Annotated in this window: 40 protein-coding genes; 18 read left to right on the top strand and 22 right to left on the bottom strand. The window is 71.1% G+C overall.

Annotation, left to right across the window (positions count from 1 at the left end; all coding sequences use genetic code 11):
• Window positions 1–636 precede the first annotated feature (636 nt).
• Entirely contained in the window at window positions 637–1,848 is a 1,212-nt protein-coding gene (gene serB, locus ABZS97_RS23790; protein WP_356140337.1) for a phosphoserine phosphatase SerB, read from the top strand.
• Window positions 1,849–1,949: 101 nt separating this feature from the next.
• On the opposite strand, the gene ABZS97_RS23795 is transcribed toward serB, so the two are convergent.
• From ABZS97_RS23795 to ABZS97_RS23810, 4 genes are all read right to left on the bottom strand, one after another.
• On the bottom strand, window positions 1,950–2,468 hold the full coding sequence (locus tag ABZS97_RS23795; RefSeq protein ID WP_356140338.1) for a histidine phosphatase family protein: 519 nt from the start codon (window positions 2,466–2,468) through the stop codon (window positions 1,950–1,952).
• A 118-nt stretch (window positions 2,469–2,586) separates the two neighbouring features.
• Window positions 2,587–2,802 (bottom strand): hypothetical protein, encoded by a 216-nt coding sequence (locus ABZS97_RS23800; protein ID WP_356140339.1) that lies wholly within the window; start codon window positions 2,800–2,802, stop codon window positions 2,587–2,589.
• Window positions 2,803–2,969: 167 nt separating this feature from the next.
• Complete coding sequence (locus ABZS97_RS23805) at window positions 2,970–3,086, bottom strand: SGM_5486 family transporter-associated protein (protein WP_356140340.1); 117 nt, start codon at window positions 3,084–3,086, stop codon at window positions 2,970–2,972.
• A gap of 78 nt (window positions 3,087–3,164) precedes the next feature.
• Window positions 3,165–4,454 (bottom strand): CynX/NimT family MFS transporter, encoded by a 1,290-nt coding sequence (locus tag ABZS97_RS23810; RefSeq protein WP_356140341.1) that lies wholly within the window; start codon window positions 4,452–4,454, stop codon window positions 3,165–3,167.
• A gap of 46 nt (window positions 4,455–4,500) precedes the next feature.
• On the opposite strand from ABZS97_RS23810, the gene ABZS97_RS23815 reads away from it, so the two are divergent.
• Complete coding sequence (locus ABZS97_RS23815; protein WP_356140342.1) at window positions 4,501–5,196, top strand: FadR/GntR family transcriptional regulator; 696 nt, start codon at window positions 4,501–4,503, stop codon at window positions 5,194–5,196.
• Here ABZS97_RS23815 and ABZS97_RS23820 read toward each other — a convergent pair.
• The 3 genes from ABZS97_RS23820 to fabG all read right to left on the bottom strand — a co-directional run bounded on the left by ABZS97_RS23820 (window position 5,180) and on the right by fabG (window position 7,170).
• A complete protein-coding gene (locus ABZS97_RS23820) occupies window positions 5,180–5,524 on the bottom strand; it encodes a hypothetical protein (protein ID WP_356140343.1) in 345 nt (114 codons plus the stop codon). The genes ABZS97_RS23815 and ABZS97_RS23820 overlap by 17 nt on opposite strands.
• A 153-nt stretch (window positions 5,525–5,677) precedes the next feature.
• On the bottom strand, window positions 5,678–6,445 hold the full coding sequence (gene fabI, locus ABZS97_RS23825; RefSeq protein ID WP_356140344.1) for an enoyl-ACP reductase FabI: 768 nt from the start codon (window positions 6,443–6,445) through the stop codon (window positions 5,678–5,680).
• A gap of 5 nt (window positions 6,446–6,450) precedes the next feature.
• Window positions 6,451–7,170: a 3-oxoacyl-[acyl-carrier-protein] reductase gene (gene fabG / locus ABZS97_RS23830; RefSeq protein WP_356140345.1), complete on the bottom strand. Its 720-nt coding sequence runs from the start codon at window positions 7,168–7,170 to the stop codon at window positions 6,451–6,453.
• 228 nt (window positions 7,171–7,398) lie between these two features.
• Between fabG and ABZS97_RS23835 the strand changes: the two genes are divergently transcribed.
• Genes ABZS97_RS23835 through tyrS form a run of 3 tightly spaced genes read left to right on the top strand, consistent with a single transcriptional unit; the run spans window position 7,399 to window position 11,626 of the window.
• A complete protein-coding gene (locus tag ABZS97_RS23835; protein ID WP_356140346.1) occupies window positions 7,399–8,922 on the top strand; it encodes a TldD/PmbA family protein in 1,524 nt (507 codons plus the stop codon).
• Window positions 8,919–10,313, top strand: coding sequence for a metallopeptidase TldD-related protein (locus ABZS97_RS23840; protein ID WP_356140347.1), 1,395 nt, complete (start codon window positions 8,919–8,921; stop codon window positions 10,311–10,313). Before ABZS97_RS23835 ends, ABZS97_RS23840 begins: the two co-directional genes overlap by 4 nt.
• A gap of 44 nt (window positions 10,314–10,357) precedes the next feature.
• Window positions 10,358–11,626 (top strand): tyrosine--tRNA ligase, encoded by a 1,269-nt coding sequence (gene tyrS / locus ABZS97_RS23845; RefSeq protein ID WP_356140348.1) that lies wholly within the window; start codon window positions 10,358–10,360, stop codon window positions 11,624–11,626.
• A gap of 227 nt (window positions 11,627–11,853) precedes the next feature.
• On the opposite strand, the gene ABZS97_RS23850 is transcribed toward tyrS, so the two are convergent.
• Window positions 11,854–12,129, bottom strand: coding sequence for a GlsB/YeaQ/YmgE family stress response membrane protein (locus ABZS97_RS23850; protein ID WP_356140349.1), 276 nt, complete (start codon window positions 12,127–12,129; stop codon window positions 11,854–11,856).
• A gap of 245 nt (window positions 12,130–12,374) precedes the next feature.
• Here ABZS97_RS23850 and ABZS97_RS23855 point away from each other — a divergent pair, with 245 nt between their 5' ends.
• Complete coding sequence (locus ABZS97_RS23855) at window positions 12,375–12,782, top strand: DUF3099 domain-containing protein (protein WP_356140350.1); 408 nt, start codon at window positions 12,375–12,377, stop codon at window positions 12,780–12,782.
• 211 nt (window positions 12,783–12,993) lie between these two features.
• Window positions 12,994–13,236, top strand: a complete 243-nt coding sequence (locus tag ABZS97_RS23860) for a hypothetical protein (RefSeq protein WP_356140351.1) — start codon at window positions 12,994–12,996, stop codon at window positions 13,234–13,236.
• A 199-nt stretch (window positions 13,237–13,435) separates the two neighbouring features.
• Here the strand turns inward: ABZS97_RS23860 and moaA are convergent, their stop codons facing one another.
• The 3 genes from moaA to ABZS97_RS23875 all read right to left on the bottom strand — a co-directional run bounded on the left by moaA (window position 13,436) and on the right by ABZS97_RS23875 (window position 16,576).
• On the bottom strand, window positions 13,436–14,425 hold the full coding sequence (moaA, locus tag ABZS97_RS23865; protein ID WP_356140352.1) for a GTP 3',8-cyclase MoaA: 990 nt from the start codon (window positions 14,423–14,425) through the stop codon (window positions 13,436–13,438).
• A 169-nt stretch (window positions 14,426–14,594) separates the two neighbouring features.
• A complete protein-coding gene (locus ABZS97_RS23870) occupies window positions 14,595–16,223 on the bottom strand; it encodes a cation acetate symporter (RefSeq protein ID WP_356140353.1) in 1,629 nt (542 codons plus the stop codon).
• Window positions 16,220–16,576, bottom strand: coding sequence for a DUF485 domain-containing protein (locus ABZS97_RS23875; protein ID WP_356140354.1), 357 nt, complete (start codon window positions 16,574–16,576; stop codon window positions 16,220–16,222). Before ABZS97_RS23875 ends, ABZS97_RS23870 begins: the two co-directional genes overlap by 4 nt.
• A 396-nt stretch (window positions 16,577–16,972) precedes the next feature.
• Between ABZS97_RS23875 and ABZS97_RS23880 the strand changes: the two genes are divergently transcribed.
• The 5 genes from ABZS97_RS23880 (at window position 16,973) to ABZS97_RS23900 (ending at window position 23,206) form a co-directional block, all read left to right on the top strand.
• Window positions 16,973–18,496 carry a S8 family serine peptidase gene (locus tag ABZS97_RS23880; protein ID WP_356140355.1) on the top strand — a complete coding sequence of 508 codons (1,524 nt, stop codon included), beginning with the start codon at window positions 16,973–16,975 and terminating at the stop codon, window positions 18,494–18,496.
• A 62-nt stretch (window positions 18,497–18,558) separates the two neighbouring features.
• A complete protein-coding gene (locus ABZS97_RS23885; RefSeq protein ID WP_356140356.1) occupies window positions 18,559–20,082 on the top strand; it encodes a S8 family serine peptidase in 1,524 nt (507 codons plus the stop codon).
• Window positions 20,083–20,167: 85 nt separating this feature from the next.
• Window positions 20,168–20,698 carry a hypothetical protein gene (locus tag ABZS97_RS23890; protein ID WP_356140357.1) on the top strand — a complete coding sequence of 177 codons (531 nt, stop codon included), beginning with the start codon at window positions 20,168–20,170 and terminating at the stop codon, window positions 20,696–20,698.
• 22 nt (window positions 20,699–20,720) lie between these two features.
• Complete coding sequence (locus tag ABZS97_RS23895) at window positions 20,721–22,091, top strand: CoA transferase (RefSeq protein WP_356140358.1); 1,371 nt, start codon at window positions 20,721–20,723, stop codon at window positions 22,089–22,091.
• Window positions 22,092–22,201: 110 nt separating this feature from the next.
• Entirely contained in the window at window positions 22,202–23,206 is a 1,005-nt protein-coding gene (locus ABZS97_RS23900) for a CopD family protein (protein WP_356140375.1), read from the top strand.
• On the opposite strand, the gene ABZS97_RS23905 is transcribed toward ABZS97_RS23900, so the two are convergent.
• From ABZS97_RS23905 to ABZS97_RS23955, 11 genes are all read right to left on the bottom strand, one after another.
• On the bottom strand, window positions 23,207–24,253 hold the full coding sequence (locus ABZS97_RS23905) for a zinc-dependent alcohol dehydrogenase family protein (protein ID WP_356140359.1): 1,047 nt from the start codon (window positions 24,251–24,253) through the stop codon (window positions 23,207–23,209).
• Between the two features lie 62 nt (window positions 24,254–24,315).
• Complete coding sequence (locus tag ABZS97_RS23910; protein ID WP_356140360.1) at window positions 24,316–24,999, bottom strand: lysoplasmalogenase; 684 nt, start codon at window positions 24,997–24,999, stop codon at window positions 24,316–24,318.
• Window positions 24,996–25,868 carry a sterol desaturase family protein gene (locus tag ABZS97_RS23915; protein WP_356140361.1) on the bottom strand — a complete coding sequence of 291 codons (873 nt, stop codon included), beginning with the start codon at window positions 25,866–25,868 and terminating at the stop codon, window positions 24,996–24,998. The genes ABZS97_RS23910 and ABZS97_RS23915 overlap by 4 nt, the downstream gene beginning before the upstream one ends.
• Window positions 25,869–25,996: 128 nt before the next feature.
• The gene (locus tag ABZS97_RS23920; RefSeq protein ID WP_356140376.1) at window positions 25,997–26,719 is read right to left on the bottom strand and encodes a VIT family protein; all 723 of its coding nucleotides are present in this window, start codon (window positions 26,717–26,719) and stop codon (window positions 25,997–25,999) included.
• A 94-nt stretch (window positions 26,720–26,813) separates the two neighbouring features.
• The gene (locus tag ABZS97_RS23925; protein ID WP_356140362.1) at window positions 26,814–27,428 is read right to left on the bottom strand and encodes a hypothetical protein; all 615 of its coding nucleotides are present in this window, start codon (window positions 27,426–27,428) and stop codon (window positions 26,814–26,816) included.
• Window positions 27,425–27,775 carry a hypothetical protein gene (locus ABZS97_RS23930; RefSeq protein ID WP_356140363.1) on the bottom strand — a complete coding sequence of 117 codons (351 nt, stop codon included), beginning with the start codon at window positions 27,773–27,775 and terminating at the stop codon, window positions 27,425–27,427. Before ABZS97_RS23930 ends, ABZS97_RS23925 begins: the two co-directional genes overlap by 4 nt.
• A gap of 7 nt (window positions 27,776–27,782) precedes the next feature.
• A complete protein-coding gene (locus tag ABZS97_RS23935; protein WP_356140364.1) occupies window positions 27,783–33,011 on the bottom strand; it encodes a caspase family protein in 5,229 nt (1,742 codons plus the stop codon).
• Window positions 33,012–33,149: 138 nt separating this feature from the next.
• Window positions 33,150–34,391: an amidohydrolase family protein gene (locus ABZS97_RS23940; protein WP_356140365.1), complete on the bottom strand. Its 1,242-nt coding sequence runs from the start codon at window positions 34,389–34,391 to the stop codon at window positions 33,150–33,152.
• Window positions 34,388–35,671, bottom strand: coding sequence for an amidohydrolase family protein (locus ABZS97_RS23945; protein ID WP_356140366.1), 1,284 nt, complete (start codon window positions 35,669–35,671; stop codon window positions 34,388–34,390). The genes ABZS97_RS23940 and ABZS97_RS23945 overlap by 4 nt, the downstream gene beginning before the upstream one ends.
• Window positions 35,672–35,682: 11 nt before the next feature.
• Window positions 35,683–36,567, bottom strand: a complete 885-nt coding sequence (locus ABZS97_RS23950) for an SDR family NAD(P)-dependent oxidoreductase (RefSeq protein WP_356140367.1) — start codon at window positions 36,565–36,567, stop codon at window positions 35,683–35,685.
• Window positions 36,567–37,364 (bottom strand): acetoacetate decarboxylase family protein, encoded by a 798-nt coding sequence (locus tag ABZS97_RS23955; RefSeq protein ID WP_356140368.1) that lies wholly within the window; start codon window positions 37,362–37,364, stop codon window positions 36,567–36,569. Before ABZS97_RS23955 ends, ABZS97_RS23950 begins: the two co-directional genes overlap by 1 nt.
• A gap of 107 nt (window positions 37,365–37,471) precedes the next feature.
• Here ABZS97_RS23955 and ABZS97_RS23960 point away from each other — a divergent pair, with 107 nt between their 5' ends.
• The 6 genes from ABZS97_RS23960 (at window position 37,472) to ABZS97_RS23985 (ending at window position 43,135) form a co-directional block, all read left to right on the top strand.
• A complete protein-coding gene (locus ABZS97_RS23960) occupies window positions 37,472–38,107 on the top strand; it encodes a TetR family transcriptional regulator (protein WP_356140369.1) in 636 nt (211 codons plus the stop codon).
• Window positions 38,108–38,268: 161 nt separating this feature from the next.
• Window positions 38,269–39,252: a DEDDh family exonuclease gene (locus ABZS97_RS23965; RefSeq protein WP_356140370.1), complete on the top strand. Its 984-nt coding sequence runs from the start codon at window positions 38,269–38,271 to the stop codon at window positions 39,250–39,252.
• A gap of 108 nt (window positions 39,253–39,360) precedes the next feature.
• A complete protein-coding gene (locus tag ABZS97_RS23970; protein WP_356140371.1) occupies window positions 39,361–39,594 on the top strand; it encodes a hypothetical protein in 234 nt (77 codons plus the stop codon).
• 78 nt (window positions 39,595–39,672) lie between these two features.
• Window positions 39,673–40,461 carry an SURF1 family protein gene (locus tag ABZS97_RS23975; RefSeq protein ID WP_356140372.1) on the top strand — a complete coding sequence of 263 codons (789 nt, stop codon included), beginning with the start codon at window positions 39,673–39,675 and terminating at the stop codon, window positions 40,459–40,461.
• 101 nt (window positions 40,462–40,562) lie between these two features.
• Window positions 40,563–42,374: a glycoside hydrolase family 15 protein gene (locus ABZS97_RS23980; RefSeq protein WP_356140373.1), complete on the top strand. Its 1,812-nt coding sequence runs from the start codon at window positions 40,563–40,565 to the stop codon at window positions 42,372–42,374.
• A gap of 5 nt (window positions 42,375–42,379) precedes the next feature.
• Window positions 42,380–43,135: an SDR family oxidoreductase gene (locus tag ABZS97_RS23985; protein ID WP_356140374.1), complete on the top strand. Its 756-nt coding sequence runs from the start codon at window positions 42,380–42,382 to the stop codon at window positions 43,133–43,135.
• Window positions 43,136–43,225: the final 90 nt, after the last annotated feature.

Genomic DNA, 43,225 nt, shown 5'->3' on the forward strand with positions numbered 1-43,225 from the left:
GGCGCCCCTGGCACGGGGTGACGCGGGGGCGCCGGGACCGGTGGCGGCTCAGCCCGACCTCGTGCACCCGTCGGGGCCGTACCACCCGGGCACCCCGTTCCGTCCGGCGAACCCCGACACCAACCCGTATCTGCGGCTGCCCGACGAGCTCCGGGAACCGGACCACCGACGCCCACCGGGGGCACGCGGGGCACGGCAGTCCGGGGCGCCCGGAGGTACGTGGCCGTCGGGGAGCGGGCGGCCGCCCGAACCCACCCGGTCGTCGGAGGGGCCACGCCGACCCGGCAACGTGTACGGCGCACCGACGGTGGCGGGGCCCGTGACACCGCCGTCACGGCCGCCGAAGCCGCGAGGGTCCCGGTCCGGGAGCGTTCCGCCCCCGCCACCGCCGCCTCCCTCCTCCTCGTCGTCCTCGCCCTCGTCCTCGTCCTCGTCCGAGGAGGGGCCGCCGCCTCCGCCACCGCCGCCGGGGAGGCCTCGGCGGCGGGATTGAGCGACGGGCCGGGCCGGGGTCCGGGAACCGGCCCGACACTCCCGGGCAAAGCGCACGCCACCGCGGTGACACCAAGTGTTCCCTGTCCGTCAGGCGGACCTCAGGGGCGGGAGGCACTGGGTGCCGGATACGGTGGGAACACCATGAGCGCTTCGCAGACCTCTGATGTCCCCACCCTCCTCGTCAAGATCTTCGGCAAGGACAGGCCGGGCATAACGGCCGGTCTCTTCGACACCCTGGCCGCCTACTCCGTCGACGTGGTCGACATCGAGCAGGTCGTCACCCGTGGCCGGATGGTGCTGTGCGCGCTCGTGACCGAGCCGCCCGCCGGGCTGGAGGGTGATCTGCGGGCCACCGTCCACAGCTGGGCGGAGTCGATGAAGATGCAGGCGGAGATCATCTCCGGCCTGGGCGACAACCGGCCGCGCGGCCTCGGGCGTTCGCTCGTCACCGTGCTCGGGCATCCGCTCACCGCGGAGTCGACGGCCGCGATCGCCGCGCGGATCACGAGGACCGGCGGCAACATCGACCGGATCTTCCGGCTCGCCAAGTACCCGGTGACGGCGGTCGAGTTCGCCGTGTCCGGTACGGAGACCGAGACGCTGCGCACGGCCCTGGTGACCGAGGCCTCGGCACTGGGTGTCGATGTCGCGGTGGTGGCGGCCGGACTGCACCGGCGGGCCCAGCGTCTGGTCGTCATGGACGTGGACTCGACGCTCATCCAGGACGAGGTGATCGAGCTCTTCGCCGCGCATGCCGGGTGCGAGAAGGAGGTCGCCGAGGTGACGGCGGCCGCGATGCGCGGGGAGCTGGACTTCGAGCAGTCGCTGCACGCGCGCGTGGCGCTGCTGGAGGGTCTCGACGCCTCGGTCGTGGACAAGGTGCGCAGCGAGGTCCGGCTGACGCCGGGGGCGCGCACTCTGATCCGTACGCTCAAGCGGCTCGGCTTCCAGGTCGGCGTCGTCTCGGGTGGATTCACACAGGTCACCGATGACCTCAAGGAGCGGCTCGGCCTCGACTTCGCGCAGGCCAACACCCTGGAGATCGTCGACGGGAAGCTGACGGGCCGGGTCACCGGGGAGATCGTGGACCGTGCGGGCAAGGCGCGGCTGCTGCGCCGGTTCGCCGCGGAGGTGGGTGTGCCGCTGGCCCAGACCGTGGCCATCGGCGACGGCGCGAACGACCTCGACATGCTGAACGCGGCCGGGCTCGGCGTCGCGTTCAACGCCAAGCCCGTGGTCCGTGAGGCCGCGCACACCGCCGTGAACGTGCCCTTCCTGGACACCGTTCTGTATCTGCTGGGCGTCACCCGCGAAGAGGTCGAGGCCGCGGACATGCACGTGGGCGAGCACTGAACGTCGTATGAGCATGAGCCGACGTTCATGACGGCGTCCGACGGGGCCCGGCACCATCGCGGTGCCGGGCCCCGTCCACGTAGGGATACGCGGGGGTCGGCCTACTCGGCCGGCGCCCAGTAGTCGAGGAGCGTGCTCACTCCGGGCTCCAGGGATTTCCAGGAGCCTTCGAAGGAGAGCACCGCGAAGGCGGCGGCGGGGAAGCCGCGGCCGTTCATCCGGGTGCGTGCGTCACCCTCGGCCTGGCCGGCCAGGATGTCGGCGAGGCCCTGCACGCCGGGATTGTGCCCGATGAGGATCACGTTCTGCGCGTCATCGGGGGTTTCGTTGAGCACGGCGATCAGTTCGCCGGGTGAGGCCTCGTAGAGCCGCTCCTCGTAGACCGTTTTCGGCCGGTGCGGGAGCTCCTGGACGGCGAGCTTCCAGGTTTCGCGGGTCCGGACCGCGGTGGAGCAGAGAGCCAGATCGAAGGGGATTTTGGTGTCGGCCAGCTTGAGTCCGGCGACGGCGGCGTCCTTGCGGCCCCGGTCGGCGAGCGGCCGCTCGTGATCGGACACCTGTGGCCAGTCGGCCTTCGCATGCCGGAAGAGGACAATCCTGCGGGGTTCTGCGACGCTCATGGGTCCCAGCTTCGCATGAAACACGCCATGGGGCGCAGGGAGTTGACCGGGTCTCCCGGCATGGGTGACGCGGTCCCACGACGGGCCCAAACAGGGGTGCTCAGGGTGCCTCGGTGACTCAGGGTGCCTGGTGCACGACCGCCTGCTGGATGCGCTCGAAGACGTGGGTGATCGCCGGGTCGCCGCCGGCGGCCTGCGCGTCCGCCGGGTTGAGTATCAAAAGCAGCAGCGCGACGAAGGCGAGGGCGGGGAGGACGACTGCCCACCATGGCAGCCGACTGTCGAGGCCGCCCGTGGTCGCCGGGTGGGGCCGGGTGTACGTACGGGCCGACATGCCGCCTCCGTGGGTCTTCGGGTGGTCCGTGCTCCGCGTCCTCGCGGGCACAACTCGAAGTTACGGAATCCGGAGCCCTCAACCCATCCGGAGATCCACCCACTTGACCCTGACACTCACCCCCTAGGGGATGGGGGGTTAGCCCCACCTCCGGCGGCGGCTCACGGTCACGGCGAGGCGATGGTCGCGATGATGCTGATGATCACGGTGATGGCCAGCATCGCGCCGAGCACGAGCAGCATCTTCTTCTGGCCGTTCTGGGGGTTCGGGTCGAGCAGAGGCATACGGCCAGTCTCGCACCGTTCGTCCGCCCTGCCTCCGCCGGGGGCCGGTTCGCCGTGGGTCGGCCCCGCGCCCGGGTTTCAGCGGGCCGCCTCCTCCTCCACCGTACGGTCGCGTCCCGCCAAGACGCCCACCACGATCTGCGGGACCATCAGCCCGGCCATGAGCGCGATCGGCAGGCCCCAGCCGCCGCTGTGCTGATAGAGCACGCCCACCAGGAGCGGGCCGGGGATCGAGATCAGGTACCCGGTGCTCTGCGCGAAGGCCGACAGCTTGACGACGCCGGCGCCTGTCCTGGCCCGCATGCCGACCATGGTGAGGGCCAGCGGGAAGGCGCAGTTGGCGACGCCGAGCAGCAGGGCCCAGGCCCAGGCGCCGCCCGCCGGGGCCAGGTAGAGGCCCGCGTATCCGGCGAGCCCGCAGACACCGAGCGCGACGACGATCGGTCCCTGGTGGGGCAGGCGGGTGGCGAGCCGCGGGATGACGAAGGCGAGCGGTACGCCCATGACCATGGTGACGGCGAGAAGCAGTCCGGCGGTGCCTGCGGAGACGCCCGCGTCCCGGAAGATCTGCGCCATCCAGCCCATGGTGATGTACGCGGCGGTGGCCTGCAGTCCGAAGAAGACGGCCAGCGCCCAGGCCGTACGGCTCCGGGTGATCCGCAGTGTGGCGGGCTCCTCCCTGACGGGGGCGCCCGCGGCCGGGTCCGACCCCCTTTCGCGTGCGAGGAAGGCCCAGGGCACCACGGCGGCCGCCGCGAGTCCCGCCCAGACGGCGAGGCCGGACTGCCAACTGCCGCCGAGGGAGTCGGTCATGGGCACGGTCACCGCGGCGGCGGCCGACGTGCCGAGCGCGAGAGCCATCGAGTACAGGCCGGTCATGGAGCCGACCCGGTCCGGGAACCAGCGTTTGACGATCACCGGCATCAGGACGTTGCTGACGGCGATGCCCATGAGGGCGAGCGCGCTGGCGACGAGGAAGCCCACGGTGTTCCCGGCGTAGGGACGGATCGCCAGGCCGGCCGTGATGGCGACCATCCCCGCGCAGACCACCGTGCCGGGCCCGAAGCGGCGGGCGAGCCGCGGGGCCATGACGCCGAAGACGGCGAAGCAGAGCGGCGGCACGGAGGTGAGCAGTCCGGCCACGCTGCCGCTCATGCCGAGCCCGTCGCGCACCTCTTCGAGGAGGGCGCCGAGGCTGGTGATCGCGGGGCGCAGGTTGAGGGCGCTGAGGACGATTCCCACGACCACCAGTCGCATCGCCCACGCGCGCGTGGCGGGTTCCTGGGACTCGCCCCCGGTTCCGGCAGAGCTGCGTATGGGCGGGGACTTCATCGTGCGGGTTTCCTCGGTGGCCATGCCACCCATCATAGAATCATGGGATGATCGGGTGTCCACTCGCGTACGAAGGAATGCCATGGCGCTGAACCATCCCCGCCGGTCGGCGCTGTCCGAGCAGGTCATCGCCGAGCTGCGGAACCAGATCACCTCGGGCGAGTGGCCGGTCGGCTCGCGCATCCCGACCGAGCCGGAGCTGGTCGAGCAGCTCGGCGTCGCCCGCAACACGGTGCGCGAGGCCGTCCGCGCGCTCGCACACAACGGCCTGCTGGACATCCGCCAGGGTTCGGGCACCTACGTCGTGGCGACCAGCGAGCTGGCCGGCGTGATGCACCGCCGCTTCGCCGACGCCGACCCGCGGCACATCGCCGAGCTGCGCTCCACGCTGGAGTCGAGCGCCGCGAAGCTGGCCGCCGAACGGCGCACCGAGCGCGATCTGAAGCAGCTGGACGCCCTGCTCGTACGGCGCGAGGAGGCCTGGGAGTCCGGGAACGCGGAGGCCTTCGTGACCGCCGACACGACCTTCCACATGGCCGTGGTGGCCGCCTCCCACAACGACGTGATGACGGCGCTGTACGCGGACCTGGGCGAAGTGCTGCGCGACTGGCTGCGCGAGGACGTCGGCGAGGAGCTGACGCCGGAGACCTGCATGGACCACACGGGGCTCGTCGACGCGATCCGCACGGGCGACGCTGCCGCGGCCGCCACGGAGGCCGCGGGCTACCCGTTCCTGTGCCGCCTCGGACGGCCGGGCTCCGCTAGCGCTGGTGGCTGACCCACACCGAGCGGATCTCCTTCCAGCACCGCCCGCTCAGTCGCACCGTCGCCGCGGGTCCCGCCTCCACCGGCGGACTGTCGCTGTCGATGTCCCACCAGCGGTCGCACTCGATGTGCAGGCGTACGCGATCGGAGTCCACGTAGGGGTTGTGGCAGTACGCGACCGCGTGCGAGCCGGTCACGGTGGTACGGCACTCGGAGCCGAACGGGCGTGGTCCGACGGGCTTTTCGGCGCCCACGCGCGCGTGGGGAGTGGCGTCGTACGGCAGGGCCATCAGGAGGGCGAGCGCGGCGAACACCGGGGCGAGGCTGCGGAAAAGGCGCACAAGGAGACCTCCTCGGCCGTACGGCTGCGGGGCGGTGCGTCCTCCCAGCGTGCGCTTTGCGCCGTCCCGGCCGCCCGGTCAACTGCTCCGAACGGGCGACGCCCCGCTCCCCGCGCAGGGCGGGAAACGGGGCGTCACAGCCGCGGGGGGTGCTTACGCGCCGATCGCGTGCAGACCGCCGTCGACGTGGATGATCTCGCCGGTGGTCTTCGGGAACCAGTCGCTCAGCAGCGCGACGATGCCCTTGCCGGCCGGCTCCGGGTCCTTGAGGTCCCACTCCAGCGGGGAGCGGTTGTCCCACACGGCGGCCAGCTCGCTGAAGCCCGGGATGGACTTGGCGGCCATCGAGCCGAGCGGGCCCGCGGAGATGAGGTTGCAGCGGATGTTCTGCTTGCCCAGGTCGCGGGCGAGGTAGCGGCTGGTGGCCTCCAGGGCGGCCTTGGCCGGGCCCATCCAGTCATACTGCGGCCAGGCGTACTGCGCGTCGAAGGTGAGGCCGACGACCGAGCCGCCGTTCTGCATCAGCGGCAGGCATGCCGTGGTCAGCGACTTCAGGGAGAACGCCGAGACGTGCATGGCCGTGGCGACCGACTCGAAGGGCGTGTTGAGGAAGTTGCCGCCGAGGGCGTCCTGCGGTGCGAAGCCGATGGAGTGCACGACGCCGTCGAGGCCGCCCAGCTCCTCGCCGACGATCTCCGCGAGCCGTCCGAGGTGCTCGTCGTTGGTGACGTCGAGCTCGATGACCTTGGTGGGCTTGGGGAGCTTCCTGGCGATGCGCTCGGTCAGCGTGGGCCGCGGGAACGCGGTCAGGATGATCTCGGCACCCTGCTCCTGGGCCTGCTTGGCGGCGTGGAAGGCGATGGAGGACTCCATCAGCACACCGCTGATCAGGACGCGCTTGCCCTCGAGAATTCCGCTCATGGTGATCAGTGACCCATTCCCAGTCCGCCGTCAACAGGGATGACGGCTCCAGTGATGTACGAAGCGTCGTCGGAGGCCAGGAACCGCACCGTTGCGGCGATCTCCTCAGGCTGCGCGTAGCGACCGAGCGGCACCTGCTTCACGATGCCGTCGCGCTGCTCGTCGGTGAGCGCCTTGGTCATGTCGGTGTCCACGAAGCCGGGCGCGACGACGTTGAAGGTGATGTTGCGCGACCCGAGCTCACGGGCGAGGGAGCGCGCGAAGCCCACGAGGGCTGCCTTGGAGGCGGCGTAGTTCGCCTGGCCGGGACCGCCGTACAGACCGACTACCGACGAGATGAGCACGACACGGCCCTTCTTGGCGCGCAGCATGCCGCGGTTGGACCGCTTCACGACGCGGAAGGTGCCGGTGAGGTTGGTGTCGATGACCGAGGTGAAGTCCTCCTCGGACATACGCATGAGGAGCTGGTCCTTGGTGATGCCGGCGTTGGCGATCAGCACCTCGACCGGACCGTGCTCGGCCTCGATCTCCTTGTAGGCCTGCTCCACCTGCTCGCTGTCGGTGATGTCGCACTTGACGGCGAGGCAACCCAGCTCGACCAGGGCGGCCGGGGGCTCGCCCGAACGGTACGTGATCGCGACCTTGTCGCCGGCCTCGGCGAACGCGCGGGCGATGGCGAGGCCGATGCCCCGGTTGCCTCCGGTGACGAGAACCGAGCGGCTCAACGGATCACCCTTTCGATAGCGGTCTGTTTCCTCTGCAAGACAGGTGCCTTCTTCGAAAACCTATCGGTCCCGTCCCCCGGGCGGAGAATCGGGCACCGACAGTGGCTCGGGGGACTCGCTGTCGGGTCCCTACAGAAAGATTGCGGACGGCGGCCGGAAAGCTGTGGCCGCCGGGCCCGCCCGCGCGACATGATCGGTCGGACAGGCCACGACAGCAGGGAGACCTCCGTGCCTCATTCCATCGACGAAGCCTTCTTGGCACTGCCGCTGCGGTCCCTGGCCGATGCGGCGCTCGCCCGCGCCCGGGCGCTGGGCGCCGAGCACGCGGACTTCCGGTTCGAGCGGGTGCGCAGTGCCGCCTGGCGGCTGCGGGACGCGAAACCCGCGGGGTCCTCGGACACCACGGACCTGGGGTACGCGGTGCGGGTGGTGCACGGCGGGACCTGGGGGTTCGCCTCGGGGGTGGATCTGACGATGGACGCCGCCGCCAAGGTGGCGGGTCAGGCCGTGGCAATGGCGAAGCTCTCCGCGCAGGTGATCAGGGCCGCCGGTTCCGACGAGCGCGTCGAGCTCGCGGACGAGCCGGTGCACGCCGAGAAGACCTGGATCTCCTCGTACGACATCGACCCCTTCTCCGTACCGGACGAGGACAAGTCCGGGCTGCTCGCGGACTGGAGCGCGCGTCTGCTGGCGGCGAACGGCGTGAACCACGTCGACGCCTCGCTGCTGACCGTGCACGAGAACAAGTTCTATGCCGATACGGCGGGGACCGTGACCACGCAGCAGCGCGTGCGGCTGCATCCGCAGCTGACGGCCGTCGCGGTCGACGACTCCAGCGGCGAGTTCGACTCGATGCGGACCATCGCTCCGCCGGTCGGGCGCGGCTGGGAGTACCTGATGGGCACCGGCTGGGACTGGGAGACCGAGCTGGGGCGGATCCCGGAGCTGCTCGCCGAGAAGATGCGGGCGCCGAGCGTCGAGTCCGGCGTCTACGACCTGGTCGTCGACCCCTCCAACCTGTGGCTGACCATCCACGAGTCCATCGGACACGCCACCGAGCTGGACCGCGCGCTGGGCTACGAGGCCGCGTACGCCGGAACGTCCTTCGCCACCTTCGACCAGCTGGGCAAGCTCCGCTACGGCTCCGAGCTGATGAACGTCACCGGTGACCGCACCGCAGAGCACGGCCTGTCCACGATCGGGTACGACGACGAGGGCGTCGAGAGCCAGTCCTGGGACCTGGTGAAGGACGGCACGCTGGTCGGCTATCAGCTGGACCGGCGGATCGCGAAGCTGACCGGGTTCGAGCGGTCCAACGGCTGCGCGTACGCCGACTCCCCCGGGCACGTGCCCGTGCAGCGCATGGCCAATGTGTCGCTCCAGCCCGATCCCGCGGGACTCGCGACCGAGGACCTGATCGGAAGCGTGGACCGCGGTATCTACGTGGTCGGTGACCGCTCCTGGTCGATCGACATGCAGCGCTACAACTTCCAGTTCACCGGCCAGCGGTTCTTCAAGATCGAGAACGGTCGGATCACGGGGCAGCTGCGGGATGTCGCGTACCAGGCGACGACCACCGACTTCTGGGGTTCCATGGCCGCGGTGGGCGGCCCGCAGACGTATGTCCTGGGCGGTGCCTTCAACTGCGGCAAGGCCCAGCCGGGTCAGGTCGCGGCGGTCTCGCACGGCTGCCCGTCGGCCCTCTTCAAGGGCGTCAACATTCTGAACACCACGCAGGAGGCCGGTCGATGAGCGCGCGTACGAACAAGCCGCACGAGGTCGTCGAGCGCGCCCTCGAACTGTCCCGGGCCGACGGCTGCGTGGTGATCGCCGACGAGCAGTCGACCGCCAACCTGCGCTGGGCGGGCAACGCGCTGACCACGAACGGGGTCACGCGCGGGCGCACGCTCACCGTCATCGCGACCGTCGACGGCCGCGAGGGCACGGCGTCCGGAGTCGTCTCCCGCGCGGCCGTCACCGCGGACGAGCTGGAGCCGCTGGTACGGGCCGCCGAGGCCGCCGCGCGCGGGGCGGGGCCCGCCGAGGACGCCCAGCCGCTGGTCACGGGCGTACCGGAGTCCCCCGACTTCACGGACGCGCCCGTCGAGACGTCGTCCGCGGTCTTCGCGGACTTCGCGCCGGCGCTCGGCGAATCGTTCGCACGCGCGCGTGCGGGCGGCCGCGAGCTGTACGGCTTCGCCAACCACGAACTCGTGTCGAGCTATCTGGGTACGTCGACAGGGCTGCGGCTGCGGCACGACCAGCCCAACGGCACGCTGGAGCTCAACGCCAAGTCCCCGGACCGCACGCGTTCGGCGTGGGCGGGGCGCTCCACCAGGGACTTCAAGGATGTCGACCCGGCGTCCATGGACGCGGAGCTGGCCGTCCGGCTCGGTTGGGCCCAGCGGCGCATCGAGCTGCCCGCGGGGCGCTACGAGACGCTGCTGCCGCCGACCGCCGTCGCGGACCTGCTGATCTATCAGCTGTGGTCGGCGGCGGCCCGGGACGCGGCCGAGGGGCGGACGGTGTTCAGCAAGCCCGGCGGCGGTACGCGCCTCGGCGAGAAGCTCACCGAGCTGCCGCTGACGCTGCGCAGCGACCCGAACGAGCCGGGGCTGGAGTCCGCGCCCTTCGTGCTGGCCCACTCCTCCGGGGACACCGCGTCGGTCTTCGACAACGGGCTGCCCCTCAAGGCGACCGACTGGGTCCGCGAGGGCGAGCTCGCGCATCTGTCGACGACCCGGCACAGCGCGGGCCTGACCGGTCTGCCGGTCGCCCCGTCGATCGACAACCTCATCCTCGACGGCGGCGAGGACCGTTCCCTGGAGGAGATGGTCGCGAGCACCGAGCGCGGGCTGCTCCTGACCTGCCTCTGGTACATCCGCGAGGTCGACCCGGCGACGCTGCTGCTGACCGGTCTGACCAGGGATGGCGTGTACCTCGTGGAGAACGGCCAGGTCACGGGCGAGGTGAACAACTTCCGGTTCAACGAGTCACCGGTGAACCTGCTGGGGCGGGCGGTCGAGGCCGGGCGCACGGAAAAGACGCTGCCGCGCGAGTGGAGCGACTGGTTCACCAGGGCTGCGATGCCCGCCCTGCGCATCCCGGACTTCAATATGAGCTCTGTCAGTCAGGGCGTATAACCTCGTACGAGATTCACCGGACCTTTGAAGGAGATACGAGAACCGTGACGGACATCGTCGACGAGCTGAAGTGGCGTGGGCTGATCGCCCTGTCCACTGACGAGGACGCATTGCGCAAGGCGTTCGCGGACGGTCCCGTCACGTTCTATTGCGGCTTCGACCCGACCGCGCCCAGTCTGCATCTCGGCAACCTCGTGCAGATCCTCACGATGCGCCGGATCCAGCAGGCGGGCAACCGCCCGCTGGGCCTGGTCGGGGGTGCCACGGGCCTGATCGGCGACCCGAAGCCGAACTCGGAGCGCACGCTCAACGCCCCTGAGGTCGTGGCCCAGTGGGTCGAGCGGCTGCGCGCGCAGATCGCACCGCTGCTGGACTTCGAGGGTCCGAACGCCGCGATCATGGTCAACAACCTGGACTGGACCCAGGGCCTGTCGGCCATCGAGTTCCTGCGTGACGTGGGCAAGCACTTCCGGGTCAACAAGATGATCGCGAAGGAGGCCGTCTCCCGGCGCCTCAACTCCGACGCGGGCATCAGCTACACGGAGTTCAGCTACCAGATCCTGCAGGGCATGGACTTCCTGGAGCTGTACAGAAGGCACGGCTGCACGCTGCAGACCGGCGGCAGCGACCAGTGGGGCAACCTCACCTCGGGCACCGACCTGATCCACCGGGTCGAGCCGGAGGCCGCGGTGCACGCGCTGGGCACGCCGCTGATCACCAAGGCGGACGGCACGAAGTTCGGCAAGACGGAGTCGGGCACGATCTGGCTCGACCCCGAGATGACCACGCCGTACGCCTTCTACCAGTTCTGGCTGAACGCGGACGACCGTGACGTCAGCAAGTTCCTGCGCATCTTCAGCTTCCGGTCGCACGAGGAGATCGAGGAGCTGGAGAAGCAGACCGAGGAGCGTCCGCAGGCCCGCGCCGCGCAGCGCGCGCTGGCCGAGGAGCTGACGACGCTGGTGCACGGCGCCGGTCAGACGGCCGCCGTGATCGCCGCGTCCAAGGCCCTCTTCGGGCAGGGTGAGCTCGGTGAGCTGGACGACGCGACGCTGACCTCCGCCCTCTCCGAAGTGCCGCACATCAAGGTCGCGGAGCTGGGCCAGGTGGTCGACCTGTTCGCCGAGGTCGGTCTGGTGGCGAGCAAGTCGGCCGCGCGGCGCACGGTCAAGGAGGGCGGTGCCTACGTGAACAACGTGAAGGTCACCGCCGAGGACGCGGTCCCCGCGCCGGAGGATCTGCTGCACGGGCGCTGGCTGGTACTGCGCCGGGGCAAGAAGAACCTGGCCGCGGTGGAGGTCACGGGCGCCTGAGGGGTGTGTTGAAAGTCCTGTGCGGTGCCCGCGGTGTTCGGTGCGTGCCCTCGGTGTGCCGGACGAAAGCCCTCGTACTGGACGTACTTGGGGCTTCGGCCGGTGCGGCGAGGGTGCGTGCCGGGCGCCGTGGGTGCTGTGCGGGACTTTCACAACACCCCCCCAGTGCGTACGACGAAGGGGGCGGTCTCCCGTGCGGGAGGTCGCCCCCTTCGTCGTACGTACGCTCAGGCCCGCCGCTTGTTGCCGCGCACCGCCATGTAGGCCATGTCGCCCAGGAAGACAATGACGACCGCTGCCGCGAGCTGAAGCGCGTGCCGGCCCCAGTCGATGCCGCTGGTCTCGTCGATGCCGATCCCGCGCGCAATGGCGTTTCCGACGATGGCGCCGAGAATGCCGAAGATGGTCGTCAGCCAGAGCGGGCTGTGCTGCTTGCCCGGAATGATCGCCTTGGCGATCAGACCCAGCACAAACCCGACGATGATCGCCCACAACCAGCCCATGGCTGCCTCCTAGTACGGCTCTACGTGAGCATTACGCCCAGTCTCGACCTGCCCGTCATACGGCGCATGTCGGGCAGGGCCGTACGCGGTACGGCGCATTTCGTTCAGCCGTGCGGCGCCTGCCCCGGTCTCGAAGCCGACGCAGTCGCGGCGTAACGTGGAGGGTGTTCGGGCCTGGGTCCCTGACCGGGTACGGGGCAGGTACGGGCCGGGGAGAGTCCGACACAGGCAGGTGGTGGAATGTGATGCGGAAGCAGAGCAACAGCCAGGTCTTCCGGATCACCGGAGCCAGGCAGGGGCTCGAGGACGATGTACGGGGCAGGCAGCGCCGGTACGTCATCTCCATGTCCGTCCGCACAGTCTCCGTGATCCTCGCCGCCACGCTGTGGAACGTCGAGCGGCACGTCGCGATTGTCGCGCTGGTACTCGGCGCGCTGCTCCCCTACATCTCGGTGGTGATCGCCAACGCGGGGCGGGAGAACGTGCCGTCGCTGCCGTCGACGTTCGTCAACGCTCCCCTGCGGCCGATGATCGCACCGCCCCGGCAGGACGACTTCACCGTGCCTCGCGGCGGCTTCGCGGAACCCGTCCCGGAGGACGTCGCGGCCGACCCCGGGGCGGGCCTGCGGGGCGAACCACAGGAGCGGACCTGACCAAGGGGGATCCGCCGGAAACGGAATCCAATCGCTCACCAAGCTCAAGAAAAGCTCAGATCAATCATGAAGTTCAGGTGCCGGGCACCGGGTCCCCCGTGACATACTTCGTACGCGCTCCGCATCCCCCGTCGGAGCGACAGACCGACGCCGGGCAGCTCCCCCCGTGGCTGCTCGGCGTCGCCTTTTCGGAGCCGTTTAGGGTTGCGGTGTGAACCTCCCCTTCCCTGACTCCTCCCCCGCCGATCCGCAGTGCTCCGCCAAGGGCTGTCGCGCCGACGCGGAGTGGGTGCTCGCCTGGAACAACCCGAAGCTGCACACGCCGGAGCGCCGCAAGACCTGGCTCGCGTGCGAGGAACACCGGGAGCATCTGTCCAAGTTCCTCGGCGTGCGGGGGTTCCTGAAGGACGTGGTGCTGCTCACGGAATGGGAGTCCGGCGAGGCCGACGGCTGAGGCCTGTCCGGCGGATCATGCCGCAGGCGAAGCCCCTAGGGGGTGTTTTGAAAGTCCCGCACAGCACCCAAGGCGCCCGGCACGCACCCTCGCCGCACCGGCCGAAGCCCCAAGTACGTCCAGTACGAGGGCCATCGTCCGGCACGCCGAAGGCACGCACCGAACACCGCGGGCGACGCACAGGACTTTCAAAAACCCCCTAGCCGCCGATCGCCGACATCGGTCGGTCGGGCTGAACGAACGAGGGATCGTCGAGGCCCGCGCCTGCCTTCTTGCCCCACATGGCGAGCTTCCATATGCGGGCGATGTCCTCGTCGGGGGCGTCGGAGCGCAGAGCGGCTCGCAGGTCCGTCTCCTCGGTGGCGAAGAGGCAGGTGCGGACCTGGCCGTCGGCCGTCAGTCGCGTACGGTCGCAGGCCGAGCAGAAGGGGCGGGTGACCGAGGCGATCACGCCCACCCGGTGCGGACCGCCGTCGACGAGCCAGCGTTCGGCGGGGGCGGAGCCGCGCTCGCCGGCGCCCTCCTCGGTGAGCTCGAAGCGCGTACGCAGTGAGGTGAGGATGTCGCCCGCGGTGACCATGCCCTCGCGCTTCCAGCCGTGCTGGGCGTCCAGGGGCATCTGCTCGATGAAGCGCAGTTCGTAGTCGTGCGCCACGGCCCAGGCGAGCAGGTCGGGGGCCTCTTCCTCGTTGAGTCCGGGCATCAGGACCGAGTTGACCTTGACGGGGGTCAGGCCTGCGTCGCGGGCGGCTTCGAGGCCTTCGAGCACGTCCTTGTGGCGGTCGCGGCGGGTGAGGGTCTTGAAGACGTCCGGGCGCAGCGTGTCCAGCGAGACGTTCACCCGGTCCAGGCCCGCTGCCTTCAGGGCGGTCGCGGTGCGCTTGAGGCCGATGCCGTTGGTCGTCAGGGACATCTGGGGGCGCGGGGCGAGGGCCGCGACGCGCTCGACGATGCCGACGAGGCCGGGCCGCAGCAGGGGCTCGCCGCCGGTGAAGCGGACCTCGGTGATGCCGAGGCTCGTCACGGCGATGTCTATGAGGCGGACGATCTCGTCGTCCGTGAGCAGATCGGGCTTGGCCAGCCACTGCAGGCCCTCTTCGGGCATGCAGTACGTGCACCGGAGATTGCACCGGTCGGTCAGCGAGACCCGCAGGTCGGTGGCCACTCGGCCGTACGTGTCGATGAGCACGTGGGCCCCCTCCCTCGTTCAGGATCACAGGTGCTGACAAGACCGAGCCTACGTGACGCGACTGACAACAACACCGGCCCGATCCCACGAGAGACGGCGCGGCCCCGTCGTAGAGACCTACCAGCAGGGGTCTGCCGGAGGCCTACGGCGGGGCCGCGCGGTGCCGGGCTCAGTGCGCGCCGGTACCCGTGAGGGAGCGGACCTCGAGCTCGGCGTACTTGCCGGTGTCGGGCTCCTCCTTGGACAGGAGCGTGCCGAGCCAGCCCAGCAGGAAGCCGACCGGGATGGAGATGATGCCGGGGTTCTCCAGCGGGAACCAGTGGAAGTCGGCGTCCGGGAACATCGAGGTCGGCTTGCCCGAGACCACCGGCGAGAACAGCACCAGGCCGACGGCGGTGACCAGGCCGCCGTAGATCGACCACAGGGCGCCGTTGGTGGTGAAGCGCTTCCAGAAGAGGCTGTAGAGGATCGTCGGCAGGTTGGCGGAGGCGGCGACCGCGAAGGCGAGCGCGACGAGGCCGGCGACGTTCAGGTCGCGGGCGAGGGCGCCGAGCAGGATGGACACGGCGCCGATGCCCACCGTCGCGTAGCGGGCTGCGGTCATCTCCTGCTTCTCGGTGGCCTTCCCCTTCTTGATGACGTTGGCGTAGATGTCGTGCGCGAACGACGAGGACGAGGCCAGCGTCAGGCCGGCGACGACCGCGAGGATCGTGGCGAAGGCGACGGCGGAGATGGAGGCGAGCAGGATGGCGCCCCAGTTGGAGTCGACGCCTCCCAGGTGCAGTGCCAGCAGTGGCGCTGCCGTGTTGCCCGCCTTGTTGGAGGCGATGATCTCGTCGGGTTTGATGAGCGCGGCGGCGCCGAAGCCGAGCGCGAGCGTCATCAGGTAGAAGCCGCCGATGAGGCCGATCGCCCAGTTCACGGACTTCCGCGCGACCTTGGCCGTGGGCACCGTGTAGAAGCGGATCAGGATGTGCGGCAGGCCGGCGGTGCCCAGGACCAGGGCGACGCCGAGGGAGATGAAGTCCAGCTTGGTGGTCGAGGTGGCGCCGTACTTGAGGCCGGGCTCCAGGAAGGGGCTGCCCTTGCCGCTGTTCTCGGCCGCCTTGCCGAGCAGGTCGGAGATGTTGAAGTTGAACTTCAGCATGACCAGGAAGGTGAGCAGCAGGGCCCCGATGATCAGCAGGACGGCCTTGACCATCTGCACCCAGGTGGTGCCCTTCATGCCGCCGATGGTGACGTAGACGATCATCAGAACGCCGACCAGGGCGACGATGCCGATCTTGCCCGCGTCGCTGGTGATGCCGAGGAGCAGCGAGACGAGGACGCCGGCGCCTGCCATCTGGGCCAGCAGGTAGAAGATCGAGACGACGATCGTGGAGGTGCCGGCGGCCGTGCGCACCGGGCGCTGGCGCATGCGGTACGCGAGGACGTCGCCCATGGTGTAGCGGCCGGAGTTGCGCAGCGGTTCGGCGACCAGGAGGAGGGCCACCAGCCAGGCGACGAGGAAGCCGATGGAGTAGAGGAAGCCGTCGTAGCCGAAGAGGGCGATCGCGCCGGCGATGCCGAGGAACGACGCGGCGGACATGTAGTCGCCGGAGACGGCGAGACCGTTCTGGAAGCCGGTGAACTGGCGGCCGCCCGCGTAGAAGTCGGCGGCGTCCTTGGTCTGGCGGCCCGCCCAGACGGTGATGACGAGGGTCGCGACGACGAACACCGCGAAAAGGCTGATGATCAGCGGCCGGTGCTCGCTCGCCTCACCGGCGGCCAGCTGGACCTGGGTGATCGCGGGGCTCATGCGCCGCCCTCCATCCGGGACTTGATCGCATCGGCCTTGGGGTCGAGCTTGGCGGCGGCGTGCCGCGAGTACCACCAGGCGATGAGGAACGTGGTGAGGAACTGGGCCAGACCCAGCACCAGGGCGACGTTGATGTTGCCGACGACCTTGGTGCCCATGAAGTCGCCCGCGTAGTTGGAGAGCAGGACGTACAGCAGGTACCAGGCGATGAAGGCGATGGTCAGCGGGAAGGCGAAGGAGCGGTGGGAGCGGCGCAGTTCACCGAACTCCGCGCTCTCCTGCACCGCGACGAACTCCTCGGTGGAGGGCAGTCGGGTGGGGGCTTTCGAGGGAGGTGGTGCGTCGGTGGCCACGGAGTCTCCTCGCGTTGCGGGGGCTGTTGCGACGGTGGACGCCCGCGAGTCGGGGCTCGCGGACGTCGGGTGCGAGTGGGGGCTCGCGGACGGCTGGTTGGGCATGGACATGACTGATCTGACCTCACAGTGACGTGGATCACGTGAGCCGGGGGCGATGTTAGGACCCACGGACGTGATCCGACAGGGGGCACGATCGTGCTCGCGCTCCCTGCTCAAGGTCACGGCGCCACGCGAGGAGCGGTTCAACCGGTCGCACTTCTTTCGGAAGTCGTCGGCGGTAGCCATTGCTGGCCAGGTCGGGCGGGAGATAGCTTCGGCCTGCACCCCGTCATGTACCTGCCCGAGCACCACCTGTGTTCGGGCCGTTCCGTTTCCGGATGATGTGGAGACCCCATGGCTCATCTGCGCCCAAGACACCGCCTCGCCCTCGCCGTTCCGGTGGTTCTGTCCCTGACCGCCTCGCTCGGCTTCCTGCCCGGCGCCGCGTCGGCCGCCCCGCTCACCACGGCCGAGTCGACGACCGCGGACAGCCCGAACCTGGCGTATGTCGTCAACACCAGGACCGACCACCACACGATCGAGTCGGTGAAGAAGGCATTGGCGGACGCCGGCGGGACCGTCGTGGTCGCGTACGAAAAGATCGGCGTGATCGTCGCCCACTCGGCCAACCCCGACTTCGGCAAGCGACTTCGCGCGGTACGCGGAGTGCAGTCGGCCGGCGCGACGCGGACGGCGCCCCTGACGGCGGCCGGTACGACGGACGAGGGCGCGGTGCAGAAGCTGTCCGCCTCCGAGGCCGCCAAGGTGACCCGGGCCGCCACCGCGGGCGAGGAGCCGCTCGAGGCCGACCAGTGGGACCTGCGCGCGATCGGCGCCGACAAGGCCGCGGAGATCAACCCGGGCAGCAGCAAGGTGACGGTCGCCGTCATCGACACCGGCGTGGACGACACCCATCCGGACCTCGCCGCGAACTTCTCCGCCTCGCAGTCCGCGAACTGCGTCGGAGGAAAGGCGGACACCTCGCCGGGCGCCTGGCGTCCCGCGAACGCCGACCACTACCACGGCACACACGTCGCCGGTGAGATAGCCGCCGCCCGCAACGGCATAGGCGTGGCCGGCGTCGCCCCCGGCGTGAAGGTCGCCGGCATCAAGGTGGCCGACCCGGTCAGCGAGCTGTTCTACCCCGAGAGCGTCGTCTGCGCCTTCGTGTTCGCCGCCGACCACGGCGTGGAGATCACCAACAACAGCTACTACGTGGACCCGTGGCTGTACAACTGCATGGACGACCCCGACCAGCGGGCCATCGTCGACGCGGTCAACCGGGCCCAGTTGTACGCCCAGCACAAGGGCACCCTCAACCTGGCCTCGGCGGGCAACTCCGCCGACGACCTCGACGCGGACGCACTGGTCGACGCCTCCAGCCCCGACGACTCGACCGCCGTCGAGCGAACGGTCGACCCGCACAAGTGCTTCGACGTGCCCACCCAGCTGCCGGGTGTCGTCACGGTCAGCGCGACAGGCGTACAGAACCTCAAGTCGTACTACTCCTCGTACGGCAAGGGCGTCATCGACATCGCGGCGCCGGGCGGTGACCGGCTCTACCAGATCCCGGACACCCCCTCGAAGAACGGCCGTATCCTCTCGACCCTGCCGAACAACCAGTACGGCTTCCTGCAGGGCACCTCGATGGCCTCGCCGCACGCCGCGGGCGTGGCCGCGCTCCTGAAGTCCACGCACCCGCGGGCCACCCCGGCCCAGCTGCAGGCGCTGCTCAAGGCGCAGGCGGACAACCCGGGTTGCCCGGCCTCCTACGACCAGGACGGCGACGGCACGCAGGACGCGATCTGCAAGGGCGGCACCCGGGTGAACGGCTTCTACGGCTTCGGCATCGTCAACGCGCTCAAGGCGGTCAAGTAGGCCGTCGGACAAGCCGTCCAGCATCCCGACACAGCTCGTCACGTCAGCGAACTGGAGATTTCATGACAGCGCCTCACCCGCGCTCCCGCCGCGCGATAGCCGTCCCCCTCGGGATGGCTCTGGCGACGGCACTCGCCTTCCTGCCGAACGTCAGCGCGTCGGCGGCCCCCGCGGCCGCTCCGCAGGCACCGGCGGCGGACGCACCCTCGCTCAGCTATGTCGTCAACGTCCGCCCCGGGCACGGCACTTCCTCCCACGTGAAGAAGGCGATCGCCGAGGCCGGCGGCACGATCGTGACGTCCTACGACCGGATCGGCGTGATCGTCGTCCACTCGTCGAACGCCGACTTCGCGAAGACCGTCCGCACCGTGCGCGGTGTGGAGTCGGCCGGTGCCACGCGCAACGCGCCGCTGCCCGCGCAGTCGACCACGGACGTGGGCACGCCGAAGGTGCTGACCGCCGACCAGGTGGCGAGCGCCGAAGCCGTCGACGGGCAGGACCCGTTGGAGCCTCTGCAGTGGGACCTGCCCGCCATCAAGGCGGACAAGGCACACGAGGTGACGCTCGGCAGCAGGAAGGTGACGGTCGCCGTCATCGACACCGGTGTCGACGACACGCACCCCGACATCGCGCCGAACTTCGACCGCGACGCGTCGGCCAACTGCGTGTCGGGCAAGCCGGACACGACCGACGGGGCCTGGCGGCCCAGCGCCTCGGAGAGCCCGCACGGCACGCATGTCGCCGGTGAGATAGCGGGCGCGAAGAACGGCGTCGGCATCACGGGGGTCGCGCCCGGCGTGAAGGTCGCAGGCATCAAGGTGGCCAACCCGGACGGCTACTTCTACACCGAGGCCGTGGTCTGCGGCTTCGTGTGGGCGGCCGAGCACCACGTCGACGTGACCAACAACAGCTATTACACCGACCCCTGGTACTTCAACTGCAAGGACGACCCGGACCAGAAGGCCCTGGTCGACGCGATCACCCGCGCCTCGCAGTACGCGGAGAGGAAGGGCACGGTCAACGTCGCCGCGGCGGGCAACGAGAGCTACGACCTGGCCGCCGACTCGATCACCGACCCCGTCTCCCCCAACGACGGGACGCCGAGCGACCGGGTGATCGACCCCTCCAAGTGCTATGACATCCCGACCCAGTTGCCGGGTGTCGTCACGGTGGCGGCGACCGGCGCGAAGGGCATCAAGTCGTCCTTCTCCAACCACGGCCTGGGCGTCATCGACATCGCCGCGCCGGGCGGTGACTCGACGCGCTTCCAGACCCCGGCCCCACCGGCCACCAGCGGCCTGATCCTGGGCCCGCTGCCCGGCGGCAAGTGGGGTTACATGGCCGGTACGTCGATGGCCTCCCCGCACGTCGCGGGCGTCGCCGCGCTCATCAAGTCGACCCACCCGCACGCTCCCGCCGCCCTGGTGAAGGCGCTGCTGTACGCGGAAGCCGACGCGACGCCGTGCACCGACCCGTACGACATCGACGGTGACGGCAAGGTCGACGCGGTGTGCGAGGGCACGAAGAACCGCAACGGCTTCTACGGCTGGGGCACCGCGGACGCGCTGGACGCGGTGACGAAGTAGCGAGAGGTAACGACAGGCACGCGTGTGTGAAGGGGTCGGGGACGGTTTCCCCGGCCCCTTTGCGCGTAAGGAAAGATCTACTGCCATGGATGTCTACGAAGATCCCGCCACCTGGGCGCCCGAACGAGTCCGGCCCAAGGGGCAGTTGGTGGTCCGTTTTGTCCTCACGGTCCTTTACACTCCCGTGCAGATCGTGATGTGGATCGCGGCTCTGGCCGTCTTTCTGGCCGTAGGCCTCGTCACGGAGATCATCACCATATTCAGCACCTCGTACGAGCAGGGCCTCTTCAAGGCCATGGACCGCGTGCTGGACCCCCTGTCGAAATGGCCCTCCTGGTGCGTCAGCTGGCCGGAGCTGCGACACGAGGGCGACACCGGGTACTACAGGGCCCGCGTCGAGAAGGCGGTCGGCCGCTGGACCGCGAAGGCTTCCGCTCCGCGCGACTCCAAGAAGACGAGGCCGCCGGTCGAGTGCGCGATACCGCTGCGCGACTACCGGGGCGTGGGCGGAGGTTACGTCGCCCAGGTCGCCCTCGGCCAGGGATGGGAGCTGCGCCCGACGGACGTACGCAAGGAGGTACGGCTGTGGTGGACGGCCGCCTCTCATATTGATTGAGTCAACACTGCATAGTGCTGTCATGACTGACATCAAGTTCGTGTGGTCCGTGCTGGGCGGGGACCCCGCACTGCCGTCCCGGGTCTCGACGGTCGTGCGGGAGGGGGCGCTCGACGCCCGGCTGCCCGTACGGGAACTGGCCCGGGCCTGCGTGGGCACGTGCACGCTGGCCGCGGCCGAGCTCGCGGCGCGGCGGGCCGGGCGTTCGCAGGTGCCCGAGGTACGGGTCGACGACGGGGCCCTTGCCACGGCGTTCGTCAGCGAGCGGCATCTGCAGATCGACGGGCGGGCGCCGGTGACCTTCGCGCCCCTGTCGCGCTTCTGGCGCACCGCGGACGGCTGGGTGCGCACGCACGCGAACTATCCGCACCATCGCGCCCGGCTCCTCGACGCGTTGGGACTGTCCGCCGGTGCCTCGGTGGAGACGGTCGCCGCCGCGCTCGCGGAACGGCCCGCGAAGGACGTGGAGGACGCCGTGTACGCCACCGGGGGCCTCGCGGTGGCGCTGCGTACGGCCAAGGAGTGGGCGGCGCACGAGCAGGCGGTCGCGGTGGCCGACCGGCCGCTGATCGAGCACGAGCGGCTGGGCACCGCCCACGCGCGCGTGCTCGCGCCGATCGGCGGCGATCGGCTGCTGCCCGCCGCCGGAGTGCGCGTCCTCGACCTGACCCGGGTCATCGCGGGCCCGGTCGCCACCCGCACCCTCGCCCTGCTGGGCGCGGACGTCCTGCGGGTGGACGCGCCCCGGCTGCCCGAACTCCCCGACCAGCACGCGGACACGGGCTTCGGAAAGCGCTCGGCGGCCCTCGACCTGGCGGCCGACCGGCGCACCTTCGAGGAACTGCTCGCCACCGCCGACGTGGTGGTCACCGGCTACCGGCCGGGCGCACTGGACCGGTTCGGGCTCTCGCCCGAGGCGCTGGCCGAGCGCCGTCCCGGCCTGGTCGTGGCGCAGCTGTCGGCCTGGGGCGCGTACGGACCGTGGGCCGAGCGGCGGGGGTTCGACAGTCTGGTGCAGGTCGCCACCGGTATCGCGGCGATCGAGGGGACGCCGGAGCAGCCGGGCGCCCTGCCCGCCCAGGCGCTCGACCACGGCACGGGCTATCTGCTGGCGGCAGCCGTGCTGCGCGCGCTGACCGAGCAGTTGGAGCAGGGCGACAGTCGGGTCGTACGGCTGGCGCTTGCGCGGACCGCGCACTGGCTGCTGAACGGGGTGGAGCGGCAGGGCGTGGGCGATGCGGCCCACGCCGGACCGGATGCCTGGCTCGCCGAGAGGGACAGTGCGCTGGGGCGGCTTCGGTACGCCCTTCCGCCGGTTTCGTTCGAGGGCGGGCCGGTCGACTGGGCGCGGCCGCCGGGGGCCTTGGGAGCGGATTCCGCGCGCTGGGGCTGAGTCACGGGACGGGCCGGAAACGTACGAATGGGCGGAATGCCGTTCCGCCAGTTGTTTCCCTGCACTTGCCCGGATCTGTGACGCCTGGTGAAGATCCTGGGGTGACCTTGATGAGACCCACCGCCGAGGCGGCCGACGCGGACGACGCGGGGCGGCACACCGGTGCCGTCCGGGCCGTCGCCGTCCTCGCCCTGGTGGGGCTCGCCGCGCTGATCCCGCTGCTCGGTCCGCGCGCCGCGCTGCACGGGACGGGTGAGGCGGCGGCTCCGGGCGTCGGCGGGATCGCCCTGCTGCGATTGGTCCTGTTCGCCGCGCTGTGCGTTCCCGCGGGCGAGCTGCTCGTGACCCGGCTGGCCCGCCGGGTGCCGGACGCGCCCCGGGAGCAGGCGCCGCGCAGTTGGGCGGTCTACGCGGCCGCCGCCGGTTTCGTGGCCGCGCTGGGGCTCGCCTCGGTCGTGGCCACCGGCAACCTGCTGCCGCACCAGCTCTCCGACATCGACGTCGGCGGACTCTACCGGACCCGGGACGGGAAGCTGGCGCTGCTGGAAGTCAACGCGTTCATGGCGGCCGGCCTGTGCGCGGCCTCGCGACGGCCCGGCACCCAGGTGTGGCCGCTGGCCGCGGTGGCCGCCGCGGAGGCGCTGCGCGCGCACCCGCCGACGGAGCACGGTCCGCTCGTCGGCTCCGGCCTGACGCTCGTTCACGTCACCTGCGCGGCGCTGTGGGCGGGTGGACTGCTGTACGTGCTGCGCATGCTGCGGAAGTGGCGCGGAGGGCGGGCGGGTGCCGCGTTGTTGGGGCTCTACGCGCGCGTGGCGGTCGTTCTCCTCGCGGCGATCACGGCGACGGGTCTGTGGAGCGCGCTGCGCCGGATGCCGCCGAGCACGGTCGTGGATCAGCTGACGACGACGGCGTACGGGCGCACCCTGCTCGCCAAGGTGCTCCTCGTGGCCGCCGTCGCCGTTCTCGCGCTGTGGGCCCGCGTCCGTCTGCGCCGCGCGCCCGACCCGCTCAGCGCCTGCTCCCCCGCCCGTGCGGAGGTGGTGGCGCTGGGCCTGGTCGTCGCGGTCTCGGCGCTGCTGACGGCGCTTCCGCTGCCGATCCGCTGGTCGTGATCAGCTGCCCGCGACCAGGACCTTGAGCGCGGTGCGCTCGTCCATCGCCTTGTAGCCCTCGGGGACCTCTTCGAGGCCTACGGTCCGGTCGAAGACGGGCGACGGGTCGATGGTGCCGTCGAGGACGTCCGGGAGCAGCTCCGGGATGTACGCGCGCACCGGCGCGACGCCGCCGCGCAGGGCGATGTTCCGGTCGAAGAGCACGCCCAGGTCCAGGCCGGTGCCGCTGCCGTGCGGCACGCCGACGAAGCCGATGGCGCCGCCGTCGCGGGTGATGTTCACGGCCGTCCGCATGGACTGCTCGGTGCCGACCGCCTCGACGACGCCGTGCGCGCCCTGTCCTCGGGTCAGTTCGCGGACTGCCTCGACGGCCGCGTCGCCCCGCTCGGCGACGACGTCCGTGGCGCCGAAGCGGCGCGCGATGTCGGTACGCACCTCGTGGCGGCCGAGTGCGATGATCCGCTCGGCGCCGAGCCGCTTGGCGGCCAGGACGGCGCACAGGCCGACGGCGCCGTCCCCGACGACGGCGACGGTCGCGCCGGGCCGGGCGCCCGCTCCCAGGGCGGCGTGGTGCCCGGTGCCCATGACGTCGGAGAGGGTGAGCAGGGCCGCCAGCATGTGGTCGTCGGAGGCCGCGTCCTTGGGCAGCCGGACGAGCGTGCCGTCGGCGTAGGGGACGCGCACGGCCTCGCCCTGCCCGCCGTCGGATCCGACGGAGCCCCAGAAGCCGCCGTGCTCGCAGGACGTGGTCAGACCCTCGCGGCAGTAGTCGCACACGCCGTCCGACCACATGAACGGCGCCACGACCAGGTCGCCGCGCCGGACGGCCGACACCTCGGAGCCGGTCTCCTCGACGATGCCGAGGAACTCGTGCCCGATCCGCTGGCCCGGCTTCCGTGCGGCCTCGCCGCGGTACGCCCACAGGTCGCTGCCGCAGATGCACGAGCGCAGCACCCGCACGACCGCGTCGCCGGGCTCCCGCACCTCGGGCTCGGGCACGTCCTCCACGCGCATGTCGAACGGGGCGTGAATGGTGGTGGCGCGCATGGCGGGGTCCTTCTGGTGCGGTGCACGAGGGTCTTTCTCGTGCGGACGTCGGTGAGATGCGCTCAGGGGGTGGTTGAGCGCATCTCACCGTACGCCGCCGCCGGCGCGGGTCGCGCGCCGAGGGCGCCCAGCACCCCGCGGACCAGCAGGTACTGGGCGGCGGTGTACGTGAGCATGATCCAGAAGTCCGGCCTGGGGAGCTGTGGCCAGTCGGCGACGCCGGTGGCGATGAGCGTGTCCGAGACCATGAAGAGGGCTCCGCCGAGACCCCCTGGGCCGAGCCGCGTGGCCCCGTACGCCATCGCGGTCAGCAGCAGGCTGTAGCCCGCGACGGGGACGCGCAGTCCGGCGGGGAGGCCGGGCCACAGGAGGGCGACGGTGGCGACGACGGCCACGCCGTAAGCGCCGACGACGAACCAGGGGGCACGCGCGCGTGCCGTCCCGCGTGCCGTCCGCCGGAAGAGGACGAGGTAGCACACGTGGCCTGCCGCGAAGGAGGCCATCCCGGCGAGGAAGGCGGGGTCGGCGTCGGAGAGCAGAAGGGTGTCGCCGCCCCATCCGAACAGGAGAGCGGCGACAAGGAGTCGGGGTCCGCCGCCTGCGACGACGAAGAGCGCGAGCAGGGGCATGAGGAGCGGCTTGGCCACGAGGTGGCCGGGGGTGAATCCGGCGACCAGCGAGACCAGGTCCACGGCGGCGGCCACGCCGAAGGCGACGAGCAGCACGCGCGCGTGGCGTGGGTTCACGCGACGGGCTCCGTGACGGGCTGCTCCACGGCGGCCGCCAGCGCCGGCCGCCAGCCCGGACCGCCGAAGACCCGCCCCGCGCGCTCGCGCCAGCTCGCGGCCTTCCTCACGTCCCTGACGATGGCGGCGTACTCGTGGGTGGCCACCCTCAGCGGGTTGTACGTGGCGATGTTCTTGGTCAACCCGTACACCGGCCGCTCGGTCTCCGCGACGAACGACCCGAAGAGGCGGTCCCAGACGATGAGGATGCCGCCGAAGTTGCGGTCCAGGTAGCCGCCCTGGGAGGCGTGGTGGACGCGGTGGTGCGAGGGCGTGTTGAAGACGAACTCGAACGCCCGGGGCAGCTTGTGGATGCGCTCGGTGTGGATCCAGAACTGGTAGACGAGGTTCGTGGACGAGCAGAAGGCGAGCGCGGCCGGGTGCACCCCGAGGGCGATCAGCGGGACGTAGAAGGGCCAGACGGTCCAGGTGGTCCAGGGCTGGCGCAGGGCGGTGGTGAGGTTGAAGTTCCGGCTGGAGTGGTGCACCACGTGGCAGGCCCACAGGATGCGGATCACATGGTGCCCGCGGTGGGACCAGTAGTAGAAGAAGTCCTGGCCGAGGAGCATCAGCGGGACGGTCCACCACAGGACCGGGACGCGCAGCGGGGTCAGTTCGTGGACCGCCGTGTAGATCGCGACGATCGGGATCTTCCACAGGAAGTCGAAGACGAGGCTGCCGAGCCCCATGCCGACGCTGGTCGCGGCGTCCTTCGTCTCGTACCCCGCGTCCTCCTCGTCGGGATGGATCCGGACGCTCACGATCTCGATGACGGTGAGCAGCACGAAGGCGGGTATCGACCAGACCACGACGTCGGGGAGGTTGGGCATGGATGCACCGTAGAGCCGCCGGTCGGCCGCGGCTAGACGTTGTTACCCACAAGTATTACCGGCGGTACGCGCTTGCTTGTTGGTGATCTCCGCCAATCGGCCCCGCAATGCCCGGGCCGTACACGCACTCAGACCCCCGCCGCCCCCAGCAGCGCTCCGGCCGCATACGTCACCCCCATGGCCAGCGCCCCGCCCGCCACGTTGCGCAGCACCGCGCGCCGCACCTCGGCCGCGCCCAGCCGCGCGCTCACCCACCCGGTGACGACGAGGGCGGCGAGGACCGAGACCACGGTGACAAGCAGGCGCCAGCCGCTCGGCGGGAGCACGATCGCGAGCAGGGGCAGAAGCGCGCCGACGGTGAAGGCCAGGAAGCTCGCCCATGCCGCGTGCCACGGGTTGGTGAGGTCGTCGGGGTCGATGCCGAGCTCCACGCGCGCGTGGGCCCGCAGCGCGTCCCGTTCGGTGAGCTGCTGCGCCGCCTCCCGGGCCACCTCCCGCGACAGCCCCCGGTCCTCCAGCAGCCCGGTCAGCTCCAGGAGCTCCGCCTCCGGCTGCTCCCGCAGCTCCCGACGCTCCAGGGCCAGCGCGGCCATCTCCGAGTCCCGCTGCGTGGACACGGAGACGTACTCCCCCGCCGCCATCGACATGGAGCCCGCCAGCAGCCCCGCGAGGCCCGCCGTGAGCAGCGCGGAGCGGTCGTCGGTGGCTCCGGCCACGCCCACGACGAGTCCCGCCGTGGACACGATGCCGTCGTTGGCGCCGAGGACCGCGGCCCGCAGCCAGTTCAGCCGCGCACCGAGGGTGCCGGCGTGGGCCTCGCCGTGGGGCGGCCCACTCGGGGAACCGTTCATGGGTGCCTGATCGCTCACCCGGGGAGGGTCTCACCCCGGGCGGGTCGGGGCAGCGGACCACGCCGACATCTGCCGGTGCCCGGGCGCGACCCGGTCAGCAGCCGTCCACCGGAGTCACGGAACGGACCTGTCCGGCAGGAATCCTGTGCCACTTCTTCCCCCGGCCCGTTCTGAGCTCCACCGCCTGACGGTCGCTCAGCACCAGTTCCCCGCACCGGACACCCGCGACCGTGTCCACCAGGACGTAGGGCCCGGAACCCGTGGAGTCCGCGGGGTCCTCGGCCGGCACGACCCAGGTGACCGCGACGGCGGCGACGATCGCGCACAGCCCGACGACCGACCGGCGCCGCGCCGAGGTCAGCGCGTCCTGCGTCCGCTCGACCTCGTCGAGGACGGCGGCGAAGAGCCGGTCCCCACTCAGCCAGCTCTGCTGCCCCAGCTGTCCGTGGGCGGCACGCACCGCGCACAGGGCTCCCGACAGCAGGAGCAGGAAGGCAAGGACGAGCAGCGCCGCGGTGGTCCAGCGCCATACGTCCGGCATCCCGGTGACGCTCTCCGGGCCCTTGAGCACGAAGACCGCGCCGACGAGTCCGGTGAGCCCGGTCAGCCCGTTGCGCCAGCCCTCGGCCTGCCGCCGCACGGTGCCGAGCTGGTCGTACTGGAGCTGCTGCCCGAGCTGGGCGAACCGCTTCCTGGCGAGGTCGGTCACGTGGCCGTGCCCGGGGCGGGCGCGGGCACGGCCACGTCCCAGAAGGCGCCGCAGCCCGTGTCGGGGGACTCCGGCGGCTTGTCCGCGTGGGGGTAACCGCACTGGCAGTACACGGGGATGGTGCCGGTGAGGGGTTCGGGGCCGCTTCGGCGGCCCCAGCGCCTCTTGTGCTTGGACGGTCCCAGCACTCCGTACGCGACCCGGAAGACGACGGTCGCCCTGCAGGTCGGACACGGGCCCGTCACCGTGTACCAGCGGCCGTCGTCGGACCGTACGACGGTGAAGTCGTCGGTGGCCCGGACGGTCGCCTCGTGTTCGCGGAAGCCGGTCGGTTCGTGGTCGGGCATGGGGTCCTCACTCGGCGTCGGCCCGGTAGGGCGGCTCGGGGGCCGGCGTGGCGGCCGGTTCGGCGGGGAAGTCGCGGGGCACCTCGAGACCGAAGAGCGGCGCGTACAGCGTGAGTCTGTCGTGGACCCAGCCTGTCGTCCGCTCCAGCTCCCTGGCCGTGACGGCGATGCGCCGGGCCGTCACCGCTCCGCTCAGCGGCGGCGCGCCGCCCGTGTAGTGCTCGGTCAGCAGGATCAGGTCCTGCCAGGTCGGTACGGTGTCGAACTCCGGGCGGCCCACGAGGAGTTCCAGCCCGAAGGGGCGGTACAGCGCCAGCCGGTCCCACGCCCGGTCGATCCGCCAGCCGAACCTGGCGGCGACGCGGAGCAGTTCGAGGGGGCCTGCTGTGAGGCCGCCCACCAGGTCCTTTCCGAAGAGTGCCGTGTCGCACGCGGTGGGCCGATGTTCGCGCCAGCTGCCGGACCCGTCACGGTCCTCGGGTTCGGTCCATTGAGCGCCCAGAGGTGCGTAACGGCTCAGGATGGTCATGCTCTCGCCGAGGGTGCGGTCGTCGGCGAGGGCATGGGCCACCAGACGGGCGGGGCTGGGGGCTGCCCAATCGGACTGCGGGTACGAATCGATACAGCAGGCCGCCACGTCCGCCGCGGTCGGCCGCACCGTGTCGGGAGACGGCTCGGACGGCAGGACCAGCGCCGAGGTGTGCAGCCCGAAGAGGGGGCCGAGGGCGTTCAGTCTCGCCGCGACGGAACCGATCGTCATCCTGGCGGACGCCGCCATCACGAAGGCGTACCGCACGTCGATCCCTCCGTCGACGGCCGGACGGGCTGCCCCCATGACGCGGTGGTCGTAGCCGGTTCCCTGCAGGGAGTCGCCCCCCGGGAAGAGTGCCCAGTCGCCGGCCGGCAGGGCGAGCCAGCGCTCGACGAGTGCCGATGCGTCGGGCCGCACGAGACCGAGGCCGGCGAGCTTGCCGAGGCTCTTCGACACCTCCTCCGTGGGCGCCTGCACATTGCGCACGGCGAGGGCGGTGTCGAACAACGGAGCAGGGCAGGTCCTGGTATCCGTGTCATGGGTGGAGATCACTTCGCTCAGGGCGGCGCCGAGCAGATCGCTGTCGAGGCGGGTGAAGGTCCGGTCGGCCAGATCGCCGAGATCCGGGGTGCGCAGCTCTCGCTGCGCGAAGACATCGGCGTACCGCGTGACCACCTCTGCGAGGGTCACGCCCAATGCCCCGGAGGCACGGGCCAGTTGACGGAGCGACAGGTTGTCAGGACCGCCATAGGGCCTGACTCCGAAGATCCGGTGAAACTCCTCCCTTTCCTCCATCGGCCAGGTTTCGACCTCCGGGCTCCCCTCCGAAGGAGCCGGTGACCGAGCCTCGACGGACTGTCCGGGCAGCCTCTCCGGAGACAGCCCGAGCCAGTCGTACCGGCGCACGACCTCTTCGTACTCCGCCCACGACGGCGCGTTCTCGGCCTCCTCCTGGCTGCGCGAGGAGATCCGAGGATGCCAGGACAGCACGTGAAGATCGCGCGCGGTGGCGATCTCGTCGGCCGGAGGTTCGGCGACGGTCTGCGGGATGGCCAGCGCAAAGCCTCCGGCCGCGAAACGCCGGGCTCTCTTCAAGGCCTCGCCCAAGGGAAGTTCCGCGTCCGTGCTGAAGATCTTGAGCATGGAGACCACCGTCCCGCCCGTCTCGAAGCGGTTCGGGGAGAGGAGACCCTCCCGGTAGGCGCTCCCGTTGAGGATCCGGCAGTCGACGGAGTCCAGCGTCAGGCGGTGCGCCGCGTCGACGTCGGCCGGCGGAGCCAGTTCGAGTCCGGTGATGGCATACCGCCGCAGCCGCCGCACGGCACCCCCCAGGGTGAGCACGCCGTCCTGAGGGGGTGCCAACGCCGCCCTGCGCACCTCGTCGTGAACGCGGAAGCCCTCCGTGATCCGTCGGGACTCCCACGCCTGCGGCTGCGGATAGCCCTCGACCGACTCCGGCATCGGCAGACTCGACGCGTCCCCACCCAGGGGGATGCCCTCCGACCGCAGTACGGCGGCCCGCCAGGCCGTCACCGCGTCGGTCGTGTGGAAGCTGCGCCGCATGGAGTGGCCGGTCTCGTCCCGGAGCGCCACCACGCTCGCGTCCGACGGAAAGCAGCCGATCCGGCGGAAGTCGATCGTGTGGACTCTGTTCCAACCGATTCTGCACGTGACGCGCGCGTCGGCGGCGAGCAGCCGTTCCGTCAGCCGCTCCACACCGCGGGGGTGCATCGTGGCGAAGGCCCACAGCCACTCCAGGGTGAGCCACTCCGGTGCCGTGAAGTGCGCGCAGGCTTCCTGGATGCGGCCGTCCACCCAGGCCTCGTCGTAGGCGAGCATCCTGTTTCTGTCGGTGGTGATGTCGGGTGCGCGCGTCTCCCGGAGGTCCACCACACAGCCGAAGGGGTGTCCGCCCTTGTGGTGCCAGTCGAGCGCGTTCTCGTCTCTGGAGTACCACGTGCGCTCCCGATCGCGCAGCCAGTCCCGAGCACTGGCGTCGGACTCGACCATCGCGCCCGGATTCACCTGCACCCCGTCCGCCAGCAGGCACCCCTTCCCCTCCACCCACCACAGGTCCGGCCCGGCCGCCACGGGCCCGGTGTGGTCGCCGAAGTAGTAGAGGGCCTTCTCCTGCCAGGTCCGTCGGATCTCCCCGTCGCGCTCCACCCGCATCGCGAAGTCCGAGCGCCAGATGTGCTTGCCGAGTTCCTCGGCCGCGTCCACGTCGTCCGCCTGGAGGTAGAGGCGTACGCGGGTGCCGGACCCCGGCTGGGCGTCCTCGCTCTTCCTGATCCGGAACAGGCTTCCGCTGGAGGCGATGTCGACCCGCAGTCCGCCGCCGGCGTCCGCGCGCCCGTACTCGTCGGTGGCCCGGGTCCAGATGCTGATCTCGTCGGCCAGCATGAAGTAGCTGAAGACGCCCACGCCGAAACGGCTGTTGGGGTAGATCTTCAGGTCCGGGTCGGCCCGGCGCCAGCGAGCCTGTTCCGCGCGGTACTCGCGGGACTGCTCGAAGCGGCGGCCCGCCCGCGAGAAGGTGCCGCGCAGGGTCTCGTGCCCCATGCCGACGCCGTTGTCCTCGCACTCGACGTAGGGGCGGCCCGCGTCGTCCGTGCCCTGCCTGAAGACGATCTCGCCTTCCCAGCCGTACGGGATCTTCCTGGCCGCCTTCCCGTAGCGCAGCCGGGCCTGCCGGTAGCGGCAGGCGTCGAGCGCGTTCTGGTACAGCTCCCGCAGGGCAAGGGCGCGGTCGCCGTACAGGCGGGTGCCCATGAGGAGTTCACGCATCTCGTCCTCGGCGAGGCCGAACCGCATCAGAGGCACCCCGTAGGCGTCACCCTTGGTGCTGATGTCGTACTGCGGGCGCAGTCTGCCGCAGGTGACCCGGTCCGGCAGGTGGACGAGGAGCTCCGCGGGCTCGGCGGGGCCGACATGCCGGCGGATGTTCTGCACGGCGCCGTCGGTCCAGCCTGTCAGTGCCTCCAGGGCGGCGTGGACGGCGGGGTGCGGGCAGGGCAGGTCCAGGTCCAGCGACTTGCTCAGGCGGTCCCGGGCCCAGCGCAACTCCCGTACGCTCGCGACGGCTTGAGCGGGGAGCAGCCCGTCGGTGATACCGATGTTGTCGACCAGGACGCCGGGCAGCTGCCGCAGATCTCCGCCGAGCAGGCCCGCGACCCCGATCAGCCAGGACAGTTCACGAGGGCGCCACCGCTCCACCGCCCCGTCCGGGCGCACGAGTTCATCGAGGCGCCAGCGGGTGTCGGCGGTGTCCCGTTCTCCCTGGTACGGCTGGGCGGGGGCGATCGCGGTCTGCCGGCAGACGCGCACGAGTTCGTCGGTGAGCTCCCCGATCCGGGCGGGGGCCGCGGCGGCGCCGATGAGTGCCTTGGCGAGCGGGGCGAGCAGTTGGGGGGCGTAGGTGTCCCACAGCTCCTCCTTGGCGCTGACGTGCCGGTGCAGGAGCCAGGCGGCGACCGCCCCGGCGTCCTCGTCGCGGCCGCGGCCCGCCAGCTCACGGCCCTTGCGCCAGAGCAGGGCGTGCGCGGCGAAGGTGTGCTCCAGGTCCACTCGCTCGGGTTCGCGTGCTGCGTCGCCGACGGCCGGGTCGAGCCGGAACGGTGCCACGGCGGTCACGCTCTTGACCCCCATGGCGTACACCGCCTCCCGTACGAAGGGGGCCGCGGCGAGCACCGCGAACTCGCCCGCCCCGAGGAGCGGACCGCCCTGGGTGTGCGACGGCGCGATCAGCGGCCTCAGCCCGCGCGCCAGGACCCGCACGGGGTAGTCGTCGTCCGCCCAGGGGTCCGGCACCTCCGCGAGGGCGGTCGCCCGCCACCGCGCGCACTCCCCCGACAACCGCACCAGAGCCTGCTGGAGTTCCCCGCGACGTGCGTCGTCGCAGTCGACCGCCGCCCACAGCTCGGGGTCGCGAACCGCCACCGTCCACTCCTCCTGGAGGGTGCGGCCCGCGCAGAGTTCCGCATCGCCGATGGCGGCCGGGCCGCTCGGCGCGTAGTGCGGTGTGGGGGTCTGCTCCTCCCGGGCGGCGCGGGCGAACTCGGTGGTCCTGCGGATCGTGTGGGCGATGACGTCGGCGACCGTGCGAGGAGAGGTGTCGGCGTGCAGGGCGTCCGCGAGAGCGCGTGAGAAGTGGCTGCCGAGTGCCTCGTCGGAGCCGCAGGTCTGGCCGGGTCCGCAGCCGAAGAGCACGGCGACCCGGTCCCGCCAGGCGGGGAAGTTCGTGGCGGGGCCGCCGTACGAGGCGCTGTCGGCGCTGTCGCGGCAGGCGTCCACGGTGAGCAGCACGGTCTCGGCACGGCAGCCGCGCAGCAGCTCGGCGAGATCGAGTCCGATGAGGCTGTCGAGCGCGACCTGCGGCGGTGTGGTCGCCCAGGTCAACTGGGCGTCCGCCGGAACGAGATAGTCGGCGCCTCCCACCGACAGGCCGTGCCCGGTGAAGTGGATGAGGACCGTGCCGTCCTCCGGTGCGGTGGCGCAGACCCGGCTGATGGTGCTGCGGATCCGCGAACGCAGGGCGGGTTCGTCGGGGGTCGCGCCGATGAGCTCGACGCTGAATCCGGAGGAGCGCAGCGCCTGGGTCATCAGCTCGATGTCCCGGCCGACCGTCTGCGTCAAGTCCTCGAAGTGGTCGGAGAGTTCGTACTGCGGGACCGCCACGATCAGCGCCCGCCTGCTCTCCCCCATACTCGGCCGCCTCCCCCGTCGGTCCGTCCGCGACGCAGGTCAGGATGGCACAGACAGGGCCTGAGGATCACCGGTTCCGCCCTACAACTCCCGCATGGTGAAGCGGTTTCGGGCGGAGCCGGAGTGACTTCGGCTGGGTCACCAGACCCGTACCGACCCTCCCTTCGCGAACGCCGGGCTCGTCGCGTCGGGCGGTGGTTCCTCCAGGGGCTCGGTCAGTTCCTCGACGGTCGGGCCGACCTTCGCCGCGATCGGGTCGAGGAGGTCGAGGTCGAAGCCGTACACGCGGGCCGCGTTGCCGCCGGCCATCGCGGCGATCTCCTCGCGGGGCAGGCCGGCGTAGGCGATGCGCAGGCCCTCGCGGGAGTACGGGTAGGTGCCCTCGTCGTGCGGGTAGTCGCTGCCCCACATGATCTTGTCGAGGCCGATGCGGTCGCGCAGCGGCACCTCGTGCGGGCGCATGAAGCTGGCGCCGACGAAGCAGTTGTCGCGCCACACCTGCGAGGGGCCCTTGCCCATGGAGTCGGCGAGGCCCGCGCCGAACTTCGACTCCGCGGTGGAGGACTTGGCGGCGGAGGACTTCGTGGCGGCCGCGACCAGCCTGCCGTGGTAGTAGTCCAGCATGTCCAGCACCCCGGGGATCCAGCCCGAGCCCTGCTCGGTGAGGATCAGCCTCAGCTCGGGATGGCGGCGGAACGCGCCGCCGAACACCAGGTGCCACAGCGCCCGGTGCGAGAACCAGGTGGTCTCCACCATGAAGACGGCGCGGGCGGCCGGCTCGTCGCCGAGGGGCGGCGAGGCCGAGCCCGCGTGGTGGTTGACGGGCACGCCAAGTTCGGCGCAGACGGCCCAGATCGGGTCGTACGCCGCCGAGTACAGCTCCGGCAGCCCCGAGCCCGGCGGTGTGCCGGGCAGCAGCAGCCCGCCCTTGAGGCCCGTCCCCGCGGCCCGGCGGATCTCCTTCACGGCCTCCTCGACGTCGTTCAGGAGGATCTGGAACACGCCCGCCCGGCGGCCCGGCGCGGCCGCGCAGAAGTCCGCCAGCCAGCGGTTGTGGGCCCGCAGCCCCTCCCACCGCAGCGCGAACTCCTCGGCCGTGGGCGCCGGCGCCATCAGGGAGGCCGACGGGAAGAACGGCGGGATCGTGTTGGGGAAGACGACCTCCGCGACGATCCCGTCCTGCTCCAGCTCGGCGAGGCGCCGCTCGGAGTTCCAGTTCTTGTCGGCCGTGTCGGCGAGCAGGTCCTCGTAGGGGTTGACGTAGGTGGCCGCCCACGCGTCGAACTCGTCGTGGTGGCGCCTGGGCAGATACGGCTTGTAGTCGAGCAGGTCCGCGCCCGCATGGCAGTCCGCGGAGATCACCGTGTAGCGGTCGGTCATGAACTCGCCCCCAGTACCGGGAAGTCGTGGTCGGTCAGCCAGTGGCGGCCCACCTCGCGCGAGCGCGCCCAGGACGCCTCGACGGCGCTCTGGTCGGCGCTCTGGCCGAGCTCGTCCGGAGTGGGGCCGATGCGGCGGGCCAGCGGCGCGAGCTTCTGCGTGTCGAAGCCGAAGACGTCCGCCGCCGCGAGGCCCAGCATCCGGCGCGTCTCGGCGACGGGGATGTCGTGGAAGGTGCGCGACAGCCACGCGCGCGTGTCGGGCCAGGTGCCCTCGGGATGCGGGAAGTCGCTGCCCCAGAGGATGTTGTCGACGCCGATCTCGTAGCGCTGGGCCAGCTCGCGGCGCTTGGTGTTGGTCGCGCAGATGAAGATCTGGCGGTCGAGGTACTCGTGCGGCGGGCGCTTCAGCTCCGCGAAGGGGGACAGCTTCTTTCCGCCGTGCGCGCCCAGGTAGAGGCGGTCCATGAACCAGAGCAGGTTCGGCAGCCACCAGCAACCGGACTCCGCGACACCGAACCTGAGGCCGGGGTGCCGCTCGAAGACCCCGGACCAGAGCAGGAACCACAACGGCCGGGCGGGCCACCAGGTCACCTCGCTGACGTAGATGCCCAGATGGTCGCCGTACTCGTGGCGCGGCGCCGCCCCGGAGTGGGTGAGAACCGGCATCCCGCACTCGGCGGCCGCCGCCCACACGGGGTCGTAACGGCGGTCGTGGTAGGGCTCCTTGTCGACCCACATGGAGGGGATCATCAGGGCGCCGAGGCCCGACTCCTTGGCCCGGTGGACCTCGGCGACCACACGCGCGGGCTCGGCGGTGACGGGCAACAGGGCGACACCGCAGTGCCGTTCGGGGTTCTGGCCGACGAACTCCGCGAGCCAGCGGTTGTGCGCCTGGGCGCCCGCCATGCCGAGGTCGGGGTCCTGGTCGCCGGAGAGGCCGAGGCCCACGCCGAACGGGGCGGCCGTCCGGCTGTCCACGGCGTCGGCGTCCGGGAAGACGACCTCGGCGGCCACCCCGTCGCCGTCGAGCTCCTTGAGACGCTGCGCGGCGTCCCAACCACCGCGCAGCCCTTCCTCGTTGTCGTGGAACCACTTGCTCGCGAACGCCTCGTTCCTGATGCCCAGGCGGGTCATCTCCTCGCGGCGGCGGTCGCGCCCCGCGAGGAAGTCGTCGAAGTCCCGATGGAAACGGGCGTCCAGGTAGGGCCGGTACTCCTCGGTGGGCAGTCCGGCATGGCAGTCGGAGGAGATGATCAGATAGGGGTCCTGCACGGTCATCGCCTGCCTCCTCAGTCCAGAATGAAGTTCTCCAGGTACGACGGGTCGGCCCGGTCGAGCATCGACTGCGAGCGCGCGCGGATCTGCCGGTCGCTGTGCTCGCTCTCGGGCAGCAGCCAGAAGCGGTCCGCCGCGATGCCGTCCGCGACCAGGTCGGCGACCTCCTCGACCGGCGTGAACCGCACTTCGTGGCCCGCCTCCCGCATCGCCGCCTCCCACTGGCCGAGGCTGCGGTACGGGGTCCTGCGCGGCCGCTCCTTCGCATAGCGCTCGGGCCGGTTGCGGTGCGACTCCCACAGGCCCGTGCGGAGCATGTGCGGCCCCGGGAAGAGCACGGAGGCGCCCACGCGCGCGTCCTCCGCCTTGAGGTGCGCGTACAGCGACTCGGTCATCGTCACGACGGCCGCCTTGGTGACGGCGTACACGGAGGCGCTGGGCAGCGGGGCGATCCCGCCGTCGCCCGACGAGGTGTTGACGACATGGCCCGGTTCTCCCGAGGCGATCATCCGCGGAACGAAGGCCTGGATGCCGTGGAAGACGCCCCAGACGTTGACGGCGAAGGCCCACTTCCAGTCGTTCGGGTCGTGCTCCCACATGCGGCCCTCCGCGCCGGAGCCGACGCCCGCGTTGTTGCACAGCACGTGCACCGCGCCGAACCGGTCGAAGACGTCCTCGGCGAGCGCCATGACCTCCGCGCGCTCCCCGACGTCCACCACGCGCGCGTGCACGACGGCTCCGTCCTCGCGCAGCGCCGCGGCGGCCTTCTCCAGCGCGCCTTCCTCGACGTCCGCGAGGACCACCTTCAGCCCGTCGGCGGCGAACCGCCGCGCCATGGCGAGTCCGATACCGCTCGCGGCACCCGTGACGACCGCGACACGCCCTTCGCGAAGGTCCATCAGGCGCTCCCCGCGGGCGGCCCGTCGAGGATCTGCTGCGGGTCGTCGTAGCGCTGGTGGATGTACGGCAACAGGGCCTGCCCGCTGACCCGTTCGACGACCCTGCCCTGCTGGTCGGTGGTCTTCTCGCCGATGGTGATCTCGACGAGTTCGCGTACGGGGAGGTCGGCGACCGGGTCGTACATCGACTCGCGCAGCACGACGTCCCCGGTGACGCGCTCCAGTTTGCGCACCTTCTCGTTGCGCACGCAGTGCACGAGGACGGGGTCGGCGTCGAACCCCGAACCGTCCACCGCGGGAAGGAACTTGAAGTAGAAGTCGGTCTTGCGCGTCGGCTCGGGCAGCGGCAGGGCCCCGCTCACCGCGCCGCGCACCTCGACGAACGCGATGCCGTGCCGGGCGAGTGCGGCGCGTACGACGAGGCCGTCGCGCTCCACGGTCACCTCACCGAGCTTCTTGGGCTCACCGAAGACCTCGCGCCCGCCGATCAGGGCCCGCTCGTGGGTCATAGGCATGACCAGCGGATACCAGCCCTCGACGCCGTCGTGCCGGGCGGCGACGCCGAACGAACCGGCGCCCAGCGGGTATCCGGGCAGGTCGACCCTGCTGATGTTCACCCGCACCAGCGGACGCCCGGCGGGTTTGAGCGGGGGCGGCAGGACCGCCGCGACCGCGTCCGGATCGCTCTCCCAGACGGCCACCACTCCGGTGGACCAGATGTCGGGGAGCCTGGAGCTCGCGGTGCGCGCGGCGGCGATCTCCGCCTCGGTCCGCGCGCCGTACCGCACTCGTGCCATGTGTGCCGCCCTTCGTAGGTCGTGCCTCTCGCCGGGGGTCTGTAACAGAGTTACAGCACAGTGCGCGATGGGTAAATACGCGTGCACGAGCGAGACTTGGGGGCACCATGGCAAGACCGGCACTCACCCGCGAAGAGGTCCTGGAGACCGCCGCGAGCCTGGTGAAGCAGCACGGCCCCGAGTCCCTGACGATGCGCAAGCTCGCCGCCGAGCTGGGCACCGCCGTCACCTCGATCTACTGGCACGTCGGCAACCGTGAGTCCCTGCTCGACGCGCTCGTCGAGCGGACCGTCGCCGACCTCGGCGAGATCCGCCCCGCCGGGCGCACACCGGCGCAGCGCGTCGTCTCCGTGGCGCGCGCCCTGCGCCGGCGGCTGCGCGACCATCCGCATCTCGTCGCGATGGTGCACGAGCGCGGTCTGACGGAGCGGATGTTCCTGCCCGCGCAGCAGGCCCTGGTGCACGAGGTGCACGCGGCGGGGCTGCGGGGCGCCCGCGCCGCCGAGGCCGTACGGGCCGTGCAGTTCCAGGTCGTCGGCTTCGTCCTGGTCGAGCGCAACCGTGAGCGTGCACCCGTGCAGCGGCCCGCCGAGGAGGAACTGTGGGACGCGGGCACGGCCGAGGACGACGGGGCCCTGGCCCGCGCGCTGGCTCGCCCGGTCGACCAGGAAAGGCTGTTCACCGTCGCCGTACGAGCGCTGGTGGAGTCGCTGCTCGGGGCAGGGCCGAGGTCACCGTCCTGAGCCCGGGACGCGCCTGTCTCCCGGGCGGGCCGTCAACTCGGCGGTGCTCCGGCACCATTGCGGGCTCCACGCGCGCGTGGCCGTCCGACGTGCCGCGAAGGTCCCCCGTTCGAGGACGGCGGCGACCGGGCTGTCAGTCGTGGCCCGTATCCTCAGGGACCATGCTCGAAGACCTGACGACCGCAGCGTCCCCAGCCTCCTGGCCGGCCGCGTATCCAAAGGGGTACGCGGTCGTCGACGTGGAGACCACCGGCCTGGCCCGGGACGACCGGATAATCTCGGCCGCCGTCTACCGGCTGGACGCGCGCGGCGAGGTCGAGGACCACTGGTACACGATGGTCAACCCGCAGCGGGACCCGGGCCCGGTCTGGATCCACGGTCTGACGAGCGACGTGCTCGAAGGGGCGCCCCTCTTCCAGGACATCGCCGAGGAGTTCGCCGGCCGGCTCGCGGACCGTGTGCTCGTCGCGCACAACGCGGTCTTCGACTGGTCGATGATCGCCCGTGAGTACGCACGCGCACAGCGCGAGGCGCCGGTACGGCAACGGCTGTGCACGATCGCCCTCTCCAAGGAGCTGAGGCTTCCGCTGCCCAACCACAAGCTGGAGTCGCTCGCCGCGCACTTCGGCGTCGTCCAGCAGCGCGCGCACCACGCGCTGGACGACGCGCGCGTGCTCGCCGAGGCGTTCCGGCCCAGCCTGCGCGCCGCCGCACAGGGCGGGGTACGGCTGCCGCTCCTCGAGTGCCTGCCGCTCAAGGAGTGGTCCGACAGCACCTCCCCGCGTATCGGGCAGCAGTCCTCCGGGGGGTATCGGCCGACCAGTTGGCGTGCCTCCCGCAAACGCCCCGCATGCCCCTACCCCAACCCAGGGCGGTACGAAGACGGCAAACCGCTCAAGCAGGGCATGCGCGTCGCCTTCTCCGGAGACACCTCGGTCGACCGCGAACTGCTGGAGGACCGCGCCGTCGAGGCCGGACTGCATGTCGCGACGAGCGTGTCCCGGCTGACCAGCCTCCTCGTCACGAACGACCCGGACTCCAGTACGTCCAAGGTGGTCAAGGCCGCGCAGTTCGGGACCCCGGTGCTCGACGAGGCGGCGTTCGGCCAGCTGCTGCGGGACGTGGCCCCGGCGTCGGGCACCTGACACGGGCGGCGGCCGACACGCTCCCGCTGACGGACGTACGGGTGATTGCCGGGCGACTCGCCCGGCGCCCACTCGCCCGGGCCGCCACGGCACCCCACCCTGTGGCGCATGGCGAGATGCGAAGTATGCGGCAATGACTACGGCATGACGTTCGAGGTGCACGCGCAGGGCGCGGTGCACGTCTTCGACTGCTTCTCCTGCGCGATCCACCGGATGGCCCCCATCTGCGAGCACTGTCGCGTCCAGGTCATCGGCCAGGGAGTCGAGGTCGACGGCCACTGGTACTGCGGCGCGCACTGCGCCCGGGCCGAGGGGCAGGTGGGGATCATCGACAAGGTGTGAGCCCCGCGAAAGCGGGCCCGCGGCTCCCGGCGGGACCCTCCCGTCGGGAGCCGATTCGCGCCGAGTACCGTCAATGGGGTGTACCGCTTCCTGTTGTCCCGGCAGTGGGTGATCCTCACCCTTGTGACGCTTCTGCTGATCCCCACCATGATCAGACTGGGCTTCTGGCAGCTGCACCGGCACGAGCACAAGGTCGCTCTGAACAAGGTGATCTCCGACTCGCTGTCCGCGAAGCCGGTCCCCGCCGAGTCGCTCACCTCCCCCGGGCACCACATCAGGCACGACGACCTCTTTCGCCGCGTGAGTGCGAAGGGCACCTTCGACACCGCGCACGAGGTCGTCGTACGCCGCCGCACCAACTCCGACGACGAGGTCGGCTTCCACGTCCTGACCCCGTTCGTCCTGGACGACGGCCGGGTGCTCATGGTCAACCGCGGCTGGATCCCCGCGAACGGCGCGCAGACGGCGTTCCCGAAGATCCCGAAGCCCGCGAAGGGTGAGATCACCGTCACCGGGCGGCTGATGGCCGACGAGACGAGCGCCGACAGCGGCATCAAGAACATCCAGGGCCTGCCGGGCCGCCAGGTGATGCTGATCAACAGCGCCCAGCAGGCCAAGTCGCTCGGCAAGCAGGTCCTCGGCGGCTACATCGAGCAGACCTCACCCGAGTCCAAGGGCGACTCCCCCGAGCTGATCCCCGACCCCGAGCACAGCGACATCGGCCCGCACATGGCGTACGCGATCCAGTGGTGGCTGTTCTCGGCGGGTGTGCCCGTGGGCTGGGTGGTTCTCGTCCGCCGCGAGCGCCGGGACCGCGAGGCCGCCGCCGCGAAGGACGTCGTGGCGGAAGCTCCCGTCGCCGTCTGACGTCGCAACAACTCCCCGCGTCCCCGGCAGCCGGCCCCTTCGCCTCACCCGCCCGGCCGCCGGGCGGATTGCCGCCGCCCGCCGCAGGGAACCCGGCACTCGTGCATCGACGCATCGAGGACTACGCGCTCATCGGCGACGAACAGACGGCGGCCCTGGTGGGGCGCGACGGCTCCGTCGACTGGCTCTGTCTGCCGCGGTTCGACTCGGGGGCCTGCTTCGCGGCGCTCCTGGGCGACGAGGACAACGGCCACTGGCGGATCGCGCCGAAGGGAGCGGGCCCGTGCACCCGGCGCGCCTACCGGCCGGACACGCTCGTGCTCGACTCCGAGTGGGAGACGGACGAGGGCGCGGTCCGCGTCACCGACCTGATGCCGCAGCGCGACAAGACCCCTGACCTCGTACGCGTGGTGGAAGGGCTCAGCGGCCGCGTGACGATGCGCAGCACGCTCCGGCTGCGCTTCGACTACGGCTCGATCGTGCCGTGGATGCGCAGGTCGGACGGTCACCGGGTGGCGGTCGCGGGCCCGGACTCGGTGTGGCTGCGCAGTGAGCCGGCGGTACACACCTGGGGCAAGGACTTCGGCACCCACTCGGAGTTCACGGTCGCCGAGGGCGAGAAGGTCGCCTTCGTGCTCACCTGGCACCCCTCGCACGAGCCGCGCCCACCGCTCGTGGACCCCTACGACGCGCTGCGCGCCAGTGTCGAGGACTGGCAGGAGTGGGCGGCACGCTGTCGCTACGACGGGCCCCACCGGGACGCCGTCGTCCGCTCGCTGATCACTCTCAAGGCCCTCACCTACGTGCCGACCGGCGGCATCGTGGCCGCCCCCACCACCTCCCTCCCGGAGGAACTCGGCGGCGTCCGCAACTGGGACTACCGCTACTGCTGGCTGCGCGACTCCACACTCACCCTCGGCGCGCTCCTCGCGGCCGGCTACCACGACGAGGCCGAGGCCTGGCGCGACTGGCTGCTGCGCGCGGTCGCGGGCGACCCGGCGGACCTGCAGATCATGTACGGGCTCGCCGGTGAGCGCCGTCTTCCCGAGCAGGAGCTGCCGTGGCTGTCCGGTTTCGGTGACTCGACCCCGGTCCGGGTCGGCAACGACGCGGTGAACCAGCTGCAGTTGGACGTGTACGGCGAGGTCATGGACTCGCTGTCGCTGGCCCGGGAGTCGGGCCTGTCCGTGAAGCCGCACATGTGGCGGCTGCAGTGCGCCCTCCTGGAGTTCCTGCGCACGGCGTGGCGGCAGCCGGACGAGGGGCTGTGGGAGGTGCGCGGCGGACGGCGCCACTTCGTCTACTCGAAGGTGATGGCGTGGGTGGCCGCCGACCGCGCGGTCCGCGCCCTGGAGGACAATCCGAAGCTGCACGGCGACCTGGACGGCTGGCGCGCGATGCGCGAGGAGGTGCACCGCGAGGTGTGCGAGCGGGGCTACGACGCCGAGCGCGACACCTTCACGCAGTCCTACGGTTCGCGGGAGCTCGACGCCGCGCTGCTGCTCATCCCGCGCGTCGGCTTCCTGCCGCCCGACGATCCGCGGGTGATCGGCACCATCGACGCGGTGCGCGAGGAACTGGGCCACAAAGGGTTCCTGCGCCGCTACAGCACGGACGAGACGGTGATCGACGGGCTGCCGGGCGGCGAGGGCACGTTCCTGGTCTGCTCGTTCTGGCTCGCCGACGCGCTGCACATGACGGGCCGCACGAAGGAGGCCCGCGAGCTGTTCGACCGTCTGGTGGGCGTCGCCAACGACGTCGGCCTGCTCGCGGAGGAGTACGACCCGGTCGGCCGCCGCCAACTCGGCAACTATCCGCAGGCGTTCAGCCACATCGGCCTGGTGAACACGGCCCTCGCCCTCTTCCACGGGGAGGGGCAGGATGGGGCCGACGACGCCGAGAAGGCAGGATAGGGGCCATGGATCTTGGACTGAAGGACCGTGTGTACGTCGTCACGGGAGCCACCCGCGGCCTGGGCAGCGCCGCCGCGCGTGAACTCGTCGCCGACGGCGCGAAGGTGATCATCACCGGGCGGGACGAGAAGAGCGTCACCGACGCCGCGTCCGCGCTCGGCCCGAACGCTGTCGGTGTCGCCGCGGACAACGCCGACCCGGCGGCCGCTGCCCGGCTGATCGCGGCCGCGCGTGAGCACTTCGGCGGCTTCGACGGCATCCTGATCAGCGTCGGCGGCCCGGCGCCCGGGTTCGTCGCCGACAACACGGACGACCAGTGGACGGCCGCGTTCGAGTCCGTCTTCCTGGGAGCCGTCCGGCTGGCCCGCACCGCCGCGGCGGAACTCGACGAGGGCGGTGTGATCGGCTTCGTGCTGTCCGGTTCGGTGTACGAGCCGATCCCGGGCCTGACCATCTCCAACGGTCTGCGCCCCGGCCTCGCGGGCTTCGCCAAGTCCCTCGCGGACGAGCTCGGTCCGCGCGGCATCCGCGTGATCGGCCTGCTCCCGTCCCGCATCGACACCGACCGCGTCCGCGAACTCGACGGTCTGTCCGCCGACCCGGAGGCCACCCGCGCCGCCAACGAGTCCCGCATCCCGCTGCGCCGCTACGGCACCCCGGAGGAGTTCGGCCGCGCGGCAGCGTTCCTGCTCTCACCGGCCGCGTCGTATCTGACGGGCATCATGCTGCCGGTGGACGGCGGTGTGCGCGCCGGGTTCTAGGGGGTGTTTTGAAAGTCCCGCACAGCACCCACGGCGCCCGGCACGCACCCTCGCCGCACCGGCCGAAGCCCCAAGTACGTCCAGTACGAG

It is taken from the genome of Streptomyces sp. NPDC005485 (assembly GCF_040606085.1).
Classification (GTDB): Bacteria; Actinomycetota; Actinomycetes; order Streptomycetales; family Streptomycetaceae; genus Streptomyces.

Coding starts and splice junctions, on each gene's coding strand:
- serB (WP_356140337.1), top strand. CDS start 637: ATGAGCGCTTCGCAGACCTCTGATGTCCCCACCCTCCTCGTCAAGATC.
- ABZS97_RS23795 (WP_356140338.1), bottom strand. CDS start 2,468: ATGAGCGTCGCAGAACCCCGCAGGATTGTCCTCTTCCGGCATGCGAAG.
- ABZS97_RS23800 (WP_356140339.1), bottom strand. CDS start 2,802: ATGTCGGCCCGTACGTACACCCGGCCCCACCCGGCGACCACGGGCGGC.
- ABZS97_RS23805 (WP_356140340.1), bottom strand. CDS start 3,086: ATGCCTCTGCTCGACCCGAACCCCCAGAACGGCCAGAAGAAGATGCTG.
- ABZS97_RS23810 (WP_356140341.1), bottom strand. CDS start 4,454: ATGATGGGTGGCATGGCCACCGAGGAAACCCGCACGATGAAGTCCCCG.
- ABZS97_RS23815 (WP_356140342.1), top strand. CDS start 4,501: ATGGCGCTGAACCATCCCCGCCGGTCGGCGCTGTCCGAGCAGGTCATC.
- fabI (WP_356140344.1), bottom strand. CDS start 6,445: ATGAGCGGAATTCTCGAGGGCAAGCGCGTCCTGATCAGCGGTGTGCTG.
- ABZS97_RS23840 (WP_356140347.1), top strand. CDS start 8,919: ATGAGCGCGCGTACGAACAAGCCGCACGAGGTCGTCGAGCGCGCCCTC.
- ABZS97_RS23850 (WP_356140349.1), bottom strand. CDS start 12,129: ATGGGCTGGTTGTGGGCGATCATCGTCGGGTTTGTGCTGGGTCTGATC.
- ABZS97_RS23855 (WP_356140350.1), top strand. CDS start 12,375: ATGCGGAAGCAGAGCAACAGCCAGGTCTTCCGGATCACCGGAGCCAGG.
- ABZS97_RS23870 (WP_356140353.1), bottom strand. CDS start 16,223: ATGAGCCCCGCGATCACCCAGGTCCAGCTGGCCGCCGGTGAGGCGAGC.
- ABZS97_RS23880 (WP_356140355.1), top strand. CDS start 16,973: ATGGCTCATCTGCGCCCAAGACACCGCCTCGCCCTCGCCGTTCCGGTG.
- ABZS97_RS23885 (WP_356140356.1), top strand. CDS start 18,559: ATGACAGCGCCTCACCCGCGCTCCCGCCGCGCGATAGCCGTCCCCCTC.
- ABZS97_RS23890 (WP_356140357.1), top strand. CDS start 20,168: ATGGATGTCTACGAAGATCCCGCCACCTGGGCGCCCGAACGAGTCCGG.
- ABZS97_RS23895 (WP_356140358.1), top strand. CDS start 20,721: ATGACTGACATCAAGTTCGTGTGGTCCGTGCTGGGCGGGGACCCCGCA.
- ABZS97_RS23900 (WP_356140375.1), top strand. CDS start 22,202: ATGAGACCCACCGCCGAGGCGGCCGACGCGGACGACGCGGGGCGGCAC.
- ABZS97_RS23905 (WP_356140359.1), bottom strand. CDS start 24,253: ATGCGCGCCACCACCATTCACGCCCCGTTCGACATGCGCGTGGAGGAC.
- ABZS97_RS23915 (WP_356140361.1), bottom strand. CDS start 25,868: ATGCCCAACCTCCCCGACGTCGTGGTCTGGTCGATACCCGCCTTCGTG.
- ABZS97_RS23920 (WP_356140376.1), bottom strand. CDS start 26,719: ATGAACGGTTCCCCGAGTGGGCCGCCCCACGGCGAGGCCCACGCCGGC.
- ABZS97_RS23930 (WP_356140363.1), bottom strand. CDS start 27,775: ATGCCCGACCACGAACCGACCGGCTTCCGCGAACACGAGGCGACCGTC.
- ABZS97_RS23935 (WP_356140364.1), bottom strand. CDS start 33,011: ATGGGGGAGAGCAGGCGGGCGCTGATCGTGGCGGTCCCGCAGTACGAA.
- ABZS97_RS23940 (WP_356140365.1), bottom strand. CDS start 34,391: ATGACCGACCGCTACACGGTGATCTCCGCGGACTGCCATGCGGGCGCG.
- ABZS97_RS23945 (WP_356140366.1), bottom strand. CDS start 35,671: ATGACCGTGCAGGACCCCTATCTGATCATCTCCTCCGACTGCCATGCC.
- ABZS97_RS23950 (WP_356140367.1), bottom strand. CDS start 36,567: ATGGACCTTCGCGAAGGGCGTGTCGCGGTCGTCACGGGTGCCGCGAGC.
- ABZS97_RS23955 (WP_356140368.1), bottom strand. CDS start 37,364: ATGGCACGAGTGCGGTACGGCGCGCGGACCGAGGCGGAGATCGCCGCC.
- ABZS97_RS23960 (WP_356140369.1), top strand. CDS start 37,472: ATGGCAAGACCGGCACTCACCCGCGAAGAGGTCCTGGAGACCGCCGCG.
- ABZS97_RS23965 (WP_356140370.1), top strand. CDS start 38,269: ATGCTCGAAGACCTGACGACCGCAGCGTCCCCAGCCTCCTGGCCGGCC.
- ABZS97_RS23970 (WP_356140371.1), top strand. CDS start 39,361: ATGGCGAGATGCGAAGTATGCGGCAATGACTACGGCATGACGTTCGAG.
- ABZS97_RS23985 (WP_356140374.1), top strand. CDS start 42,380: ATGGATCTTGGACTGAAGGACCGTGTGTACGTCGTCACGGGAGCCACC.